Source organism: Pseudomonas sp. RIT-562 (genome assembly GCF_026241895.1).
Lineage (GTDB): Bacteria > Pseudomonadota > Gammaproteobacteria > Pseudomonadales > Pseudomonadaceae > Aquipseudomonas > Aquipseudomonas mandelii_F.
Genome location: NZ_JAPJIV010000024.1, coordinates 1 through 57,671, shown reverse-complemented (window position 1 = coordinate 57,671; position 57,671 = coordinate 1). Strand labels below are relative to the sequence as shown.

Below are 57,671 nucleotides of genomic sequence, written 5' to 3'. Positions count from 1 at the left end.
CCGTGCGCGCAGAATTGCCGAGGCAGTATCGGACTTCAGCAAGCCACACATGCAGCTGGAACCGACCGGCCCAAGCCTGAGAACAGGACTTATATGTACGTATACGACGAGTACGATCAGCGGATCATCGAGGACCGCGTCAAGCAGTTCCGTGATCAGACCCGACGCTATCTGGCAGGCGAGCTGAGCGAAGAAGAATTCCGCCCCCTGCGCCTGCAAAATGGCCTTTATATCCAGCGTTTCGCGCCGATGTTGCGAGTCGCCGTGCCTTACGGCCAGCTGACTTCGCGCCAGACGCGAATGATGGCCAAGATAGCCCGCGACTATGACAAGGGCTATGCCCACATCAGCACCCGGCAGAACGTGCAGTTCAACTGGCCGGCGCTGGAAGACATCCCGGATATCCTGGCGGAACTGGCCACCGTGCAGATGCACGCGATCCAGACCAGCGGCAACTGCCTGCGCAACGTCACCACCGACCAGTTTGCCGGTGTCGCGTTCGACGAGCTGATCGATCCGCGCCCATGGTGCGAGATTGTCCGCCAGTGGACCACTTTCCACCCTGAATTCGCCTACCTGCCGCGCAAATTCAAGATCGCGATCAACGGGTCGACCTCCGACCGTGCCGCCATTGAAGTGCATGACATTGGCCTGGAGCCGGTGCACAACGCTGCGGGCGAGCTCGGTTTCCGCGTGCTGGTCGGCGGCGGCTTGGGCCGTACCCCGGTGGTCGGCGCGTTCATCAACGAATTCCTGCCATGGCAGGACCTGTTGAGCTACCTCGATGCCATTCTGCGTGTCTACAACCGCTACGGTCGTCGTGACAACAAGTACAAGGCGCGGATCAAAATCCTCGTCAAGGCGCTGACCCCTGAAGTTTTCGCGCAGAAAGTCGACGCGGAAATGGAGCACCTGCGCGGTGGCCAGACCACCTTGACCGAAGCGGAAGTGCATCGGGTGGCCAAGCACTTCGTCGACCCTGAGTACCAGGCGCTGGACGACCAGAGCGCGGCGTTGGCCGAGCTCGACCAGCAGCACCCAGGCTTCGCCCGCTGGCGTACGCGCAACACCCTGACGCACAAGAAGCCAGGTTATGTCGCTGTCACCTTGTCGCTCAAACCTACCGGCGTGGCCCCGGGTGACATCACTGACAAACAGTTGGATGCCGTAGCGGATCTGGCCGACCGTTATTCGTTCGGTCAACTGCGCACATCCCATGAACAGAACATCATCCTGGCCGACGTCGAGCAGAGCCGCTTGTTCGAAATGTGGGGGCAACTGCGCGAGCAAGGGTTCGCCACGCCGAACATCGGTCTGTTGACCGATATCATCTGCTGCCCTGGCGGTGACTTCTGCTCTCTGGCTAACGCCAAGTCGATCCCAATCGCCGAATCGATCCAGCGTCGCTTCGACAACCTGGACTACCTGTTCGACATCGGCGAGCTGGACCTGAACATCTCGGGTTGCATGAACGCCTGCGGTCACCACCACGTCGGCCACATCGGCATTCTCGGGGTGGACAAGAAAGGCGAAGAGTTCTACCAGGTCTCCCTGGGAGGCAGCGCCAGCCGCGATGCGAGCCTGGGCAAGATCCTTGGCCCATCCTTCGCCCAGGAAGCCATGCCTGACGTGATCGAAAAGCTGATCAACGTGTACGTCGAGCAACGTACCGAAGACGAGCGCTTCATCGACACCTACCAGCGTATTGGCATCGACCTCTTCAAGGAGCGCGTCTATGCAGCGAATCATTAAGAACAACGCCGTCGTCGACGAAACCTGGCATTTGCTGTCCAAGGATTTCAATATCGACGAGATCAGCAACTGCGACGACCTGATTGTCCCGTTGCAACTGTGGCGCGAACACAGCCGCATGCTCAAGGCACGCGATGGCGGCCTGGGTGTGTGGCTGGATGCCGATGAAGAAGCCGAGGAAATCGGTGAAGACGTGGAAGGCTTCCAGGTTATTGCCTTGAACTTCCCCGCCTTCACCGATGGCCGCAACTACTCCAACGCCCGCCTGCTGCGTGACCGTTACGGTTTTAAAGGCGAACTGCGGGCGATTGGCGACGTGCTGCGCGACCAGTTGTTCTACCTGCACCGCTGCGGTTTTGATGCGTTTGCAATTCGTGCCGACAAAGACCCGTACGAAGCCCTGGAAGGACTCAAGGACTTCTCCGTGACTTACCAGGCCGCCACCGACGAACCGCTACCGCTGTTTCGTCGCCGGTAAATGATAGAAAGCCTTGAACCCGGGCCCGGGTTCAAGGCGTGCTGCACCCAGTCGCTCCTACAGCAGATCGTCTATCGCAATGGGTCTGCCCATCTGCACCCAGTCCCTGTACAACCTGACCCTGTCCTCCAGACGCATGAAGCTCACGAATGGATTTTCAGCGTCAAGCGCTGATATCGCTATATCCCGGCTGACCAGCCCCCATAATTCGTTCGAAGCATCAGCCTGATCAAGCAAGTTCCATATCCGCGCCTGAAGCGCCGGGTAGCTCACCTGAAAGTCGGCAGTACGCCCCAACGCCTCGAACGTTCGTAAAAAGCGAGTAGCGCCGGGCTTCGCTTGCAAGCGTTGCCGCAGCAGTCGCTTAAGCTCCAGCTGCGCTTCGGGAAGCCGCTGCAGCCAAATGCCGGGTTGCCCCCCATCCGCGATTGGCGCGCTCAACCAGAGGTTGATGCCGGTTTGCTCGCGATGAGCGACGATACGCTGCAGAGTGGACTCATCCGTCAGCGCATTACCCCACAACTGCACACGATCCCTGGCTACTGCCTGAGCAAACACTTCCTCAGGGATGCGGGTGAGTCGGTTATTGCTCAGGTCCAGGAGCTGCAACTGCGGCTGGTCCGATAGACCCAACGGGCAGCGGGTAATACCGGTGTGGCTCAGGTTCAGCTGGCGTAACTCGGTCAGCCCCATGATCACCGGAGGTCTACCCAAAGGGTTATTGCTCAAATCCAGTACTTGCAGGTGAGCCAGGTCAGCCAGCTGGCCTGCCGCTTGTTCGGTCAATACCAACTCGGTCGACTTGAGGCTCAGTGAGGTGAGGTTGAGCATGCTGGGAATAGACCGTGGCAAGACGCCCTCCCACACGCCCCGAACGTATATCATCTGCAGGCCGGCACCTTCCATGTTCAAGGTTCGCAGATTGGGAAAACACTCCAGGAAACCGTCCAGCCCTTCAGGAAGGGTCAGCCGGAATTTCTGCATCGACAGCTCGATGACGTCGGTAAACTTCGCGCTCAGCCTCGGCAGGCTATGAAACTCCTCGAAGTCCAGTTCCAGTTTGTAACCGAGGAACTGCTCTCCATCATATAAGCGGCTCTCTGCATGCCCGCGCTTTTGCCACAGGCTCATCAGCTCGGTGGCCAGTTCGATCCGCGCCTCGCGCTCATAATGTGCGGCCGTTTCGACCCGCTCGATGTTCTCCTCCTCGATTTGCGCCGCGTCCATCCCTTGTGCCGCCTCATCGCCTGCGCCCAGAAGCTCAACCTCCAGATCGCCAACGTCATGCCGGACCTGGTTGATCCAGGCGGTCAAGTCGACATTGACTTGTGCGAGCTTTATTTGCAGCTGCCTCAGTGCTTCCAGAGGTCCGGTGCCCAGGCGTTGCACAAACTCACTGGCCTGCGCGGCGGTGAAATCCGGGTAAATCGACTTGAGCTGAAGCAACCCGATATCGTGCGATTGAGAGATCGCCTCGCCCTGAGCGGTCATCGGATAACCACCGCCTTGCAGTCCTTGCGCGTCAAAGGTCAAGCCGGAGTCGATACGGTCAAGTCCGGTCTTGAGCTCGGAACGCGTAAGCAGACGCTCGCTGATTTTATGCTGCAGATCCCGCACCGGCTCAACAGTCTCCAACTCCAGCGCCGAGCGCTGCGCTTCTGGCAGGACGTCGAAAACGGCCTGATAGATATCGTTGGTATCTTGCTGAGGAAGTCCCTGGGCATCGTACCTTTGGTAGCGCTTGCCTATTTTTACCAGAGACCTGCGAACAGGAGCATTAATCGGACCGACATGGTCCAGGAGTCTGCCACCCGCGCTCCCCTCAATCACTTCGAGACGAAACGCCTTGGACCAACCAGGCAGCGCTTTGAGTGAGTGCAGGACCAGTGAGTCGGTTTCCGGGTTGTCGATTGACTTGAGGAAAAGCCCTTCATAGGCGCGATTGAGCCGTACGTGCTGTTGATACTCGGTCGCCTTGCCATCCAACTGACTGAGCATACGCCTGGCCTCATCCACTGCCGGTGGCGCTTGAATATCCACACCTGACCGGTCGAGAATTTGTTCAATGGCATTTTTCGGCAAGCCTGGGTACTGACGCTGAAACAACCGGACCCATGCATGCTCACTTTCCTGGAGAGCGTCGTAGCGCGCCTGGAAAAGCTGCGCCCGGGTAGTGGCGGGATTCGCCTGCGGGATGAAGTCCTGAAGATCCTGATCAATCCGGAAGCGGCTGATCGTATCGGCCAACAGCGGTGTCGGTGGGCGTCCGGCCCGCATCAGGCGCAGCATGTCGTCGTCGACCGTACTGACTCTGCCAATCTGCTCCAGCACTTCATCGCTGAATGACGCAACTTCGGCGCCGATTCCACGGATCAAATCTACGCGGGTCCGGGTTGCTGGCAGTGGCTCTATCGTTGGTCTATCGACGACGGGTAAATCGTCCTTGAGCAACGGCTCCGCGGCCACCTCGGCATCGGCAACACCTTCGCTTTCAATTGCGGCGCCAGCTCCCAACACCATCGGCAGCGCATTGAGCAAACCGAATACCGTACGAGTGACGCCTGCTGACATATCTTCGGGATTCTTGCCGTTTACAGCCTGGTCCAGGCCATATCCGGCATCGATGATGCCCGCCAACGCCAGCAAACCTTCACCACCGGGCACGAACAAGGCCAACGGCCCGAACTTGTTCACCCATTGCACGATGGGTTCGACCACTGCGCTCAGGTTATCCCGGTTGACCTGGGCATCATCGCGAATGGTCTCGATACTCGCTATTGCCGCCAGTTTCATACTCACGACCAGTTGCGCGAAAGGATCGGTGCCTCTGGGTGCAACCTCGAAATGCAGGTAGTCGGCAGGATCCCAATAACCATCATCGTTGAAAAAACCATGGCCCTTTTGCAAACGGTGTTGGTTGGGGTAAATCGCCATTCCATCCAATGCCGTCAGCACACCCGCATGGAATGTGCCGTCCTGTTGATCGCCCTCGGCAAAATGTGCGGCCAACGCGCGTTTTGTCTGCGCATTTCTGCCCTGCTGCACAACCCAGCCATGAAACGCGTTGGCGTCGACGAAATCGTGTAAAGGCGAAGAGTTGCCAGGGATGTACAACAGGATCCGCGACCCGCAGCGGCAGGTCCAGATATCAGTGGCGGTGTAGCGATAGATAATCAGCCGGCCGATTTCGACTATTTGGGGCACTCGTGTCGGCGCCTGCAGTTGCTCGATCTTCAGGTGTTCCCACTGCTGATCAGGCGCCAACCCGGCCATTTGCATCGCCAGCTCAAGACCTTTGCGAGTGAGGGTGTTTTCCCTGCTTTGCAAATAAGCCGTCATCACCAGCGCCGCTTTGACCGATGTACGCAGCGCATACGGCGCCGGTGCAACGATCACCTCGTCCGCTGGCCAGCTTCGCTCAACGTAGTCACGGTATTGGTCTTTGAGCTCGAGTTCCCATACCCACTGTTTGAAGTCGGCAGGCCTCAGGGCGATTTGCGTGAGTGGGCCATAGGCCTGCGGATCAGTTCGACGATAGATGCCTTCATAGGTGTCGTGGTTGCCACTGCCTACATAGGCAAACTCATCGACCTTATCGACTATCCGCACCTCTGGCCCGATGTCCGGGGGCGTGTATAAACCGAAACCGGTTTCCCCGAAGCGTCCGTCACCGACAGTCTGATAATTGGCCAACAACATTTGCGTCAGGCTTTGGCTGCTCGCTACCCGCCCCTGTTGGATACCGTTCTGCACAGGGTGGCCGTGATAGTTGTAGTCAAGGGTCACCAACCGTGCTGTCTGGGGGTCGACATCCTTTCCCCATCTCGCTTGTATCAGGCGGCCACCGAAATCCCCAGGCGATTGCGGCAGTGCGGTAGCAACGGCTGCCTGCAGTTCCTCACGCAACGGTAAGGCGGGCAGCGCATATTTGTCTGTAACGTGGTTTTCGTGCGATTCGGTCATTGTGCAATTCCTTTGCAGCTGATTCGGGAGCGTCCAGCCTAAACTGATCGCTTCCTTGGCAGCGCCGGAAAAGTCTCGAACAGACCGAGAAAAGCCAACAGGACAAGTCGGAAACCGCGCCCGAAAAAAAACCCCGAACCAAGCATTTACGCTTGAGTTCAGGGTTTGATGACTGGCAAAACATCAGCTTGCCAGGGGAGTTACCAGAAGCGCTGCTGAGTCAAACGACTCCACCATCCCAGCAATACGCGATCGATCGTGCCGCTCGCTGCCATGCCGATACGCTCCTGCAGGCTTTTACGTTCGGCGTAGTGCAAGTGGTAAAGCTCTGATTTTTTCGCCCGTTCGGAGAGGTATTCATCGCTGGTCTTGAGCTCGTCCACCAGTTGTTTGTCGAGTGCCGCAATACCGAGCCAGATTTCACCGGTGGCCACTTCGTCGATAGCCAGTTGCGGGCGATAACGCGAAACGAAGTTCTTGAACAGCTGATGGGTGATGTCCAGGTCCTCCTGGAATTTTTCCCGACCTTTTTCAGTATTTTCGCCAAACACCGTCAGGGTGCGTTTGTACTCGCCGGCGGTCAGCACCTCGAAATCGATATCGTGTTTCTTCAAAAGGCGATTGACGTTAGGCAACTGCGCCACCACGCCGATGGAGCCGAGGATGGCGAATGGCGCGCTGATGATCTTCTCGCCAATGCACGCCATCATGTAGCCGCCGCTTGCCGCAACCTTGTCGATGCACACGGTCAAGGGCACGCCCGCATCACGGATGCGCGCCAGTTGCGAAGACGCCAGGCCATAGCTGTGCACCATGCCGCCGCCGCTTTCCAGGCGCAGGACCACCTCATCCTTGGGCGTGGCCAGGGTCAGCAGGGCAGTGATCTCGTGACGCAGGCTTTCAGTGGCAGAAGCCTTGATGTCGCCATCGAAATCCAGCACGAACACCCGCGGCTTGGCCTCGGACTTCTTCTTTTGTTTCTTCTCGGTCTTGGCCTGAGACTTGCGCAGCGCCTTGAGCTGGTCCTTGTCGAGCAAGGTGTGTTCCAGGCGTTCGCGCAGCCCCTTGTAGAAATCATTAAGCTTGCTGACCTGCAATTGGCCGGCGGATTTGCGTCGACCCTTGCTGCGCAATGCCGCAAAACTGGCCAGGACCACCAGAATGGCGACCACCAGTGTCACGGTCTTGGCCAGAAAACTGGCGTACTCGGCAAAAAACTCCACAGCAACTCCTTTATTACTAAGCGCGGCATGCAACGCGCGCGGGGTGTTAACCAGCATACCCATGCGCCGGCTTGTCGGCCAGCCACGAAACCTGCAGTTACAGGCCTGGAACGAGCATTTCAAACAAGCGTATGTTTTTTCATTGACAGCACACCGTCATCCCCCATAACCTCGCCAGACCTTCAACGTACCGGGATGAAGCGGACGTGGGCAGCATCTATCTGATTCGACATGGCCAAGCCTCCTTTGGTGCAGACGATTATGACGTCCTGTCGCCGACCGGCGTGCGCCAGGCGCAAATCCTCGGCCAGCACCTGGCCGAACTGGGTATCAGCTTCGATCGCTGCCTGGCAGGTGACCTGCGCCGCCAGCAGGATACTGCCACTGGCGCCCTGCAACAGTTTGCGGCGGTTGGGCTACCTGTACCGATCCTGGAAACCGATCCGGCATTCAACGAGTTCGACGCCGATGCGGTGATTCGAGCATTACTGCCCGAGATGCTGCCGCAAGAGCCTGAAGCTCTGCACATCCTGCGCAACGCCGCGCAGAACCGCAGTGAATTCCAGCGCATTTTTGCGTTGATCATCGAGCGCTGGCTCGCGGGCACGTACGACACACCGGGCCTGGAAAGCTGGCTGGGGTTTGTCGAGCGGGTGCGGGCCGGGCTGCACCGGATCCTCGAGAGCGCCGACAACACCCAGAAAATCGCTGTGTTTACCTCCGGCGGGACCATCACTGCCCTGCTCCACCTGATCACCCAAATGCCTGCCCGGCAGGCCTTTGAACTGAACTGGCAAATCGTCAACACCTCGCTCAACCACTTGAAGTTCCGTGGACGCGAAGTGGCCCTGGCTTCCTTCAACAGCCATGCGCACCTGCAACTGTTGAAGGCCCCGGAACTCATCACCTTTCGCTGAGTCCGGATTATTGTGACCCTGGCTGTAATCACCCAGCTGTATTTCCCAAAAAAAGGATCGAACCATGACCTCCGTAGCTGATGCCGTACAAGCAATGAAAGCCAAGTTCAACCCAGCCGCTGCTGCCGGTCTGGACCTGGTCTTCGGTTTCCGCATCGACGACACCAAGAACTTTTCGCTGATCGTCAAGGACAGCACTTGCGAGCTGCAGGAAGGTGAAAACCCGGACGCCCAGGTGACCCTGGTGATGGACGGCGAAACCCTGGAAGGCATCGTCAGCGGCGAGACCGATGGCATGCAGGCGTTCATGGGCGGCAAATTGCGCGCTGAAGGCGACATGATGCTGGCGATGAAATTGTCCGAGCTGTTCCCGGCCTAAGCGATCCGGTCCCGACATTCGGGATGCGCCTGGCTGCAAACGAATCCCGCCCTTCGAGGCGGGATTTGTCGTTTATCGGGCCGGTGAAAAGGCCGGACGCGGATTTGCCGTCTATATTCCATCTGGCCGCATGCGTCAGACATCGGCTATTGGCCCCACGCTTGCTGGGAGAAATCTAGCGGAGAGCAACGCCATGAGTCCACCTGACGACCACGACGGATTTAACCGCCGTCGTGTACTGCAAGGCCTTTCGGCAGGCGCCGTCGGCGCCTGGATCAGCCCGCTGTTTGCAGGGAGTAAGACCATGCCCGATGCCCCCGCCGACCTCATTTTATACAACGGCCGCTTGCACACAGTCGATCGCAAGAAACCCCAGGCCAGTGCCGTGGCGATCAAGGACGGGCGTTTCGTGGTGGTTGGCAGCGATGCCCAGGCCATGGCTTTACAAGGTCCCGGAACGCAAATCGTCGACCTGCACGGGCGCACGGTGATCCCCGGTCTCAATGACTCGCACCTGCACCTGATTCGCGGCGGTTTGAACTACAACCTTGAACTGCGCTGGGAAGGCGTGCCGTCTCTGGCCGATGCCTTGCGTCTGCTCAAGGACCAGGCAGACCGCACGCCGACGCCACAATGGGTGCGCGTGGTCGGAGGCTGGAACGAGTTCCAGTTCGCCGAGAAACGCCTGCCCACTATTGAAGAATTGAACAAAGCCGCACCGGACACGCCGGTATTTGTCCTGCACCTCTATGACCGCGCCCTGCTCAACCGCGCGGCGTTGAAAGTCGTCGGCTACACCCGGGACACGCCCAACCCGCCAGGTGGCGAGATCCAGCGCGACGCCAATGGCGAGCCAACCGGCATGCTGATCGCTCGTCCCAACGCGATGATTCTTTATTCGACGTTGGCCAAGGGACCGAAGCTGCCACTGGAGTACCAGGTCAATTCCACCCGCCAGTTCATGCGCGAACTCAATCGCCTGGGTGTCACCAGCGCTATCGATGCCGGTGGCGGGTACCAGAATTACCCTGACGATTACCAGGTCATCCAGCAACTGGCCAGGGACAAACAACTTACGGTACGCATTGCCTACAACCTGTTCACCCAGAAGCCGAAGGAGGAGCTCAGCGATTTCAAGAACTGGACCAGCAGCTCCCGTTATGGCCAGGGCGATGACTTTCTACGGCACAACGGCGCCGGCGAAATGCTGGTGTTTTCCGCAGCGGATTTCGAGGACTTTCTCGAACCGCGCCCGGACCTGCCGCAAACCATGGAGCAGGAACTGGAACCGGTAGTGCGGCATCTGGTGGAACAGCGCTGGCCGTTCCGTCTGCATGCCACCTACAACGAATCCATCGGCCGCATGCTCGATGTATTCGAGAAGGTCAATCGCGATATCCCGTTCGCTGGGCTGCCGTGGTTTTTCGATCACGCTGAAACCATTACCCCGCAGAATATCGAGCGGGTGAAGGCGCTCGGCGGCGGCATTGCGATCCAGGATCGCATGGCGTTTCAGGGTGAGTATTTTGTCGACCGCTATGGTGCCAAGGCAGCTGAACACACCCCGCCCATCGCGCGAATGCTTGCCGAGGGCCTACCCGTCGGCGCCGGGACTGACGCCACCCGAGTGTCGAGCTATAACCCCTGGACGTCGCTTTACTGGCTGGTCAGTGGTCGCACCGTCGGTGGTCTGGAGCTGTATCCCCAAGGGCTGAGCCGCGATACCGCGCTGGAATTGTTCACCCACGGCAGCGCCTGGTTTTCTTCGGAACAGGGCAAAAAAGGCCAGATCAAGGTCGGGCAACTGGCTGACCTGATCGCGCTGTCCGCCGACTATTTTCACATCGAAGATGAAGCGGTGAAGTGGATCGAGTCGGTGTTGACGATTGTCGACGGTAAAATCGTCTACGGTACCGCCGAGTTCGCCAAGCTCGGTCCACCGCCAGTGCCGGTGGTGCCTGAATGGTCGCCGGTAGTCACAGTGCCCGGCCACTGGAAACCCTTGGCACCGCTTACCGCCCAGGTTCATCAATGCGTCGGCGCTTGTGCGGTGCACGCGCACAGCCACGAGCGAGCGCGATTGTCCTCGGCGCCGGTCAGTGATTTTCAGGGATTCTGGGGGGCGTTCGGGTGTTCGTGTTTTGCGTTCTGAGCGGCGCCCCTGACCCCGTGTAGGAGCCTGGCTTGCCAGCGATGGCGCCCGCAAGATCGCCGTCGCCACAGCCCGGCACTGCTCCTACAATGCCTGCACCTTCCGCACCGGTTGCCCCATGGACATCGACCTCGCTCGTACCTTCCTCGAAATCGTTCGTCACGGCAGCCTCGCCGCTGCCGCCGAGAAACTCCACGTCACCCAGACAGCCATCACCGCCCGGGTGCAGAAACTCGAGAGCCAGCTCGGTAGTACGCTGTTTGTGCGCAATCGCGCCGGCGCCCGCCTGACGCCCAACGGCGAGGCCTTTGTGGTGTATGCCAACCAGTTGGTGCAGACCTGGGAAGCGGCGCGCCGGGACTTGCCGTTGCCCGAGGGTTATCACAATGTGCTGCACATTGGCGGTGAGGTCAGCCTGTGCAACCCGCTGATGCTCGGCTGGGCCGGCGAACTGCGGGGGAAAATTCCCAGCCATGCGCTGCGTATGGAAGTCCGGGATGGCGAACACCTGCTGCGCCAACTCGAACTCGGGCTGCTGGACGCTGCGCTGGTGTTCCAGCCCGAGTACTGGCCGCGTTTGCAAGTCGAGCAGGTCCTGGAAGAAAAACTCATCCTGGTGCGGCTGGTGGCCAAACCCGACCCCTACGTCTACATCGACTGGGGTCCGGACTTTCGTCGCCAGCATGACGCGGCACTGCCGGAAAACGCCAAGGCCGCGATGAGCTTCAACCTCGGCCCACTCGGCCTGCAGTACATATTGGAAAACGGTGGCAGCGGTTATTTCCGCACTCGGGTAGTCCAGAGCTACCTTGAAAGTGGGGTCATGGAGAAAGTGCCGAAGGCGCCGGAATTCAATTACCCCACCTACCTGGTCTACTCCCGCGACCGCGATTCGGCAACGCTGCAACAGGCGTTCGACCTGCTGCGCGAAGTCATCAGGCGCGAGGGCGACTGGTCCCAACGCTGGGACCCGCTGACTTGAGAACAGGATGCACCGGAGCATGGCGTTTGTGCCATCGAGATCAGCCCGGCCAAAATCCTGGAATCGGCTAATCTGCTGGGGTTGACCATCATCCCGGGTGAATGCATTGAGGCAGACCACCGATACATTCCGCAGCCGCTACCGCGCCGCCGTGCACCCACGCTACAACCCATGGCTGCACGCAGCTTTTGTGCTGGGGTTCGGGCTGCTGGCCATAGGCGGGTTCTGGAGCACCGTGAGCCAGGTCCGGCCGCTGGAATGGCTGGCTGTGCCACTGACTCTGTTGCTGTTCAATGCTGGGGTCTACCTAGTGCATCGCCATCTCGGGCACCACAAAAAAAACTTCGCGCGCATGTTTTATGCCCGTCACGCCGGCGACCACCACAGCTTCTTCACCCCTGGGCACATGGCCTACGACAGCGCCCGGGACTGGCGAGTAATCCTGTTTCCGGCGTGGCTGATCGTTTTGCACACGACGGTCATCACCGTGCCTCTGTGGTGGCTGCTGGCGCAGATCAATACCAACGTGGCCGGCCTGTTCGGCGGCTGCCTGGTGCTCGGCTATCTCGCCTATGAAGTGTTCCACGCCTGTGAACATCTGCCGCCGAGCAACCGCCTGACCCGGCTGCCGTGGATTCGCCAGATGCGCCGCCTGCACGAACTGCATCACCGCCGGGAGTTGATGCAGGAACGCAATTTCAACATCGTTTTGCCCCTGATGGATTACCTGTTCGGCACCCTGTACTGGGAACCTGAACACCTCACCCCGCCCCTGACGAGTAGGCCCATGACCCGCATGCAGCATCAAGTCGCTATCGCCGGTAATCCGATTGAAGTTCTGGCTTACGCCAGCACGGTGACTCGCTGGCCGGAGTGGCATCCCTCGTCCCTCAAGGTCGCAGGCCAGGCCGGCCCCTTGCATGCGGGCTCACGCTTTGAGGAAGACATCCGCGCGGGTGGGCGTGATGGCCACCTGAGCTGGCTGGTCGAGGAATATCTGCCGGGACGTCGCTGGAGTGCCCGGGCGCAGGATGGCAAAGGCCTGTTGCTGGTGGTCACCTACGAATGCGCGGCCGAAGGCGATGGCACGCGGTTTATCCGCACCCTGGAGTATCAGTTCGAGGGCCTGGCGATGCGCCTGGCCAATCAGTTATTGCTCAAGCGCCGCATCGAGCGCGAGTCTGCGCACTCGCTGCAAGCCCTGCGAGACAGAGCGCAACAATACTTGACCCCGGTGGGAGCCACCGCGTGAGTCGATCCTTGAGGTTTCGTCATGTTGTGGTGTTGGTGCTGGTGGCCATTGCCGCGTTCCTGTTGCTGATGCCGACCAAGGTGCAGCCGGTGGCCTGGAACCCGCCTGCGGCACCTTCGCTAACCAGTGGTGTGTATGCCGACAACCAGCGACTCAAAGCGGTGGAGCCCGTCGGTGCCGTGAACATCGAAGGGCCGGAGGCCTTGCTGCTGGAAGACAGCGCCCTGATCACCGGGCTGCATGACGGTCGGTTGATCCGCACCAGCCTCGACGGCAAGACCACCAAGGTCTTGGCCGACACCGGTGGCCGGCCTTTGGGCCTGGCGCGGCATCCCAATGGTTTGCTGGTGATAGCCGACGGGGTCAAGGGGCTGCTGTCCCTGGACGCCCAAGGACGCCTGATCCCGTTGGCCACTGAGGCCAACGGCGTGCCCTTTGGTTTTACCGACGATGTGGCCATCGACAAATCCGGGCATTACGCCTATTTCAGTGATGCTTCCAGCCGGTTCGGCTATGGCAGCGATGGCGATGCGATCATTGAGCACGGGGGTGACGGCCGCTTGCTGCGTTATGACTTCCAGACCGGCAAGACGACCGTGCTGCTGGACCAGCTGCAGTTCGCCAACGGCGTAACCCTGGGCCCGGACGACAGCTTCGTACTGGTCAACGAGACAGGCGCTTATCGCATCAGCCGTTACTGGCTGAGCGGGCCGAAAGCCGGCACTCATGATGTGTTCATCGACAACCTGCCGGGGTTGCCGGACAACCTGTCGTTCAATGGCGAGAACCGCTTTTGGGTGGCGCTTTACTCCCCGCGCAACGCCCTGCTGGATGCCACGGCACCGCATCCGTTCGTGCGCAAGGTGATTGCCCGGGCCCTGAGCGTACTGCCCAAGCCGGTGGAAAAGCGTGGGTTCGTCCTTGGGCTGGATTTGGAGGGTAAGGTGATTACCAATTTGCAGGATGGCAGCCGCGACAATTATTCGCCGATCACGACCGTGCGCGAGTACGGTGAATGGTTGTACTTCGGGTCGTTGAAGGCCGATCACATGGTGCGCTTGCCGCTGGCCAAGGCACTTCAGTAGCTGCAGGAGCCAACTTGCTGCGGGCTCCTGCAGGTTAGGGTTCTTAAGGTGCCTGAAGTTGCTTGACGATCTTGTCCTTGACCTGCAAACGCTTCTCCTTGAGCTTCTTCAGCGCATCATCGCTGGGCGCGTCCGACTGGGCGGTCTCGGCCTTCACCACGTCGGCATCGGCTTGTGAATACTTGTTGATCAGTGAATCCAGTAATGGATCCTTGGTGCGTTTTTGCTGGATCTCTTCCTTGGTCAGTTTCAGGTCCTGATACAGATCGTGGGTCACCGGCATGGAACACCTCCGTTTCGTTGATCGGCAGTAAACGCGATCAATTGCGTTCACCAACTACCAGAATGGCCTCGGTTGACCGGTTCTGTCGATACCGGGCATGTCCGTTCGTCGTCCTGGCTCAAACGCGATAAAACCTTTAGCCATTCGTCGACCTCCATTCATTAACGATCAACGGATCGCTCATAAAAACCTGTGTGGAGAATGATCAATGGACGGATTCACCCTGCGTAACCTGGCACTGGCCGTAGCGTTGAGCGCTGGCATGGGCTCGGCGTTTGCCGCGACCGACAATGACTTCGTCGACAATGCCGCTGCAGGCGGGATTGCCGAAATCGAAACCAGCCGCCTGGCCCTGGAGAAAAGCTCGTCGGCTGACATCAAGGCTTTTGCCAATATGATGATCACCGACCATTCCAAAGCCAACGATGAATTGGCGGCGCTGGCACAGAAAAACGATATCGAAGTACCGGACACTACGACGCTGGTGAAGCAAGCCAAGGAAAAGATTCTTGAAGTGCGCGATGAATCCTTCGATGCCGCCTACGCCAACAATCAGGTGAAGGCTCACGAAGAAACGATCGAGCTGTTCAAGAAGCAAGCCAACACCGTGACTGACGACAAAGTCAAAGGCGCCACCGAGCTGAAGGCCTTCGCGCAAAAAATGCTGCCCGCGCTGGAAAAACATCTGGCTGAAGCCAAGAAGCTGCAAGCCGCTCACCCGAGCAAATAAGCTGTTGGACAAAAAAAGGCCGCATCCCAGGATGCGGCCTCTTTGTGTGCGGTCAGCGCCTAGCCGCCATCGGTGTCGATATCACCATCGGTGTCATCGCCTGGCTGGGCTCGGTCAGGCTGCGGTTTGAAGCCCGGGCTGAATTCGTTGTCGTTATCGTCGTGCTGGTTTTTTTGATCCACCGCCGAGTCGGCGCTGTCCGGTGCGCTGGTCGGTGCGCTGGTCGGCTGTTGCGAAGCAGCGCCGTCGCCGGGAGTCTGTGGGTCTATCGCCGGATCATTGCGGTCCACCGCTTGATCCTGCTGCTGCGTCATCGAGTCGTCTTTCATAGGTACCTCGTTAATCAGTACACGGCAGGCTGAAACAGTCGCCTTGTAGATTCGAATCCGCGCCTGCCACAACGTTCAATCGATGATCACCTACGCTGTGTGAGATGATAAATAACTGCGCAGCAGGACAACTATTTCGAACGGCAAATGTCACTGCTTTGCGCCGATCCAAAATTTTCGTAATCGGCCAACAATTTCAAGGAGTTCAGGCACATGGCGGCACTGCAGACCAGCACACTCGAAGCAATGAAGACCAACCACAATCAACTGTTGGCTGACTGGACCCAACGCCTGGAAACCAACGGCGCCTCACGCAACGTGAAGGAACAGGACCTCAAGCAACAGACTGCGGAATTGCTGCAGTTGATCGTCGCCGGCCTGGAAAAAGGCAATGGCCAGAACGTCGCGGCACCCGGTTGGGACGAAATCCGCCTGTTCCTCGAGAAGCTGTCTCACAGCCGTGCCCTGCTCGGCCAGGACTCCCATCAGACGGCCAGCTTCATCTTCTCGCTCAAGGGCCCGCTGTTTGCGATGCTGCAAAATCATTACCAGGACAACCCGGCGCTGCTGGCCGAACAGCTGTGGGAAGTCTCCGAGCTGCTCGACTCCCTGGGCATGCATACCATCCGCACTTTTCAGAAGTCCCGCGAAGCGGTGATCAAGCGTCAGCAGGAAGAATTGCTGGAACTGTCGACGCCGGTGGTCAAGCTCTGGGATGGCGTACTGGCCCTGCCAATGATTGGCACCCTGGATTCGCAACGCACCCAGGTGGTGATGGAATCTTTGCTGCAGCGCATCGTCGACACCGGCTCGGAAATCGCCATCATCGACATCACCGGCGTGCCAACGGTCGATACCCTGGTGGCCCAACATCTGCTCAAGACCGTCACGGCGATTCGCCTGATGGGCGCCGATTGCATCATCAGTGGCGTGCGTCCGCAGATCGCCCAGACCATCGTGCACCTGGGGCTGGACCTGCAAGGCGTCGTCACCAAGGCCAACCTGGCCGACGCGCTGAAACTGGCCCTGACCCGCCTGGGGTTGTCTGTCAACAAGGCGGGTTAAGCCGATGGAACGCATTCCAATTCTGCAGATGGGCGACTTCCTTCTGGTGACCATCCAGGTCGACATGCATGACCAGTTGGCCCTGACGCTCCAGGACGATCTGTCCGAGCGCATCAACCGGACTTCCGCTCGCGGGGTGCTGATCGACATTTCGGCGCTGGACATGGTCGACTCGTTTATCGGCCGCATGATTGGCACCATCTCCGGCCTGTCGCGGATCATGGATGCGCAGACCGTGCTGGTGGGCATGCAGCCGGCGGTGGCGATCACCCTGGTCGAGCTCGGCATGACCCTGCCGGGTGTGAGCACGGCCCTGAACGTCGAGCGCGGGATGAAATTGCTGCAGGATCGAGTACGTGAGCAATGAACGTGCGCAGCAGTGGCAGCCAGCCCATTCAGATTGAGCAGGACGTGGTCCTGGCGCGCCAGACTGCGCGCAAGCTGGCCACTGAATGCGGCATGCGCCTGATCGACCTGACCAAGATGGTGACAGCGGTCAGTGAGCTGGCGCGCAACACCATGGTGTATGGCGGTGGTGGCGACATGGATTGGCAAATACTCGACGACAACGCCCGCACCGGCTTGCGCCTGGTGTTCCGCGATGAAGGCCCGGGCATCCCCGACATCAAGCTGGCGATGACCGATGGCTGGACCTCCGGCGGCGGTCTCGGCCTGGGCCTGACCGGTGCCAAACGCCTGGTGGAAGAGTTCGAACTCGATACGGCGCCCGGCAAGGGCACTCGCATAACGATCACGCGATGGGTATGAATATCAGCGGTTCGATGACGCAGGTTTTAGCCATCGAAGACAACAGCCAGATCGGGCACGCCCGGCGTACCGCGCAGAAACTTGCCGAGCACAACGGCTTCGACGCCGTTGATGCCGGGCGCGTCGCGCTGGTCGCCACCGAGCTTGCCAGTAATATCCTCAAGCATGCCGCCAGCGGCGAGCTGCACCTGCGGGTACTGCCACGCGCGGCAGGTGCCGGGATCGAAATGCTCGCCATCGATCGGGCCAAGGGCTTTGACCTCGAAGCCTGCATGGCCGATGGATTTTCTACGGGCGGCACCCAGGGCATCGGCCTGGGTGCGGTGTCACGCCAGACCGAAGTGTTCGACGTGCATGCCGACTCACGGGGCGCCGTGCTGCTCGCCCGCCTCTATCCCAGGGGCGACAAGGCTGCGGACCAGCGCTTCGGTGTCAGCCAGCACTCCCTGCGCAACGATCCGGCCTGTGGCGATGTCTGGCACCTGGCCTTTGACGGCCCGCGCATCAGCGCCCTGGTCATCGATGGCCTGGGCCATGGCGAGGACGCCGAACGGGCCGCACGTGCGGGTGAGAAGACCTTCGCCCTGGCGCCATTCACCACCCCGGTCATGCTTCTGGAAGACATTCATCGCGACATGATCGGCACCCGCGGCGGAGCCCTGGCCATCGCGCATTACGATGGCGACGCCGACGCGTTGAAATTCGTCGGCATCGGCAACATCGGCGCCTGCCTGATCGCCCCCGGAAAATCACGCGGCCTGGCGTCACACCCCGGCATCGTCGGGGGGCAATATCGAAAGGCGCAACCCTTTGACTATGCTCAAGTGAACGGACAACTATTGATCATGTACAGCGACGGCCTGCAGTCCCGTTGGAACCTGCAAGATTACCCCGGCCTGGTGCACCGCCATCCCGCCGTGATTGCCGCCATCTTGCACCGCGATTTTTGCCGCGGACGCGACGACGTCACGGTAGTGGTCATTGCGCTGGAGACCCATCATGGCTGATGCACCCACCCATCACGACGAGCAGGCGGCCCTGGTCGCACAGCTGCAGGCCGAGGCCAACGCCCTGCGCGAGGAGCTCGACGAAACCAACCAGGGCGTCCTGGCGCTGTACGCCGAACTCGATACCCAGGCTGATCAGTTGCGCCAGGCGTCGGACCTCAAGAGTCGCTTCCTGTCGTACATGAGCCACGAGTTTCGCACGCCCCTGGGCTCGATCCTGAGCATCACCGGGCTGTTGACCGATGAGCTCGACGGCCCCCTGAGTGTCGAACAGCACAAACAAGTGGCGTTCGTCAGCAACGCTGCACGCGAGCTCAGCGACATGGTCGACGACCTGCTCGACCTGGCAAAGATCGAAGCCGGGCGCATCAATATTTCCCCTGCCTGGTTCGACATGTTCGACCTGTTCGCTGCCTTGCGCGGGATGTTCCGGCCGATTGTCGATGCCAGTGCCGTGGACCTGATCTTCGAAGAACCGGTGGGCCTGCCCAAGCTGTTCACCGATGACAAGAAGCTCGCGCAGATCCTGCGCAACTTCATTTCCAACTCGCTGAAGTTCACTACCCGCGGCGAAGTGCGGGTTTCGGCAAGGCTGCACAACGAGACTCACGTACGTTTTGCCGTCAGCGACACAGGAATAGGTATCGCCCCGGAGCTACATGGCGCATTGTTCGAGGACTTTTCCCAAGTCGACTCGCCGCTGCAGAAGCGTTTGCGTGGCACCGGGCTCGGATTGTCCCTGTGCAAACGTTTTGCCGAGCTGCTGGGTGGCGAAGTCGGCCTGGAGAGCAAGCCGGGCCTGGGCTCGACTTTTTTCGTGATCATCCCGCTGGCCATTGCCATGGAGCCCGCCGATGAAACGTGACATCCGCCTGCTGATCGTTGATGACAACGTCGCCACGCGTTATGCCTTGCGCCGGCGCCTGGAGCGCCACGGCTATGAGGTGCTGGAGGCTGGCACCGGTGGCGAGGGGCTCGAGCTGATCGACAGTGTTGCGCTCGACGCGTTGATTCTCGACGTCAACCTGCCGGACATGAGCGGTTTTGACATCGTGCGCAAGCTGCGCTGCGAACCGGCTACCGCCCTGCTCCCGGTGATTCATGTGTCGGCGGCGTCGATCCAGACCGGCGATATCATCACCGGCCTGAACGCAGGCGCGGATGCCTACCTGATTCACCCGGTCGACCCGGATGTGCTGCTGGCGACTCTGCGCACCCTGCTGCGGGTGCGTGAAACAGAAAACGCCCTGCGGGAAAGCGAGGCGCGTTTTCGCGAAATTTTCGTCAACGTCTCCGCGCCTATCGCAGTGCTGGACGCGCAGCTCAAGGTGCATGAATGCAACCACGCGTTTGCCCAACTGGTGCAGGACAACCTCGATCCGGAATCCCTGCGCGAGTGTTTTGCCCCGGACCAGGGCGCCGTCATCGATGAACTGCGCCTGCGCCTGGCGTATGGCGAGCGCTGGAAAGGCACGCTGAACATGCGCGTGCACGGCGAAATCCGCGAGACCGAATGGCAGCTGTCACCCTATCGCACCCCTGAACTCAGCCTGGTGTTCGTCGAGGACGTCACCGAGCATCGTCATCGCGAGCGCTCGCACCTGGCACGCCTGGATGACGCCACGACCCAGCTGGCCAACGAAGTCGCTCAACGCGCGCGCACCGAGGCGCAGTTGCTGCAAGTGCAGAAGATGGATGCGCTGGGCAAGCTCACCGGCGGTATCGCCCATGACTTCAACAACCTGCTGACCGGCATCATCACCAGCCTGGAACTGATCCAGAAACGCATCGCGGCGTCACGCACCGACAAGGTCCAGTTCTACACCGAAGCGGCGTTGAGCTCTGCCATGAGTGCCGCTTCGCTGACTCATCGCCTGCTGGCGTTTGCCCGCCAGCAGCCGCTCGACACCCGGCCCGTCGATATCAATGCCCAGGTGCGCTCACTGGAAGAGTTACTGGTGCGCACCATCGGCGAGCGTATTGCCCTGAAGCTTGAACTGACTTCCAAGGCAGCGATCGCCCTGGTCGACCCGGTCCAGCTGGAAAGTGCCGTGCTCAACTTGGTGATCAATGCACGGGATGCGCTGCCCCAGGGCGGCAATATCTGGGTCAGCACCTATGCCGCCTTTTCCCATGGCGATCCCAACCTGGCGGACGGTGCATATGTCGCCCTCGCCGTGCGCGACGATGGGACGGGTATCGACCATAGCGTCATCGACAAGGTCTTCGACCCGTTTTTCACCACCAAACCCTTGGGTCAGGGCACCGGGCTAGGCCTGTCGACCATTTACGGCTTCGCCCGCCAGTCCGGCGGCGACGCGCACATCCGCAGCGTGGCGCGCCGCGGCACCGAAGTCACCATCATGCTGCCCGCCACTTCCGATCCGACGACCACTGAGAAGATTCAACCCACGGCTGAGGCCCAGGGGGATGGCGAGCATGTGCTGATCGTCGAGGACATGCCTTCGGTGCGCATGTTCGTCGCCGAGGTGCTGATGGACGCCGGATACCGCTGTACCCAGGTCGGCGACATTGAAAGTGCCCTTGAGCAACTGCAGGGCGACTCGTCGATCCAGCTGCTGCTGACCGACGTCGGCCTGCCGCGCATGACCGGCCGCGAGCTGGCGGACGTCGCACGTGGCTGGCGCCCACAGTTGCCCATCCTGTTCATGACCGGCTACACGGAAAATGCGATCAACCGCCAGGTGTTTCTTGGCGATCGTATGGAAATGCTGGTCAAGCCGTTCCAGATCAATGAGCTGCTGGACAAGGTTCGGCGAACGCTTGATGGGGTTTGAGAGCAAGGATCTGTAGGAGCCTGGCTTGCCAGCGATGGCGCACCTGAGACCGCCATCGCCGGCAAGCCGGGCTCCTACAGATCAACGTCGAACACCAATCCCGCGCACACCCCAATCCCCGTAGGAGCCTGGCTTGCCAGCGATGGCGCACCTGAGACCGCCATCGCCGGCAAGCCGAGCTCCTACAGGTTGAGCGTTCTGGCCAGGAAAGGGGCTGTCTTGCTCTTCCTGCTTTTCGCCACCTTCAGCGGCGTCCCCGCCACCACAATCTGCCCGCCCTGATCACCTGCCCCAGGCCCTATGTCGATCACCCAGTCACTCTGCGCCACCACGCGCATCTCGTGCTCGACCACAATCACCGTATGCCCCGCCGCCACCAGGGTATTGAGCTGCTCCATCAGCCGATCGACATCCCGCGGGTGCAACCCGGTAGTCGGTTCATCGAGTACATACAGGGTGGCGCCGCGCTGGTTGCGTTGCAGTTCGGTGGCCAGTTTGATGCGCTGGGCTTCGCCGCCCGACAACTCGGTGGCTGGCTGACCGAGGCGCAGATACCCCAGGCCGATGTCCCGCAACACTTCCAGGGAACGGCGGATCCCCGCCTGTTCGGCAAACACCGTCACGGCTTCATCCACCGTCAGCTGCAACACCTGGGCGATGTTCAGGCCTTGCCAGGTGATCGCCAGCGTCTGGGGGTTGTAGCGCGCACCGTGGCAGGTCGGACATGGCGCATACACGCTGGGCATGAACAGCAACTCGACGCTGACAAATCCTTCACCTTCGCAGGTCGGGCAGCGGCCCTTGGCGACGTTGAAGGAAAACTGCCCGGCATCATAGCCTTGCGCCCGCGCCTCGGCGGTGGCCGCATACAACTTGCGCACGCTGTCGAACAGCCCAGTGTAGGTCGCCAGGTTCGAACGGGGGGTACGGCCGATGGGTTTTTGGTCGACCTGCACCAGGCGCTTGATCGATTCCAACCCTGCGCTCACCTGGCCACCACTGACCTGTGGCGCATCGTCCTCCAGGCTCGGTTCCTCGGCTTCGACATCTGCGGCCGGACGCCCCAGGTGCGCTCCCACCAGTTCCAGCAATGCTTGGCTGACCAGGCTCGATTTACCCGAGCCTGAAACGCCGGTGACCGAAGTGAAACACCCCAGCGGAAACTCCACACTGAGGTTATCCAGGTTATTGCGGGTGATGCCTTCCAGGCGCAGCCAGTCGGTTGGCTTGCGGCTGGTTCGCGCCTGACTCGCCTGCTCGGCGAACAAATACTCGCGGGTTTGCGATTCCTTGACCTCAGCCAATCCAGCCGGTGGCCCGCTGTACAGGATGCGCCCGCCATGTTCGCCGGCCGCCGGGCCGACGTCGATCAGCCAGTCGGCACGGCGCATGGTCTCCAGGTCGTGCTCGACCACAAACAAGGTATTGCCCGCAGCCTTCAGCCGTTGCAGGGCTTCAAACAGCGCTTCGCCGTCCGCCGGGTGCAACCCCGCCGAGGGTTCGTCGAGTACGTAAATCACGCCGAACAGCTGCGAGCCCAACTGGGTCGCCAGGCGCAGGCGTTGCAGTTCGCCGGACGACAGGGTCGGTGTGCTGCGCTCAAGTGCCAGGTAGCCCAGGCCCAGGTCTGTGAGGGTGCTGACCCGCTCCAGCAGATCCTGGGCAATGCGCTGCGCCGCCAGGCGTTTTTCCACCGACAGGTTAGGCGTGTGCCGCACATCCGGGGCGTTGGCATGCGCGCTGGCGCCATGAGCCACTCGCTCGGCGCGGGCTTGCAGGGTCTGCTGCGGGGTGAAGACTTCTCCCGCCTCCCCGGCCTCTTCCAGGTAACTTTGCGCCGCCACCGGCTTCAGCACCTCGGCAAACTGCAGCAAGGGCATCCGCGACAATTCGCCGATGTCATAACCGGCAAATTTCACCGACAACGCTTCGCGCTTGAGCCGCTTGCCGTCGCAGACCGGGCATGGACTGCCGAGCATGAACTGCGAAACGCGCTTCTTCATCAGCGCGCTCTGGGAGTGGCTGAAGGTGTGCAGGATGTAGCGCCTGGCGCCGGTGAACGTGCCCTGGTAACTCGGTTCCATCTTGCGCTTGAGCGCGACTTTGGTTTCTTGCGGAGTGAGCCCGGCATACACCGGTACGGTCGGCGTTTCCTCGGTGAAGAGGATCCACTCGCGCTGTTTTTTCGGCAGCTCGCGCCAGGGCTTGTCGACGTCGTAGCCGAGGGTGACCAGGATGTCGCGCAGGTTCTGCCCCTGCCAGGCCAGGGGCCAGGAAGCGATCGCACGTTGGCGGATGGTCAGGCTCGGGTCCGGAACCATCAGCGCTTCGCTCACTTCATAGACCCGACCCAGGCCATGACATTCCGGGCAGGCGCCCTGGGGCGTGTTCGGCGAGAAATCCTCGGCGTACAGCATCGGTTGCCCCGGCGGATAGCTGCCGGCCCGGGAGTAAAGCATGCGGATCAGGCTCGACAAGGTGGTCACACTGCCCACCGACGAGCGCGTACTCGGTGTGCCGCGCTGTTGCTGCAAGGCCACGGCGGGCGGCAAGCCATCGATGGAGTCGACGTCGGGCACCCCGACCTGATCGATCAGGCGCCGCGCATAGGGCGCCACGGACTCGAAATAGCGCCGTTGTGCTTCGGCGTACAGCGTGGAAAACGCCAGCGACGACTTGCCCGAACCGGACACTCCGGTGAACACCACCAGGGCATCCCGGGGAATATCGACATCGACGTTCTTGAGATTGTGTTCCCGGGCACCGCGCACCCTGACCATGCCGGAGGTTGGATTAGAAGTCATAGGCTGCCTTGATTGAAATGAGGTCACTTGATCTCAGGGTCACCAAGATCACCTGTACGAGCTGCCGAAGGCTGCGATCTTTTGATCTTCCCCAATCGCAGCCTTCGGCAGCTCCTACATTGGTACCGTGCGACACCCAATAATTCACTTCAACCGCTGAGCACATCGCGGACCATGCGCGTCAGCGCCTCTGGCCCATAAGGTTTGCTCAGCAAATACGTATCGGGACTGAGCTGGTGATTGCGCGAAATGATGTCGCGGGTATGGCCCGAGGTGAACAGCACCGCCACCGGTGGTTTCTGCACCTTGGCCCAGGCGGCCAGGTCCGAGCTCTTGATCAGCCCGGGCATGACCACGTCAGTGAAAATCAGATCCACCGCCACGCCCTCCAGCAGCATCTGCATGGCAATGTCACCGTTGGCAGCAGTTAGCACCTGGTAGCCTTCCTCGTGCAGCAGCTCAACGGCAGCGGCGCGCACCGCGTCGTTATCCTCGACCACCAGCACAGTTTCATGCCCGCCGGGGTGCTGTGCGTCCGGCACGGCGGTCTCGACAGGCAACGCACGCAGGCAGCGCGGAAAATACAGCTGGACCCGGGTGCCCTGGCCTTCGACGCTGGACATCTCGATATGCCCGCCGCTCTGTTTGACAAAGCCGAACACCATGCTCAGGCCCAACCCGGTGCCCTGGCCATCGGCCTTGGTGGTGAAAAACGGTTCAAACGCCTGCGCGAGAACCTGCGGCGACATGCCAACCCCGCTGTCGACCACCGCCACCCGCACATAATCGCCGGCAACAATGCCCTTGCCGGCACAGAACTGGCGGTCCAGGGCAACGTTGTCGGCGCTCAGCACCACAGTGCCCTCGCCCTTCATGGCGTCCCGGGCATTGATCGCCAGATTGAGGATGGCGTTTTCCAATTGGTTGCGGTCGACGTTGATATGCCAGGACTCTTGCGGAACCCGCACATCGATCTGCAGGGTTTCGCCCAGAGCTCGCTGCAGCAACTCGCCCAGGCCTTCGAAGATTTGCCGAGGGTTATAGACCGCCGGTGACAAAGGCTGGCGTCGGGCGAACGCGAGCAATTGCGAGGACAGCTTGGCGCCGCGCTCGACCGCCGCAATCGAGGCCTTGACCCGCCGCTGCACGTTGGCATTGTCCGGTTCGTGCCGCGCCAGCAAGTGCAGGTTGCCGGCGATCACCTGCAGCAAGTTATTGAAGTCGTGGGCGACACCGCCAGTGAGGCCGCCGATGGCTTCCAGCTTCTGCGACTGGCGCAGTTGCTCCTCGGCCTGCAGTCGTGCGCCAACTTCCTCGGCAACCCGTTGCTCCAGGTTGCGGGTGAACTTCAGCAGCGATTCTTCAGCGGTCTTGCGCACATGGATGTCGATCAACACGCCAGGGAAACGCAACGGCTCACCCAACTCATCAAATTCGCAGCAACCGCTCGCCAGCACCCACAGATAATTGCCGTCGGGGCGTAGTACCCGGTACTCGGCATTGAACGGTTCACCGGTTTTCTGCGCCTGCTCCACCAGCTCACGGACCCAATTCACATCGTCGGGGTGAATCCGCGATTCGGCGACAGCACTGGGCAAGTTGGCCAGGTCGGAACCTGGCGGAAAAGAGAAGGTGCGGGCGAATCGCTCATCGCCGGAAAGGATGTCGGCTTTCAAGTCCCAGACAAATGAGCCCAGCAACGCCCCGGCATTCAGTGCCAGGCGTACCCGTTCGTTATCGGCACGATAGGCATCCTCGGCCGCCCGGCGTCGGCGCTCGGAAATGACATGGTCGGTGGTGTCGACCACCATCGCCATAACGCCTGCCGGTCGCCCCTCGTCATCGGCGACCGGGCTGTAATAGAGGTCGAGCCAGACGTCTTCGGGAACACCATTGCGCAACAGCACCAGCTCTTTGTTGTGATAGGACAATGTACCGCCGCCCAGGCAGGTATCCACCACATGCCGGTTGAATTCGGCAACCTCCGGCCAGCCCAGCTCCACCGGCGAGCCCAGCAGGTAGGGATGGCGTCCGCCGGCGAATTCCGAGTAGGCGTCGTTGTAGACCATGAACCCGGCGCCCCCCCAGAGCATGACCATTGGCAAGGGCGACGCCAGCATCAATTGCACGGTGCTGCACAGGCTTTTCGGCCAGTCCTGGATCGGCCCAAGCTCGGTCAGGCTCCAGTCGAACGCACGAATGCGCCCGGCCATCTCACCGTCCCAGCCGGCACACCCGTGGCTTGCGTCTAGAAACTGCATCGACTGACTCTTTAGTCCCTGAAATGACACCTGTTTGCTTCGAGCATGCGCGGCGCCAATGGTTTCATTGTGCACAAGATCGAAGGATCGCAGCGGGCGGCAGGTCCTACCTGCACCCTCACACTTCAATCAGATGCTTAAGCGGATGGTAGCCAGTTTTCAGCGTGGCGGCGACGTCGAGGATGGCCTTTTCGATGCCATTGAGGTGCATGCAGGTCAATTCGATCGCCGCGCTCTGGTTGCCCGCCTCGATGTACTCGATCAGCCGCAGGTGTTCGTCATCACGGCAGGCCTCGTGGCTGTCGTCATCCAGCGCCGCCGCGTACAGCGAGGCCCGGGATATCAGTTTCTGGAACCAGTCGAGCAACACCGGGTTATTCAGGCTGCGCGCCAGCTTGATGTGGAACTCGCCGAGCAGATGAATCAGGCGCTCATGGTCGCCGTTGCGGTGCGCTTCATCCTCCAGTAGCAAGTGCTCGCGAAGGTCCTGGGCCACAGCCGAATCACGCCGGCGGCACAGTTCGCTGACGATGCCGATCTCCATCAAGCGTCGGGTTTCGAACAGCGAACGAATCTCTTCATCGCTGGGCAGTGACACCGATGCCCCCTTATTGGGCTCGGTTGTCACAAGGCCGTCCGCTTCCAGTTGCTTGAGCGCGGCCCGCACCGACGTGCGGCTGACATTAAAAAGCTCGGCCAGAGAGGCCTCGCCAAGCTTCATCCCCGGACGCAGCGAACGCTTGCTGATCGCCTCGTAAACCCCTTGGTAGACGCGATCCACGGTTGTCTCGAGTTTCTTTTCGCTCATCTGAATACTCCTCAGTGCCGGACAACTTTCCCCTGGCAATGACTGGCCAACGAAAAAAGGGGGTTGCACGGGCAGATTAATCCGGTTATTTGTAGATTGCATCCAGATATTGCATACAATAATTAGAGGATTGCACCATTATGGGTCAACCAATAGCTATCGAAGTGCGTAACGTTTCCAAGCGGTACTCTGACGATCCGGGGTTGGCTCCGGCGCTGGAAAATGTCTCGGTCGACATCGCCGACAACGAATTCTTCACCCTGCTCGGTCCCTCCGGCTGCGGCAAAACCACCCTGCTGCGCACCATTGCCGGGTTCGAGCACGTCAGCGCCGGCGAGATCCGCCTGGCGGGTGAACCGGTCAATGACCTGCCGCCCTTCAAGCGCCGAGTCAACACGGTGTTTCAGAGCTACGCGCTGTTTCCCCACATGACTGTCGCGCAGAATATCGCCTTCGGCCTCGAGATGCAGGGTCTTGATCGTAAGCAGACTGCCAGGCGGGTCGAAGAAATGCTCGCGCTGGTGCAAATGCAGCACCTGGCCCAACGCAAACCCGCCGAATTATCCGGCGGACAACAGCAGCGCGTGGCACTGGCCCGGGCTCTGGCGCCCAAACCCAAGGTGCTGTTGCTGGATGAACCGCTGTCGGCCCTCGACCTCAAGTTGCGCAAGGAAATGCAGGTCGAACTCAAGCGAGTGCAGAAAGAAGCCGGCATTACCTTTATTTTCGTGACCCACGATCAGGAAGAAGCCCTGACCCTGTCCGATCGTATTGCCGTGATGTCTGCGGGCAAGATCCTGCAGATCGGCTCCCCCAATGACATCTACGAGCGTCCCCAACACCAGTTCGTCGCCCAGTTCATCGGTGACATCAACTTCCTTCCCGGCCACCTCAAGCGTGGCCAGCACAACGAAAATCTCTTCGTGCCCAACGGCATGCCGGTAGAAATCCCCTGCCAAGCCCAGGGCCTGGACAGCGCAAAAGTGCAGCTGGCATTTCGTCCGGAACGCTCGCAACTGGTCGACCCGGCTCAACCGCACCACCTTCGTGGAGTCATCGAAGCGGTGCTGTACGTGGGCACTGCGACGCTTTATCAGTGCCGCCTGAACAATGAAATCCAGGTCATGCTGCGTGAGAACAACGAAGGCCTGAACCGCGCACGGGCCGTAGGTGATCGGGTCGCCGTCAATCTGCCGCCCCACGCCTGCCTGTTGATGGAGGCCTGAGATGAGCGTCAGCAGTTCTTCCCCCGCCCTGAGCCGCGCGCTGTTACTCAGCCCGGTGGTTCTCACCCTGCTGGCCCTGATCGCCATTCCGCTGGGCATCATGGGCTACATCAGCCTCCTGCCGCGCAATGTCTACGGTGGAGTCGACTGGCAGGCCGACTGGCAATTGCACAGTTACGTGCAGCTGTTTTTCCAGGAAGGATTCGACGGTGAACTGGAGCTCAACTGGGTCTACGCCCAGGCTCTGCTGCGCTCGGTATTCCAGGCTGGCGGCACCACGGTGCTGTGTTTCCTGTTCGGCTTTCCGGTGGCGCTGTGGATGTCCAGCCTGACTCCAGGGCGGCGCAACCTCATGGTGCTGCTGATCACCATTCCCTTCTGGACCAACCTGCTGATTCGCAACTACGCCTGGCTGATCATCCTGCGCGAGCACGGCTGGGTTGCGCAAAGTCTCAACGCGCTGTTTCCCCAGGCCGGTGGCATCACCCTGCTGTACAACGACTTTGCCGTCAGCGTCGGGCTGGTCTACAGCTTCCTGCCGTTCATGATCCTGCCGATCTACTCGACCCTGGAAAAACTCGACTGGCGCCTGGTGGAAGCCGCGTACGACCTTGGCGCCAACCGCTGGCATGCACTCAAGCGGATCATCCTGCCGCTGTCGATGCCAGGGGTGATCGCCGGCGCGCTGCTGGTGTTCGTACCGAGCCTGGGCGCTTTCATCACCCCGGCGATTCTCGGTGGCGGCAAGACGCTGATGATCGGCAACCTGATCCAGCAACAGTTCGGCACTGCGCGCAACTGGCCGCTGGGCAGCTCGTTGTCGTTCCTGCTGCTGGGGATTCTGCTGCTGTCCCTGGTGCTGTATGCCCTCTATAGCCGCAATGCGGCCAGGACCCTGCGTCGAGGAGCTGCTCAATGATCGCCCTGCACCTGAAGAAACTGCCGCTGACTCGCGAGGTCAGCCTGCTGATCCTGGCTTATCTGTACCTGCCAATCCTGGTGTTGATTGCCTACAGCTTCAACGCCAACCGTTCGGCGACGGTATGGACCGAGTTTTCCTTCGCCTGGTATGGGCGGATCCTGGCGAACCCGTCGATCCAGACCGCTGCCTTGAACTCGATCATCGTCGCCAGTATCGCCACGGTCTGCGCCACGGCGATCGCCCTGCTCGCGGCCCTGGCAACCTACCGGCCGTTCTATGGACAGAAGATGGTCGAAGGCGGGATCAACCTGCCGCTGATCCTGCCGGAGATCGTCACTGCCGTCGCCACGCTCCTGCTGTTCATGGCACTGGGCATCAAGCTGGGGTTGCTGACCGTGATCGTCGCGCACATCGGCTTCTGCATTCCCTTCGCTTACCTGCCGATTCGCGCTCGTCTCAATGACCTGGATAAAAGCCTGCTGGAGGCGGCCAACGACCTGTACGCCAACCCGTGGCAGGTGTTTCGCCGGGTCACCCTGCCCCTACTGTGGCCGGCGGTACTGTCCGGTTCAGTGCTGGCCTTCGTCGTCAGCCTTGACGATTTCATCATGACCTTCTTCGTTGCCGGCCCCGGTTCCACGACCCTGCCGGTGTACATCTTTTCGGCAATCAAGGCTGGCGTGACGCCCGAAATCAATGCGATTTCGACCCTGATGCTGGTGATTTCCATCGTGCTGGTGGTGCTGGCCTTCTGGCTGGGACAGCGCGGCAAAAACCAATGAGCCTGGAGCGTTCTGTGATGAAAATGAAAACCCTGCGTTACGGCGTCGCCGGTCTGGCCCTCAGTTGCTTCACTGTTTTTACCGCGCAAGCCGCCGAGCCCAAGGAGCTGTTTTTCTACAACTGGACTGATTACTACCCGGTCGACCTGCTGGCCAAGTTCGAGAAAGAAACCGGCATCAAGGTCACCATGGACGGCTACGACAGCAACGAGACCCTGCTCGCCAAACTGCAGGCCGGTGGTGCGGCGTACGATGTGATCGTGCCTTCGCAGTCGATCATGCAAACCCTGATCAAGCAGGACTTGCTGCTGCAGATCGACGCTGCCGCCCTGCCCAACTTCCAATACGTGAAACCGGCATTTCGCGACCCGTCGTTCGACCCAGGCCGCAAGTTCTCGGCGCCTTATTTGTGGGGGACCACTGGATTCTCCTATGACAGCGCCCGAGTGCCCGGCGGCAAGCTGGACGATTCGTGGAAAGAGTTTTTCGAGCCGCGCAAGGAGCTGCAAGGCCAGCTGGCAGCCCTCGACACCTCCAGCAGCGTGATCAACGCCGCCAGCCATTATCTGAACGTCGACGAATGCAGCGAAAACCCCCAGGACGCCAAGCGCATCCTGGAACTGCTGCAGAAACAGAAGCCGTTCCTGAAGATGTACAGCTCGGACAACACCGTGGACCGCATGGCCTCCGGTGAAGTGATCATGATGCAGAACTGGAACGGCTCCACCGCCCGCGCCACCCTGCAGAAAAACACCATCAAATACGTCTACCCGCGCGAAGGCCTGGCGATGTTCCAGGACAACTTCGCCGTGCCCAAGAGCGCACCGCACCCGGGTAACGCCAAGCTGTTCATCGACTGGATGATGAAGCCGGAAAACGCCGCGGCCGTATCGAATGCCATTGCCTATGCCAATGGAATCCAGAGCGACAAGCTGTTGGACGCCAAGTGGAAGGTCATGGACGCCATCAACATGCCGGACGAATTCGCCGCGCGCCTGCGCCCGGAGAAAGAGTGCAGCAACAAGGCGCGGGAGCTGCAGGACCGGATTTGGGCGAAGCTCAAGGGTTGATGGCCTGGCTCTAAACCGAGTCGCGGCCATCGCGAGCAGGCTCACTCCTACAGGGATCGGAGTTGGCTCACTTCCTCTGTTCCCACATTGAACCTGTAGGAGTGAGCCTGCTCGCGATGAGGCCCTCCCATACAACACAGATTTGAGGTACGTAATGACCCACCCACGCTGGCTACGCAACGTACGCCCCTATGGCGCCACTGCCGAAGACCTGCTGATCGAAGACGGCCTGTTCAAGCAACGCCGCCCGGCAACCGACGCAGCGCTCGGCCCCACCGACATCGACGGTCAGCACCAGTTGCTCACCCCCGCGCTGGTGGAAAGCCATGTGCATCTGGACAAAACCCTCTGGGGCCAACCATGGCGCCCGAACAGCGCCGGGCCGACTCTCAAGGACTACATCGCCAACGAGCGACGCGTGCTGCGGGAAGTCGACGCACCCATTGCCCAACGGGCCGGCGCGCTGCTGGAAAACTGCATCGCCCGTGGCTCGCTGACCCTGCGCTGTCACGTCGACATCGACCCGGAGTTCGGCCTGCGCCATGTCGAGGCCATGCAGCAGTTGCGCGAGCGCTACCGCGACCTGATCGACCTGCAACTGGTGGTGTTTCCGCAAACCGGCCTGATCAGTCGCCCCGGTACCGCCGAACTGATGCGTGAAGCCATGGCCCTGGGCGTGGAAAACGTCGGCGGACTTGACCCGTGCGGCATCGATAAGGATCCCGTCGCCCAGCTCGATTTCGTGTTCAAGCTGGCTTGCGAATTTGACCGTGGAATCGACATCCACCTGCACGACAAAGGCGAACTGGGGCTGTGGCAGATCGCCCTGATTGCCGACTACACCGAGCGCTTCGCCCGTCAGGGCCAGGTGATGATCAGTCATGCCTACTGCCTTGGCATGTTGCCGTGGAGCCAGGTCAAACCCGTGGCCGAGCGTCTGGCCGTCCTGGGCATTTCGCTGATGAGTTCAGCTCCTGCCGACTGCGCTGTGCCGCCGTTCCTCGCATTGCGCGAGGTCGGGGTCAACCTGTGCATTGGTTCGGACGGTATCCGCGATGCCTGGTCGCCCATGGGCAACGGCGACATGCTTGAGCGCGCCATGCTCCTGGCCTTTCGATTTGACTTGAACAAGGACGACGAGCTGGCCGCCGCATTCGAGGCCGCGACCGTCAACGGCGCCAGGGCCTTGGGCGTTGCAGGGTATGGCCTGCAAATCGGCCATCCGGCGGACTTCCTGCTGATGCCAGTGCAGACCCTCGGCGAAGCGGTGGTGGCGCGGCCGCTGCGCCAGGTTTATCGCCGCGGACAGTTAATAGCCCGCGATGGGCGTTTGCTGGACAGTCGTTTGTGACTCGCCCGGCAACCATCATCGGCCTCAAAGCCGCTTGCGTGGTCGGCTTCGACGGCAGGCAGCACGTGCTATGGCGCGACGGCGAGGTGGTGTTCGAAGGCTCGCGCATCCTGTTTGTCGGGCGTGGTTATGCCGGCCCGGTGCAGCAGTGGATCGACTACGGCACTGCGTTGATCAGCCCAGGGCTCATCGACCTGGATGCCCTCGGCGATCTCGACTCCACGGTGTTGACCCTGGACAACGGTGACGAGCGCGACATGGGGCGCATGTGGTCCGAGGAGTACCTGGCGCGGGGGCCACGGGAGAGTTTCAGTCCCGAGGAAGAGCTATTCAAATACCGCTACGCCTTCACCCAACTGATTCGCAACGGCATCACCACGGCCATGCCGATCACCTCGATGTACTACCGCGAGTGGGCCGAGACCTACGACGAGTTTGCCGCCGTCACCCAGGTGGCCGCCGAGCTGGGCCTGCGCACCTACCTGGGGCCTTGCTACATGAGCGGGATGAGTTACTGGCGCGCCGACGGAACCCTGGGGCATCACTTCGATGAGGCCCGAGGGCTGGCCGGGCTGGCGGCGGCTGAACGGTTTTTCGAGGATTTCGACGGCGCCCATGGCGGGCTGATTCGCGGCGCCTTGCTGCCGGACCGGATTCAAACCTGTACGCCAGCGTTGCTGCAGCGTACCGCCGCGCTGAGTCGCGAACTCGCCGCGCCAGTGCGCCTGCATTGCTGCCAGGGGCTTGGCGAGGTGGCGATGGTCGAGCAACTGCGCGGCTGCTCACCCCTGGCCTGGCTGGAACGTCTGCACCTGCTCACCCCGCGCAGCCTGCTGCCGCACGGCATCTACACCGCAGGCGACGACGACCTGCAGCGCGTGGTCAACGGCGGTGCCAGCCTGGTGCATTGCCCGGTGGTGTTTGCCCGTGACGGCGAGGCGCTGAACTCGTTCGGGCGCTACCAGGCCCTGGGCATCAACTTCGCCCTGGGCACCGATACCTGGCCGCCGGACTTGCTGGAGAACATGCGCCACGGCTTGAACATCGCTCGCTTGCTCGAAGGCGGCAACTCGCTGACCAGCACCCTGGACTTGTACAACGCCGCCACCTTAGGGGGCGCCAAAGCCTTGGGTCGCGACGACCTGGGACGCCTGGCTCCAGGGGCCAAGGCCGACATCAGCGTGTTCAACCTGCGCGGCCTGCACCTCGGGCCGCTATTCGACCCGCTGAAAAACCTGGTGCTTGCCGGACGCGGGGACGATTGCATAGCCACTTACATCGATGGCCGCTGCGTGATGCAGGACGGTCAGGTCCAGGGCGTCGACTACCCCGCCCTGCAACGCCAGGCCCAACGACAATTCGAAAAACTGATGCGCAGCCATGCCGACCGGGCCACCGGCCAGCCGGACTGGAAAACCCTGTTCAAACCGGCCATTGCGTTTGCCGACGATTACAGCGCAAGCGCGCCGCTGTGCTCGATTGACCCATTACCTTAGAGAATCTGCCCATGCACAGCTTTGACTTCAGCACCATGAGTCCTCGGGACAAATATAAGATACTGATCGGCAGCGTGGTACCGCGGCCGATTGCCCTGGTCACCACAATCGATGGCGAGGGTCGGATCAACGCCGCGCCCTTCAGCTTCTTCAACGCATTGTCTGCCGACCCGCCGATTCTGGCCCTGGGTGTGGAAAATTACGGCGATCAAAGTCCCAAGGACACCACTCGCAATATCCAGCTCAATCAGGAATTCACCGTCAATATCGTCAGCGACGCCCTGGTCGAAGCCATGAACGTCTGTGCCGTGCCCTTCGCCCCCGGCTTCGACGAACTGACCGCAGCCGGCCTTACGGCAATCCCCGGCACCCTGGTCAAATGCCCAAGAATCGGCGAAGCCCCGGTGGCACTGGAGTGCCGGCGGATGATGGCGCTGTCGATCGGGCAGTCGCGGGAAATCATCTTTGGCGAAGTCTTGATGGCCCATGTGCGCGATGAGTTGATCGACCCGAAAACCTTGTACATCGATCAACTGGGCCTGGATGCCATTGGCCGGATGGGCGGCCACGGCTATGCGCGCACCCGGGACTATTTCGACTTGCCAACGCGCTCGCTACAGGCCTGGACGGAAGCGCCGGGGGGCGGCGAGCGGGTTTGGCCAGAGGCGTAGGACGGGTTCGTCAATGGAAATCCCGACTGCGAATGCTGATCCCGTCCAGCAACTCACTCAGGTCACTCATGCGTCCGGCAATCAGGTGCCGGACCTCGCCCTGGCTTTCCCAACGCCCATCGACCTTGAGTAACTGCGAGCCCACCAGCACTTTTCGCTGACGCTCAGCCAGGTCGCGCCAGACGATCACGTTGACGTTTCCGAACTCATCTTCCAGGGTGACGAAGGTCACGCCACTGGCGGTGCCCGGGCGCTGGCGACCGGTGACCAGGCCCGCGACACTGACCGGCCGTCCGTGCTCGACCTCCAGCAATTCCCTGGAGCTGCGACAGCGCCGCGCTTTCAGCTCGGCGCGCAACAAGGCCAGCGGATGCGGGCCGAGGGTGGTGCCGACGCTGGTGTAGTCAGCCAGCAGGTCCTCGCCCACCGTGGGCTTGGGCAAGGCCACCGGTTCCTCTTCCTGCCTGGGCAGCCCGGCAAACAAACCCAGCTGCCTCTGCACCCCCGCCACTTCCCAACGTGCGCGATGGCGATTACCCGCCAGGGCGCGCAGGGCTCCGGCATCGGCCAGCAGCTCCTGGGCGCGGGCATCGAGTTGCGCCCGTTCGCCGAGGTCGGCGATGTCGACGAATAACCCGCGAGCCCGCGCCGCCTCGATGCGCAGGGCATCGTCCTGGCGAAACCCCTTGATCATGCGCAACCCCATGCGAATCGCCGGCTGCGCCCCGGCAATGGGTTCGAGGCTGCAATCCCAGTCACTGGCGCGAACATCCACCGGGCGAATCTGCAAATGGTGGCGCCGCGCATCCTGCAGGATCTGGTCGGGACTGTAGAACCCCATGGGCCAGCTGTTGATCAGTGCGCAGGCGAATGCCGCAGGTTCGTGACACTTCAACCAGCAACTGGCATAGGTCAGCAAGGCAAAACTGGCCGCGTGGGATTCGGGGAAGCCGTAGCTGCCAAAGCCCTTGATCTGCTCGAAGATTAGCGCGGCGAACTCCGCCGTATAGCCGTTCTTCTTCATCCCGGCAGCCAGGCGCAATTTGTGCGGTTCAAGGCCGCCATGGCGTTTCCAGGCCGCCATGGAGCGGCGCAACTGGTCCGCTTCGCCCGGGCTGTAGTCGGCGGCCACAATGGCGATCTGCATTACCTGCTCCTGGAACAACGGCACCCCAAGCGTTCGCTTCAACACCTCGCGCAATTGTTCCGACGGATAGGTTTCCGCTTCTTCCTTGTTCCGACGCCGCAGGTACGGATGCACCATGCCACCCTGGATAGGCCCTGGCCGCACGATCGCCACTTCAATGACCAGGTCATAAAATACCTTGGGCTTGAGCCTTGGCAGCATCGACATCTGCGCCCGGGACTCGATCTGGAAAACCCCGACCGTATCTGCACGGCTGATCATTTCGTAGGTCTGCGGGTCTTCGGCCGGAACGGTGGCCAGGCTCAGGTCGAGGTTGCGGTGGCGCCGCAACAGGTCAAAACAACGGCGAATGGCACTGAGCATGCCCAGCGCCAGGATATCGACTTTGAGCAACCCGACGGCATCCAGGTCGTCCTTGTCCCACTGAATGATGGTGCGCTCGGCCATCGCCGCGTTTTCCACCGGCACCAGGGTGTCCAGGGGCTGCTCGGAAATGACAAAACCCCCAGGGTGTTGGGACAGGTGCCGGGGAAAACCGATCAATTGCCCGGTGAGGCTGAGCACACGACGCAACACCGGGCTCTCGGGGTCGAAGCCGCTTTCGCGCAGACGTTCCAATGGCGGCGTCTGATCACTCCAGTGGCCGCAACAATCGGCCAGGGCGTTGATCTGGTCCGGCGGCAGCCCCAGCGCCTTGGCCACGTCACGCACCGCCCCGGCAGCGTGATAGGTGCTGACCACGGCGGTCAGGGCTGCCCGAGTGCGACCGTAGCGCTGAAACACATATTGCAGCACCTCTTCGCGCCGCTCGTGTTCGAAATCGACGTCGATGTCTGGCGGCTCGTTTCGCTCCTTCGAGAGGAAACGCTCGAACAGCATATTCATGCGTGCCGGATCGATCTCGGTAATGCCCAGGGCAAAGCACACCGCCGAGTTGGCCGCTGAGCCTCGGCCCTGGCAGAGGATTTGCTCGCGTCGGGCGAATGCAACAATGTCCTGCACGGTCAGGAAGTAGCTTTCATAACCCAGCTCGGCGATCAGGCCCAGCTCCTTGTCGATCATTTGCCGAACCTTGTCACTCGCCCCTTGGGGCCAACGTTGGCGAATCCCGCGTTCGGTCAGTTCGCGCAGCCACGAGACGCCACTGTGTCCTTCAGGTACCAACTCCCGGGGATACTGGTAGCGCAACTGGCTCAGTTCGAAGGTACAACGCCGGGCGATCTTGAGGGTTTCATCGAGCAAGGCCTGGGGGTAGAGCCCGGCCAATGCATCGAGGCTGCGCAAGTGTCGCTCGCCATTGGGGTGCAGGCGCAAGCCGGCGGCGGCCACCGGGACGTGATGGCGGATGGCGGTCATGGTGTCCTGCAGCGCGCGCCGTCCGCGTACGTGCATGTGCACGTCGCCGCTGGCCACCAGCGGTATCTGCAACTCGCCCGCCAGGCGCGTCAGGTCGGCCAGTCGGCGCCGGTCATTCTGGCCGCAGTGCAACTGCACCGCCAGCCACAGACGGTCAGCAAACACTTGGCGCAGCCAGTGACCGCTGGCCGCATCATCGACAGCGTCAGGCACCCACAGCGCCAGCAAGCCTGGCAACGGCTCGCTGAAATCTTCGCGCAGCACCTGGTACTGACCTTTCTGCGTCCTGCGCCGGGCCCGGGTGATGAGCCGGCACAGGTGCTGGTAACCCTGGAGATTTTCCACCAGCAGCACCAGTTTCGGGCCGTTCTCGATGCGAATTTCACTGCCGATGATCAGCGCCATGTCCACCGATTTAGCCGCCTGCCAGGCCCGCACGATGCCTGCCAGCGTGCATTCATCGGTGATGGCCAACGCCTGGTAACCCTGCTTTTTTGCCCGCTCAAACAACTCAAGCGCACTGGACGCGCCACGCTGGAAGCTGAAGTTCGACAGGCAATGCAGTTCGGCGTAGGCGCTGGTCATGCAAACCAGCCTTGCAGCCACAATGGACCGCTATCACCCACTGCCCGATAGGCCCAGGCCTGCTGCCCTGAGCGGGTTTCAATCAGGTAGTAGTCGCGGCGCACATCAGCGCCATCCCACCAGCCGGACTCGATTCGCTCCGGCCCCATGACGATGCGTGCAGAGCTTTCATGCACAGCCAGCGGCTCAGTCAACAACCATCCCGGACGTTGCACACCGCTCAGTCCGGTACCGGGCTGATTATCGGACCCGGCCTGCCATGCACATTCCGGTCGATGGTCTGCCTGATACCGCAAGCCGTGCACGGCATCATCCCCAAGCCGCGCCCGCAAGCGCTCGCGCAGTTGCTCCCAAGGCAAGGATTGTTGCGGTCGGTCGTCGAACAGCTCCTGGTGCTGGGGAACAAAGGCGGGCAAATCTTCGGCTCGCAAGCGAAAACCCCGTACCGGGGCCTGCACCTGCACTTGCTCCAGGCGCCCACGGGCCAGTTCGAACAGCATGGCCGGATCGCGCTCGGCGCTGAGCAGGCCGACCTTGATCACGCTGTCCGGCAGGCCCGCGTGTTCCAGGTGCAGGTCGAAACGTTGCACGCCACTGTCGCGCCCGCACAGGAAGGCCGCGAGATCGCCAGTCAGGCGGCGTAATGGAAACAGCAATGCCTGGTGGGACTGCACATCAAAATTAAGCTCGATGCGCACATCAAAACGATCCGGCGGCAGATAGAAAGCCAGCGCCAACGGCCGGGTTCCGCACAATGTGTCCAGATGCAGCAGCACCCGAGCCTCGAAGCGCCGGGCCAGACTGTTACGTGGCAGCGCCTGCACCTGGTTCAGCGTGCGCAGGCCCATGCGTGACAAGGCTGTGACCACCGCAGGTTCCAGGGCGATGCGGTCGATGGGCAGTTGTGCCAAATGGCGCTGCAAAGCGGCATCATCGGCTACCACCAGACCGTCATGCAGGTTGGCCAATACTCGTGCGGCCACCGGGTTGGGAGCTGCGACTATGCGATGGCGAAAACCCAGTTCCCCCAGTTCGCTGCGCAAGCGCGCCTCGAACTGCGGCCAGGGTCCGAACAGTCCCAGGCTGGATTCGATTTCGAACACCAGCGCACGGGGGTAATGCACGCTGACCTGGGAGCTGAAACGATAGGCCCAGGCGGCCAGGAATTGCTGCCAGTGTTCGATTTCGGCAGCGTCGTACTCCGCAGTGACAAAGCCCTTGCTCAAGGCCTGCGCGGCAGTCATTGACTGACCGGGACGCAAGCCCAGTGCCCGGGCGGAAGCGTTGACTGCCTGCAACACGCGGCGTTGGGCCGGGCCGGTCAGCAGCGCCAGCGGTTGATCGGGGTCGCTGCGCTGACGCAACACTGCGTCCAGCGCCAATTGCGGAAAGAGAATGCATACCCAACGCATGGCAACCTCAATGCCCCACGGCAAAGGCGATTGGCGCCGAACGGGCCAGCCCGCCCCGGCACTTGAGCACGCGCAGTTGCGCGGGTCGCGCGTCGATGGCAATGCGCAAAGCCGCAGGCGAAGGGTTGACGGCCTCCTGGATCGAGCGATAGGCAAACGCCAGGGTCGAGCCGGTTTCGGCTGCCACCTGCAAACGGCGCAATGCGCGGTCATCGGCTTTATGCGGCCAGCACAGCACTGCGCCGCAACTACCTGAACGCAGGCACTGCTCCGCTGCCCACAAAGCATCGCGTTCGCTGGCCTGGATGATCGACAGTTGACGCAGATCGATCCCGGCATTTTCCCAGGCCTGCGGGTACGGCACGAAGGGCGGCGCCACCAACACAATGCGCTCACCCGCAGCGGCCAGGCGTGCCAATGCCGGCCACACCAGTTGCAACTCACCGACGCCCTGCCCGGCCAGGAGGATTTCGGTCAGTGCCGCTTCCGGCCATCCCCCCGTAGGCAGCGCTGCATCCAGCACCGCGTGCCCAGTGGGTTGCGGGCTGGCAGCCGGGGGCGCAGGCCGGCCCTTCCAGACCTGGCCGCCATTGAACAGCGTATCCAGCGCGACGACGGCACCCATCAGCCTTGCCTCACCAGACCGCAGAACACGCCTTCGATGGCCAGGTCCTGATCGGCTTCGACGATGATCGGCTTATAGGCGGGGTTGCGCGGTAACAGCCGGACGGTCTCGCCCACTCGCTCGAAACGCTTGATGGTCACTTCACCATCGAGCCGCGCCACGACGATCTGGCCATTCAGCGCTTCGGCACTGCGATGCACCCCCACCAGGTCGCCATCGAGAATGCCGTCCTCGATCATCGAGTCGCCCTGGACCCGCAGCATGTAATCCGGCACCCGGGAAAAGATCGCCGGGTCGAGCATAAGGCGGCGGTCAACTTCGGCATCGGCGCCAATGGGTGCCCCTGCGGCTACCCGGCCAAGCACCGGGATGTCCAGCAGCTCCGGGCGCGCTGCCTGTCCGAGCAAACGAATGCCCCGGGCCTGATGAGGATTGACCTCGATGAAACCGGCCTCGGTAAGCGCCAGCACGTGCTTGCGCGCCACACTTCGAGAGGCGAAACCAAACGCCTCGCTGATCTCGGCGAGGCTTGGAGGCTGACCACGCTCGGCGATTCGCTCGCGGATGAAGGTCAGGATGGCGGTACGGCGGGGAGTTAAAGTGGTCATGGAGTACATTTGTACTCTTTTGCAGATTGGGTGACAAGCACCATCCGTCCCATATGAACTGCCCTAGGAGCTGCCGAGTGAAACGAGGCTGCGATCTTTTGATCTCGTTTTACAGGCTCAGGATCAAAAGATCGCAGCCTTCGGCAGCTCCTACAAAAGCGTGTTCAATTCGAGTTATCAGCCACCCCAAAAAGCGTATTCAATTTAAGTTAGTAGCCAGTGCGCAAAGATAGGCCCACGGAAAAATCCCCCGCTCATGCCCATCACTGAACACCAGCTGCACCCCATACCCCTGATCATTGACCTCGACCACCCGCACCCGCGAGTCCACCAGCGGCACCTGCCCTCGCAGGCGAAAGGCCCGGCATTGCGAACATGGGCACTGGCGGCGCAGTTCAGCATGGTCCAGCAACTGCTCACGACCGTCCGGCCAGCTCAGGCGCAATTGCTGGCGCGCCTGGGAATTGCCAACCGCCGAGGGGTTCATTGCAATTGACTCAACGCAATGCGCACCGCTTTGCGCACTTCCGGGTCGCCATCGTCCTGCGCTGCCTGCAAGGGTGCAATGGCGCCGGGGTCGTTCAGTTCGCCCAAAGCCAATGCGGCCTCTTTGCGCAGGTTACTGATGCGATGGCCGAGGGTGTCGATCAGTGCCTCAAGCGCCGGCCCATAACGCAGGCGCCCAAGGCTGCGGGTAGCCCGCAGGCGCACTTGCCAGTAGTCATCGCCCAGGGCCTCGACCAGCGCCGGGCCCGCGTCCACATGCCCGACCTTGCCCAGGGTAGTCGCCGCTTCCTCGCGAACCTGCCAGGCATTGTCGCGCAGGGCCTGGCGCAGTGCGGGCAGAACCTGGGCATCCGAGGCCAGGCCAAGGGCGCCGGTGGCCGCCCGCCGAACCTCGGTGTCGGGGTCCTGGCTGGCCAACGTCGCCAGCGCCGGCAAAGCCTCAAGCTGCTTGAGCCAGCCGAGCACCCCGACTGCCTCGCGGCGCACTCCCGCGTCCACATCGGCCAACGCGGCAGCGGCTGCCGTGGCGGCATCCGGGAAGCGCAATTCGCGTAATGCGCGAAACGCGGCGATGCGCACATGCACCTCGGCATGCCCGGTCCACGGCAGAATCACCCGGCCTGCCGCCTCGCTCTTGAGCAGGCTGAGGCTTTGCGCGGCGGCGGCCTGGACGGTCGGCGAAGGGTCGGTCAGGGCCTGGCACAAACCCTCGACCACTGGATCGTCTTCCCAGGCTTCCAACAGTCGTGCGGCCTCGGCACGGACCTCTGCAGCCGGGTCCTCGGCCAGTCGATCGACCAGCCAGAGCAGGCCATCAGGCTCTTCGAGATCAGCCAGTTCAATCAGGGCAATCCTGCGCACTCCCGAGTCTGCATCGGTCAGGCGTGGTTGCAGGGCAAGAATGTCAGCGTTATCGGTTACATCAAATAGTCTGGTCATAGGGCAAATCGCGGCAGTTTGTTTTCTGGAGGAAGTCCGAGAGGGTTCAGGCGTGGTAACTGCCGACCGTCTTCGTGACGCAACAACTCGAGGCAGTGGCGCTTCAAGCGGGAAAATTCGTGACTGGTCACCAGCTCGCTGGCGCGGGGCCGCGGGAAGTCCAGGCGCAGGTCTTCGATGATCCGCCCGGGGCGCGAACTCATGACCAGCAAGCGGTCAGCCAGGAACAGCGCTTCATCGATGTCATGGGTGACGAACACCACGGTGGTGCGAATCCGGGTCCAGATGTCCAGCAGCAGTTCCTGCATGTTCAGCCGGGTCAGGGCATCGAGCGCGCCGAAGGGTTCGTCCATCAGCAACAAGCGTGGACGATTGATCAGCACCCGGGCGATTTCCACCCGCTGCTGCATGCCGCCGGACAGCTCGTCGGGCCAGCGCCCGGCGAACCCCTCAAGCCCGACCAGCGCGAGGATCTCGTCAGCGGCCTGGTGCCGCTCGGCTTTGCCGATGCCACGCATCTTCAGGCCAAAGGCGACGTTGTCACGCACCGTCCGCCAGGGGAACAGCGTGTGGTGCTGGAACACCATGCCGCGCTGGGGCGAAGGGCCCAGGACTGGCGCACCATCGACGGTGAGGCTGCCGGTAGAGGTCTGCAGGTGCCCGGCCAGCGCCCCGAGCAATGTGGATTTGCCACAGCCGGAGGGGCCGAGAATGCACACGAACTGCCCCGCATCGATCTGGCAGTCGAGGCCCTGCACGGCTTCGAAAGCCGTGCTGCCCTGACCCAGGCTGATCGACAATTGACGAATGTCGATACGCCCTTCCATGGCTTGATAACTACTCATCAGGCTTTTCCTCGTGGTCGGTGCCACGGCGTGAACAAACCGCCGAGACGTTTGATCAGCAGGCTGCTGCCCATGCCGAGTACACCGATCAGCAGCATGCCGACCACGATATCGGCGTAGTTCTGGATGGTGTAGGACTCCCAGGTGTAGTAGCCGATGCCGTACTGGCCGGAGATCATTTCGGCGGTCACCAGGCAGAACCACGAAGTGCCCATGCCGATGGCAAGGCCCGTGATGATGCTCGGTGCAGCACCGGGCAATATGACCTCGCGCAGGATCGCGCCGCGCCCTGCCCCAAGGCTTTTCGCCGAAGCGATCAACCTGGGATCGACGCCTTCGACGCCGTGTATGGTATTGAGCAGGATCGGAAACAGCGCGCCGGTGAAGGTGATGAAGACCATCGACAGCTCCGACGAGGGAAACATCAGGATCGCCAGGGGAATCCATGCCACTGCGGGAATCGGGCGCAGCACTTCAAGCGGTGGCAGCAGCAAATCTTCAGCCCACTTCGAGCGGCCGATGGCCAGGCCCAACGCGATGCCGATGACCAGCGCCGCCAGGTATCCGGCAAATACCCGGCTCAGGCTGCTGCCCAGGTGACGGCCGAGCTTGCCCGAATCCCCAAGCCCCAGCGCCGCTTCGATGACCGCGAGCGGCGTAGGCACATTGGCAAAGGTCACCAGCCCGAGGTTCCAGTGGTGGCTGGCAGCGAGTTGCCAGAACAGCAGGCAGAGCAGCAGCGACGCGGCCCTGGGGATCCAGCGGATAAATGATCGGTACATACATGGATTCCAAAGGCGTCTGTGTTTAACGGATGGCAACCGCCTGGGTGGTGGCATCGGTGAAGTCGAGGACTTTGCCGCCCTGGGCCGTGGCGAATTGCTCGGCCTGGCCCTTGAGCAGGAAGGCGCTGAGCTCGCCCTTGGCGTTGCTGGCAAACCACGCCTGGTCCGCGAGCAATTTGATCCCGCTGTCGCTTGCCTGGGCATACACCGCGCGGATGTTTTTGCCTTCGGCTTTCAGGCCCGCCAAGGCACTGAACGCCGCCTGTGCCGAGGCGTATTGGCGAACCTTGGGTTCACCGCGCACCCAGATTTCGGCGACGTGAGTGAAATCGGTAATAGCCTGGCCGCTCGACGCATCCACGGCTTTCAAAGGGCTCTGGGCGAAATTGCCAAGCTGCGCCGAGTAATCCAGGTTCGACGCCTTGAACGCGGCGCGGATGTACTGGTCGTCGATGAACGTGTTGAGGTCGAGGCCGCGATCGGCTTTTTTCAGCAGCTTGAGGGTATCGATGGCAGTGCCGACCGCCTGGCGATATTCCGGCTTCCAGCTGAGGTCGCGGGTCTGCACACCGAGTGGGCCATGGAACAGGTAATTGACCTCGGCGTCGACGCCGGTGACCTTGGCAATCAGCTCGCTGTATTTCTCCGGCTCTGCGGCCAGCAACTGGTTGGCCTCGATGCTGGCACGCAAGTAAGCCACGACGACTTCGGGGTACTTTTTCGCGTAGGCCTGATCGACCAGGGCGCCATGGAAGGTCGGCGCATTGGCTTGCGCTCCGTCGTAAATCTTGCGGGCAAAAACACGGCTCGGGAACAGTTCGGCGAACGGCACGAAGTCGGCATGGGCATCGATTTTCCCGGCCTGCAATGCAGAACCTGCCACCTCCGGCGGCTGGGCGATGATGTTCACGTCCTTGAGCGGATCCCAACCCTGGGCAGCCACCGCGCGCAGCAGCATGCCGTGGGCCGTTGAGGCAAACGGCACGGAGATGGTCTTGCCCTTGAGCTCCGCCAGGGACTGCACACTCGACGCGCTTGGCACCACGATGCCGTTGCCGCTGCCTTTGATGCTGCCCGACAGCACGCTGATGAACAGGCTGTGCTTGCCTGCCGTAGCAAATGCGACGCCGTTGAAGGCACCCGGGAAATCAGCCATCGCGCCGAAGTCGAGTTTGCCGGCGACCATCTCATTGGTCAGGGGCGCACCGCTGGTGAAGTTCTTCCACTGCACCTCGTACTTGGCGTCCTTGTACTGGCCGTCGTGGGGCAGGTATTTGTCCAGCAGGCCAAGCTCACGAATCAACAGGCCGCCAGCGGCGCAATTGATCGTGGTGTCCTGGGTGCCGATGGCAATGCGGATGGTTTCGGCCGAGGCCGACAGGGTCAATGAAGCCAGTACCAGACCGGCAAACGCTGCACGCAACAACATGGGTGTGTCCCCTCGAATCATTGATTGGATGTTCGTCTCCGCCACGATCAGGGCGTGGTGGGAAACGAGGGGTGGTTTAATTCAGCGTCCGGGGGTGACCGGATGGCTTTAGGGCAGGCAGTACTGGCCTCATCGCGAGCAGGCTCACTCCTACAGGTTGGGTGGTGTACTCCGGATTGCGGCTCACCAGGATCCTCTGTAGGAGTGAGCCTGCTCGCGAGTGCGCCTCGGGTTTCAACGCAACAAGTAGGGAATGTCGACCTTCACCGCCCCCGTCGGGCAGTCCTTCTCACAGGGCATGCAGTACCAGCATTCATCAAACGCCATATAGGCTTTCTGCGTGGCCGGATTGATCGCCAGCAGGTCCATCGGGCAAACGTCTACGCACACAGTGCAGCCTTTGTGGGCGATGCACAGGTCCTCATCGACGGTGACCGGCGCGTTGGAGCGGAAGAAAATTTCCTGGGGTTGATAAGCCATGGTTCGGACTCTCCTGGTGGCAATCGTCAGGCGGCGTAAGCGCCGACCCGCAGCTTGTCGTAGGCCTGCATTTCCTCGGCATCGAGGGGGATGATGTAGGGCTCCACGGCTTTCTTGAAACTGGTCATCGAACCGTCTTCAGCCTTCTTCAGGTGGCAATGGCAGAACCAGTCGCTGTCATTGCGTTGCGGATGATCGACCCGGTAGTGGTACAGCCCCCAACGACTTTCAGCGCGGAACAACGAAGCCCGGGCAGCCATTTCGGCGCAGTCGCGGATCATGCTGACTTCCATCGCGCGCATCAGCTCGTGGGCGTTGTGGGCCTTGATCTGATCCAGGTCGCGCTGGATATCGCTGAAGCGCTGCAAGCCGATCTGCATTTTTTTGGTCACTTTTGGCGGTTGCAGGTAGTCATTCACGAAACGCCGCAGCTTGTATTCGACCTGGGCCGGTGGCAGGCCGTGTGCACGATCCAGAGGCGCATAGACGCGTTGTTGTTCCGCTTCGATCTGCCCGGCATCGAGCGCTGAAAACTCGCGCCCGGCGACAAAATCTGCGGCGTTGTTGCCGGCAAACCAGCCGTAGGTAAAGGCTCCCAGCATGTAGTTGTGCGGCACGGCGGCCATGTCACCCGCCGAGTACAAGCCCTTGACCGAAGTCTCGGCTTTCTCGTTGACCCAAACCCCGGACGCCGAGTGACCGCTGCAGAAGCCGATTTCCGAGATGTGCATCTCCACCATCTGCGTGCGGTAATCGGTGCCACGATTGGCGTGGAACTGGCCTCGGCTGGGCCGTTCGTTGCTGTGCAGGATCTCTTCGATGTTCTGGATGGTTTCCTCGGCCAGGTGGTCGAGCTTGAGGAACACCGGGCCATTGCCGCTTTCGAGTTCCTGGTGGAACTCCCACATCATCTGGCCGCTCCAGTAGTCGCACTCGATGAAGCGCTCGCCTTTGTTGTTGGCGGTGTAGCCACCCAGCGGACCGGTGACGTAGGCGCAGGCCGGGCCGTTGTAGTCCTTGATCAGCGGGTTGATCTGGAAGCACTCCAGGTTCGCCAGTTCGGCGCCCGCGTGGTACGCCATGGCGTAGCCGTCGCCGGCATTGGTCGGATTTTCGTAAGTGCCCATCAGGTAGCCGGAGGATGGCAACCCCAGGCGCCCGGCCGCACCGCAGCAGAGGATCACGGCCTTGGCCTTGATCACATGAAAATCGGCCGTGCGGCAATCGAACCCCATTACCCCATTCACCGCGCCTTCTTCGTCAGTCAGCAGGCGCGTGCACACCAGGCGGTTGGTGATGCTCACCCGCGCCCGTTTCAGCTGGCGGTACAAGACCTTCTTGATGTCGTGGCCTTCCGGCATCGGCAGTACGTAGGCACCCATGTGGTGGACCTTCTTCACCGCGTAGTCGCCGGTTTCATCCTTCTCGAATTTCACTCCCCACCGATCCAGCTGTTCGATGGTCTCGAAGCTATGGGTGGCATAGGCGTAGACCGCCGCCTGATTGACGATGCCGTCGTTGGCGATGGTGATTTCCTTGGTGTACTGCTCCGGCGTCGAATGCCCGGGAATGATCGCGTTGTTGAGTCCGTCCATGCCCATGCTGATGGCGCCGCTGCGCTTGACGTTGGCCTTGTCGATCAGCAGTACGCGCAAATCGCGGTTGCGCTCCTTGGCCTTGATCGCCGCCATGGGGCCGGCAGTGCCGCCGCCGATCACGACGATGTCGTATTCCTGCTCAAGGATGCTTCTGTTCTCGGAACTGCGGGTCATGCCTGATCCCCTTTTTGCCGGTCGATTCGCAAGCGGTACTGGAAGGCATCGCCGCGGTAGTAAAGGTGTTCGAAATCCACAGGCCGGCCAGCGGCATCGTGGGTCAGACGCTCGATGCGCATGATCGGCGAACCGGTTTCCACGCCCAACGCCTGGGTCAGGTCGCTGTCAGCCAGCACCGCGTCGATGGCCAGGTCAGCGTGCCCGAGTGACAGCCCGCAGTCGTTTTCCAGGATCAGGAAAATGTCGCGGGTCACCAGGTCGGCCTTCTCCAGACGCTCGCCGATGGCCTGGGGCAGATAGGTGATCTCCAGGGATATCGGCTCGCGGTTGATCAGCCGTACCCGCTTGATCTGCGCCACGATGTCGCCTTCGGCCACCTGCAGGCGTTCGGCAACCAGCTTGTCGGCGCCGATGAATTTGAAACTGCGCAGGCGGTTGATCACCTCATAACCGCGCCCGGTCATGGATTCGGCGAGGCCCTGCAAGGTGCTGACGTTCTGAAAGGTCTTGGGCTTGGCGACGAAGGTGCCTTTGCCATGGATCTTGAAGATCAGCCCTTCCTTCTGCAGATCGCCCAAGGCTTGGCGCACAGTGATGCGGCTGACCTTGAACAGACTGCCCAACTCGCTTTCGGAAGGCATCTGGCTGTCCTGCGGATACTCACCGTCGAGGATTCGCGCACGCAACACATCGCGCAGTTGGGTGTGCAGCGGAACACTGCCAAGGGAGAGAACGTTATCGGTCATGGAGATTCACTTGTTATAACGAGTTATGACAAGATCATATCCAGCAGTCGGCAGCCTGGGAAATAACGTTTGGGTATAAGGTTAGCTGCTGAATTTCGCCTGGCCAGCGCAGATTTTTGTAGCAGCTGGCGCAGCCTGCGTTGGGTCGCGCAGCGGCCCCCGGGTTTCCAAGGCAAATATTTAATCGCCTGGAATAGCGCCTGCTCCGCAGCCGAACGCAGCCTTCGGCAGCTGCTACAAATTCCCCATACGCCACAATCCCGTGTAGCAGCTGGCGAAGCCTGCGTTGGGTCGCGCAGCGGCCCCCGGGTTTTCAAGGCAGATATTTGATCGTTCGGAATAGCGCCTGCTCCGCAGGCGAACGCAGCCTTCGGCAGCTGCTACAAGGTCCCCATACGCCACAACCCTCGTAGCAGCTGGCGAAGCCTGCGTTGGGTCGCGAAGCGGCCCCCGGGTTTTCAAGGCAGATATTTGATCGTTCGGAATAGCGCCTGCTCCGCAGGCGAACGCAGCCTTCGGCAGCTGCTACAGGTTCCCCATACACCACAACCCCGTGTAGCAGCTGGCGAAGCCTGCGTTGGGTCGCGAAGCGGCCCCCTGCGTTTCAAGGCCAAAACCCAATCGCCTGGAATAGCGCCTGCTGCGCAGGCGAACGCAGCCTTCGGCAGCTGCTACAAATCCCCCATACGCCACAACGCTCGTAGCAGCTGGAGCAGCCTGCGTTGGGTCGCGCAGCGGCCCCCTGCGTTTCAAGGCCAAAACCCAATCGCCTGGAATAGCGCCTGCTGCGCAGGCGAACGCAGCCTTCGGCAGCTGCTACAAGGTCCCCATACGCCACAACCCTCGTAGCAGCTGGCGCAGCCTGCGTTGGGTCGCGCAGCGGCCCCCGGGTTTTCAAGGCAGATATTTAATCGCCTGGAATAGCGCCTGCTGCGCAGGCGAACGCAGCCTTCGGCAGCTGCTACAAATTCCCCATACGCCACAATCCCGTGTAGCAGCTGGCGAAGCCTGCGTTGGGTCGCGCAGCGGCCCCCGGGTTTTCAAGGCAGATATTTAATCGCCTGGAATAGCGCCTGCTCCGCAGCCGAACGCAGCCTTCGGCAGCTGCTACAAATTCCCCATACGCCACAATCCCGTGTAGCAGCTGGCGAAGCCTGCGTTGGGTCGCGCAGCGGCCCCTGCGTTCCAAGGCCAAAACCCAAACGCCTGGAATAGCGCCTGCTGAGCAGCCGAACGCAGCCTTCGGCCGCTGCTGGGTCTGGGTTCAGCCAATGCGCAGCGCGCGCAGGTCCAGGTGGCCGTCTTTGAGCGGCGGGCACCAGTAGTAGCCGCCGGTGATCGGCCGGCTGATGCGGTACAGGCCATCGGTGATGCCATCTTCCAGGCCGCTCATGCGGCGCAGCTGGGCTTCAAACGCATCCAGGGAAAAGCCGAATGCGAGGAACATCAGCCCCGCACGGTCACCCTCGATCCAGGGCATTGAACGACGAACCACAAATGCCTCAGGGGCAAAGCTTTCCTGGGCGGTGCGTTTGACGTGAGCGGAGATCGGCGCATCGTCCAGTTCTTCGTTGTCACTCAGGCGCCGGCCCATGATGTTGTCCGTCTCATGGGACGGCAATGCGCGAAAACCTTTCAAGTCGTGCTGCCACTGCTGGATCGCGGCAAAACTGCCACCCACCAGGCCATCGGCGCCCTCACCCAGCAAAGCTGCCGCCACTGCCGCTTCGTCATGAGGGTTTTCCGTGCCGTCCTCGTAACCGGTCAGGTCGTGGCCGGTGCGGTGGCGGAAGGTTTCATTCATCTGTACCAGACGCAGCGCCGGAGCCAGTGCCGCTTCGATAGCCTGGCTGCGATTGAGCAATTCGCCGCGGTCGATACCATGCAACCAGCACCACAGGGCATGCTGGGTCGAGGGATTATCAACGCCAACACCCGTCATCGCCGGGAATGCCCGCAGGCCATCGATCCGGGCATGGAGCGCCTTGACCAGGGATTCACCAAAGCCCACTACAGCGGATTTACCGTCCACCAGTTGCATCAGCTTATCCAGCGCGGCCGGCAATGCTTCGACGCACTCCAGCGCGAAGAACAGGTGACGAGCTTGCAACGGAACGGGGGTGGCGAGAATGCCCGGCTGGTAGTGACTCATATCGACTCCTTGAAAAAGCTGCGCAGTTTACCGGGGTCTTTGATCCTATACACATGGGTTTTTTATCCGCCGCAGTGGATGCGCATGACCGTTTGGTCGGACCAGCGCTGCAAAAATGCCATGCTTACTGCAATATCGCAGCATTCTGTGGGAGCAAGGCTTGCTCGCGACGACATCCTCAAGGCCGCCATCGCGGGCAAGCCTTGCTCCCACAAGTAGCTATAGCTACTCCTGCTGCTACGCCAGAACGCGTTTGGCATGCGATGTGCCCTGCTTTTGAGATCCTCAGCCAACCCGAGCCGATTCACCATGGATATTCTGCATTTGCTGGCCCACAAAGCGCCCCCCTGCGTCAGCACCATCAGTGCCGACGGGCTGCTCGTGAGCCTGTCTGCCAGCTTGAGCGATCAACTGGGTTACGCGCCTGAAGACTCGATGAACCAGCCGATCGAACACCTCTACAGCATCGAATCGGTTCGTACCTTGCGGGCACTGTTCGCCAACCCGCCGGCAGACGAGCAGGTGCACAGCATTGAGCTGACGTTGATCCGGCACAACGGCAGCCTGCTGCACGTGATTGCCAGCGGTCTGCTGGAGTGGCGCGAGACCCAGCCCGCACGCCTGCACCTGTTGAACATAGCGCTGGGCACGCTGGGCCATCGCCTGCGCGAAATGCACAACGCCAATGAAGTGATGAGCCAGATGCTGCAAAGCGCCAAGGTGGCCTACTGGTGCATCGAGTTTGCCGAAGCGGTAGACATCAATAATTCACCGGATGAAATCGTCCGCCAGGTGTTCGAAAACGACTCGCACTGGCGCCTGTGCAACCGCGCCATGGCCGACGTCTACGAAATGCCCTCGGATGTCGATTTTAATCAGCAACCGGTGCGGCTTTACTGGCCACGCAGTCCGGCCAACGAGGAATTCGTGCGGCGCCTGATCGAAGCCGGATTCAGCGTCGACTGCGCCTTGTCCGTAGATCGCCGCCACGATGGATCACCCGCCTACGTCGAGAACGATGTGCGCGCCACCATCGTCAACGGGCACCTGTTGCGCATGTGGGGCAGCATTCGCGACGTCAGCCAGGAGCTGCGCATGCAGCACGATGCCGAACAACGCATCGACGCTCTGCGCCGGGTGTTCGACGCGGTGCCGGACGCCGTGCTGGTGATTGACGAGCACCTGCAGCCGCAATGGCGTAACGCGGTGTTCGAAGAGACTTTTGGCATCACCAACGGCGCCGGCATCGCCCGCCTGCTGCTGGACAACGCATTGCCCGAACGCACCTGGCACCGCCTGCCGCTACCTGATTTGAGCGGGCGCGCGCCGGACTTCGATGTGCACTGTTCGCGCATTCTGATTCGTGAAGGCGTGGCCTGGCGTGTCGCCGTGTTCCGTCAGCGCCAGGGCGTACGCACCCAAGAGTTGCACCCATGAAAGACTCGAATCTGCCACCCAGCCTGCAGATGGGAATGCGCTCTTCGGTCAACGTCAGCAGCGAAGTGCTCGGCGCCTTACTGGAGACCCCGGCCCTGCATGCCCTGCTCGACAGTTTCGGCGAGGCGTTGATCATTACTGATGGCGAAGGCCGCGTGCGCTTTCTCAACCTGGCTGCCGAGCGAGTCAACCGACTGTCCAAACAGCAGGCCATCGGGTTGTCGGAGAGCGAATTGTTCCAGCGCTCGGCACTCAATTACGACGACCTGCAAGCGGCGTTGAATCGCGGCGGCAACAGTGCCTTGACCCGCTCCCGGGAAGGCCGGGTGCTGCTCAGCAGCACCCATGCGATTCCCACCGGGGCCTATGAAAAACCCTTTCGCATGCTCACCCAGAAAGACTTCGACGCCAGCCAGCCGCAACGTCGGGCCTCGCTGGGGGCACGGCCAGTGGAGCCTCAAGGTCTGCGCGATCCCCAGGACAACGCCCTGCACCTGTCCCCTCAGTTGTCAGGCATCGCCGACACCGGCGTGCGCGCCTTTCGCCGCCGCGCGCGACTGTTGCTGCTCGGAGAGCCGGGGGTCGGCAAGACGGCCATCGCCCGGCATATACACCGCGCCGCAGGCTGGGGCGACCGGCCGTTCATCCATGTCAATTGCGGGAGTATTCCGGAGAGCCTGTTTGAGTCGGAGATGTTCGGCTATGAACGCGGCGCTTTTACCGGCGCGCTGGCAGGCGGCAAACAGGGCTATATCGAGGCGGCTGCCGGCGGCACGCTATTCCTCGACGAGATCGGCGAGATACCGCTACACGTCCAGGCCAAGCTGTTGAAGTTCCTCGAAGACAGCACCATTCAATCGGTCGGCTCGCCCCTGAGCAAAACTGTGCAGGTGCAGGTGATTGCCGCTACCAACAAGGACCTGCGGCACCTGGTGAGCATCGGCGAGTTTCGTGCCGACCTGTATTACCGCTTGGCCGTACTGCCCGTGGAAATCCCACCGTTGCGTCAGCATCGTGCGGACCTGCCATTCCTCATCGACATCCTGCTCAGCCGCATCAACGGTGACCGCGAACCGTCCCTCAGCCTGTCTGCGGGCTGTCGCAAGCGGCTGCTGAGCTACGACTACCCGGGCAACATCCGCGAGCTGGTGAATATTTTCGAGCGCCTGGCAGTACTCGCCGACGATGAAGCGCAGGAACATCACCTGCCAGCTGAGATGCTCGAACCGCTGCGCCCCCGGCAATCGGTAGATCCGCAAGTGGCCGACGAAGAGGATCCAGAGCAGAACCTCAAACTGCAGGTCCAGCATTTCGAACGCCAGGTGATCCTCAGGGCAGTGCACCTGTGCGGCAGCAAGCGCAAGGCAGCGGTGCACCTGGGTATCGACATCGGCACGCTGATTCGCAAGCTGCAGCGCGAGTGATCGAGCGGGAAACGCAAAAGCGCTGCAAAAACGCATACATATCCAGTTACTTTTGCCATTGCCACGGCCACCCCTATTTAATAAATCATTTTAAATCAAATAGATACATAACTGGCACGACCTGTGCTCCTGCTATCTGCAACCCACCATCGTTGGGCTTTGCACAAGGCCGGCTTTTATCCGCCGCGCCGGTAGCCAGGAGGAATAATAAAAATGTTGATCACCGGGATCAAAAGCCGACCGGTCTATGACCGGCTGGAACCGCTGCCAGGCGGTCTGCACCACATCATTGCCGGCCAGGGCAGTGGCGGGCGCGCCATGTTGCGCCTGCTGGGCGAAATGGTCGGATCGACCAGCCCCATCACCCTGCTGTACTCCCAGGAGTCCTTCTCCGGCCAGGATTTCCTCGGCGAGCTGCAGCAGTATCCGCAGCACCCTCTGCACGTGCACCCGTCCAACCAGGCACTGATCGAAGCCCTCCGGGCGCTGCTCGGCGAAGCGCGCATGGGCACCCGCCTGTACCTCGCCGGCTCGGAAAGCTTTCTGGGCAGCGCCATGCAAGTGGCCACCCATTTCGACCTGAACCGCGACGAAGTGCTGCGTGAGCACTCCGGCACCCTGGTGCGCAGGGTCTGGTGCGTGCATTGCGACACCTACACCGAGAACGTCACCCAACGCGTCTACGACTGCCCCGGTTGCGGCGTGACCTTGGTGGTGCGCGATCACTATTCCCGTCGTCTTGCAGCCTTCCAGGCAGTCAAGGCCGATGCCGAAGTACCGGGCGAATTGCCCGAAGCCGAGGAGCTCGACACATGAGCCAGAACAACGGCACGTTGAATCTGCGCGTGGCCCGCATTGAAGCGGTAACCCCGGAAATCAAGCGCTTTACCCTGGTGTCGCCGACCGGCGCGCACCTGCCGGCATTCTCAGGCGGCAGCCATGTGGTGGTGCTGATTGCCAATGCGCAAAACACCCTGCGCAACCCTTACTCCCTGCTCAGCTCGCCGTACGACACCAGCAGTTATCAGATTGCCGTACGCCGGGTGGACAGCGGTCGCGGCGGGTCAGTTTCATTGCACGACGACGTCCACGAAGGGGATGTGATCGAGGTGACCCCACCGGTCAATCTGTTCCCGCTGATCAAGCAGGCGCGCCTGCACATCTTCATTGCGGGCGGCGTCGGCATCACGCCGGTGATCTCGCAACTGGAGGAACTGCGCCTGAGCAAGGTGCCATTCGAACTGCATTACGCCGTACGCGGTGAAGCGCACGCGCAACTTGGCACCGAGTTGCAGACCACCTATGGCAATCAGGTGCACCTGTACCGCAAGGGTATCGATTCGCGCCTGGATATCAGCCGGGTCCTGGCCAACCGCCCGCTGGGCAGCCACGTTTACGTGTGCGGCCCCGACAGCATGATCGACGCCACTCTGACTTGCGCCAGGGAGTTGGGCTGGACCGACAGCCATGTGCACTTCGAGCGATTCCTCGAACAGAGCAGCGGCGGCGAAGCCTTCAGCTTCACGCTGGGGCGCAGCGGCGCAACCATCGAAGTTTCGCCGGACCAGACCATGCTCGAAGCCGTCGAAGCCGCCGGCTACAGCATGCCCTACCTGTGCCGCGGCGGCGCCTGTGGCCACTGCGAGACCGAAGTCCTGGAGCTCGATGGCGAGCTGCTGCACAGCGATGACTGGCTGTCGGACGAGGACAAGACCAGCCGCAAGAAAATCATGCCCTGCGTATCCCGCGCCAAATGCAATCGCCTGGTCATCGACCTCTGATCGACGGAGACAATAACAATGAATATCAAATTTAATCCCGACGAAACCTACCGCGACGACTACACCTTCGCCAACAGCCCGGAAACCATCGCCCGCGCGCCCTTCCCGTTCCCTGACGACGACTACATGTACTCGATGAATCTCGAGCCTCATGTGCCGGTAGGCGATGGAGCGTTTCGTGCCGCTTTCGACATCGACGAACACTACATCAGCGAGTGCAAGGACCGCGCGATCACCCTGGAAAAAGATCCGGGCATGCACTACGTCTCGGCCCCGCACATGATGGAGGCGCAGTGGGACTTGCTGGAGCTGATCATGGAGTCCTACGCCCGCGATTATCCGCAGTACTTCAGCCTGCAGCGCGAAGGCCGCCAGTGGCACTGGACCAACCGTTTGCTGGACATCGATGACCACTTCACCTTCGGCGATCCGGCCACCCTGCCCTACGAGCCGATGGAATACGTGACTCGCCAGGCCCAGGGCGACTGGGTGTTGCAGGAGGAACGCGACGGTACGCTGTATTGGGGAGCCGGCATTGCTACGCAGCGCGCCGATTACTCCCTGCGTTTCAACCTCGGCATGAGCTGGGAGGAGTTCCACGGCCCGGTGCCGCTGGTCAAGGAAATCGGCATGCTCGACCGCGCCTTGAAGTTCCTGCTGCGCTTGCGCACCGGGCACCCGGTGCGCCGCCTGAACTGGTCACTGACGGTCAACCCGCGCCTCGAAGTGTCCGCCGAGAGCCTGCCGGAATGGGCGCCGGACCGTACCATCGTGACCGCGCAAAACGCCGGCAAGCTGGTGTACCTGCGCATCGAGCTGCAGCCGCTGCACCGCCTGCCCCGCAGTAACGCGATCGTGTTCCCGATTCGCACGTACCTGCTCAGCCTCGAAGACATCGCCACCAACCCTGCATGGGCGCGACGCATGCACCGGGTGCTGCGTGACTTGAATCAGCAATTGGTCGATTACAAGGGTTTCAGCCGCTACCGCGATGCCGCGGTGGAGTGGCTGTCGCAGTACGACGATGGACGCGATAGCGATTCGAAAAAACACGCCTGAGGACACCACCTGTAGCAGCTGCCGAAGGCTGCGTTGGGTCGCGAAGCGGCCCCAGGTTTCCTAGGCAGAAACTCAATCGTCCGCAATAGCGCCTGCTCCGCAGGCGGACGCAGGCTTCGCCAGCTGCGACATGGAAACGTGCATTGACTGCGCAATACAACAACAAGCCCGAAATGGGCATCGGCGGGACAACCCGCTGGATCTAATCAACTGCCATTGATAATGAGGAAATAAAATGAGTGGCTCATCCAACACGCGTGCAAACAGCAGCGCCGACCAGGACGCGGAACAACTGCGCGCCCTCGGCTACAGCTCCGACTTCAATCGGAGCATGAGCCTGTGGGAGAACTTTTCCCTGGGCTTCACCTACCTGTCACCGGTGGTCGGCGTCTACACGCTGTTCGGCCTGTGCCTGGCCGCCGGCGGCCCGCCGATGTTCTGGTCGTACTTGCTGATCGGCGCCGGGCAATTACTGGTGTGCCTGATCTTCGGTGAAATCGTCTCGCAGTTCCCGATCTCCGGCGGGGTTTATCCATGGGCGCGCCGTCTGGTGGGCAAGCGCTGGGCGTGGATGGTTGGCTGGGTCTACGCCTGGGCATTGTGTGCAACCATCGCGGGCGTCGCCGTCGGTGCAGGGCCTTACCTGGCGATCATGCTGGGTTTCAATCCAGGCCCCGAGGCCAATATCTACATCGCCCTGACGATCATTGCACTATCGACTGCGCTGAACCTGGTCGGTACCAAATTGCTGGCGCGCGTGGCGATGTTCGGCTTCCTCTGTGAGCTGGTCGGCGCCATCCTGGTGGGCGGCTACCTGCTGATCTTCGAGCGTCATCAGCCGTTCAGCGTGCTGTTCGACACGTTCAACCTGGAAGTCAACGGCTCCTACCTGCCGGCATTTCTTGCGGCGTCGCTGGCGGGCCTGTTCCAGTACTACGGCTTCGAAGCGTGCGGCGATGTTGCCGAAGAAACCCCGAACCCGGGCAAGCGCATTCCCAAAGCCATGCGCATGACCATCTACATCGGCGGTGCCGCGGCGATGTTCGCCTGCCTGGCGCTGATTCTGTCGGTGCCGGACATGGCCAAGGTCCTTGCCGGTGAAGACACCGACCCGGTCGCGACCATTCTCGCCAATGCGTTCGGCCCGGTGGGTTCGCGCCTGGTGATGGCGGTGGTAATGGTGTCCTTCATCTCCTGCGTACTGAGTCTGCAAGCGGCGGCGAGCCGTCTGTTGTTTGCCTATGCCCGTGACGAGATGATCATCGGCAGCTCGCTGCTCAAGCGTCTGTCGGGTAACCACGTGCCGTCATTCGCCCTGCTGATCAGCGGCCTGGTGCCAGCTGCCATCGTTTGCCTTGGCATGTTCATGGCCGATGCGGTGGCGACCATCGTCGGCTTTGCGGCCATCGGTATTTATGTCGCGTTCCAGCTGATCGTCGTTGCAGCCTTGATCGCCCGTGCCAAGGGCTGGCGTCCAAACGGCCAGTTCACCCTGGGTGCCTGGGGCCTGTGGGTGAACCTGGCCGCGCTGATCTATGGCGTGTGCGCGATCATCAACATGGTCTGGCCACGCTCGCCGGATGCGCCGTGGTACATCAACTACTCGATGATCCTGACCACCCTGGTGGTGATGGGAGCCGGCCTGGTCTACATGCTGCTCGGCAAGCCGTACGACAAAGGCACTGCGCCTGCGGGTGATGCCTGGAAGTTTTCCCGGCCGGTGGCCAAGGCGGCTGATGTGTCCGGTGCGGCAGTCAACAGACCTTCGATTTAATACCCATTAGCCACTGTTGGAGCCCGATTTACTGTGGGAGCAAGGCTTGCCCGCGATGGCGATCATGAAGACGCCATCGCGGGCAAGCCTTGCTCCCACAAGGAATCGTGGCTCCCACATGGAATCGAGCTCGACAGCAAAACAACAGGTTCGAAGAGGACAAAACGATGCAAACCAAACTCCTGATCAACGGCCAGCTCATCACCGGCGAAGGCCCCGCCCAAGCCGTGTTCAACCCGGCCCTTGGCCGC

Annotated in this window: 49 protein-coding genes; 28 read left to right on the top strand and 21 right to left on the bottom strand. The window is 61.4% G+C overall.

Annotation, left to right across the window (positions count from 1 at the left end):
* Positions 1 to 93 precede the first annotated feature (93 nt).
* Complete coding sequence (locus ORL50_RS24005) at positions 94 to 1,752, top strand: nitrite/sulfite reductase (RefSeq protein ID WP_266018625.1); 1,659 nt, start codon at positions 94 to 96, stop codon at positions 1,750 to 1,752.
* On the top strand, positions 1,736 to 2,230 hold the full coding sequence (locus tag ORL50_RS24000) for a DUF934 domain-containing protein (RefSeq protein ID WP_266018624.1): 495 nt from the start codon (positions 1,736 to 1,738) through the stop codon (positions 2,228 to 2,230). The genes ORL50_RS24005 and ORL50_RS24000 overlap by 17 nt, the downstream gene beginning before the upstream one ends.
* A gap of 57 nt (positions 2,231 to 2,287) precedes the next feature.
* On the opposite strand, the gene ORL50_RS23995 is transcribed toward ORL50_RS24000, so the two are convergent.
* Both ORL50_RS23995 and sohB read right to left on the bottom strand, forming a co-directional pair.
* Positions 2,288 to 6,193, bottom strand: a complete 3,906-nt coding sequence (locus ORL50_RS23995; protein WP_266018623.1) for a dermonecrotic toxin domain-containing protein — start codon at positions 6,191 to 6,193, stop codon at positions 2,288 to 2,290.
* A gap of 200 nt (positions 6,194 to 6,393) precedes the next feature.
* Positions 6,394 to 7,416, bottom strand: a complete 1,023-nt coding sequence (gene sohB / locus ORL50_RS23990) for a protease SohB (protein ID WP_266018622.1) — start codon at positions 7,414 to 7,416, stop codon at positions 6,394 to 6,396.
* A gap of 206 nt (positions 7,417 to 7,622) precedes the next feature.
* On the opposite strand from sohB, the gene ORL50_RS23985 reads away from it, so the two are divergent.
* From ORL50_RS23985 to ORL50_RS23960, 6 genes are all read left to right on the top strand, one after another.
* Positions 7,623 to 8,333, top strand: a complete 711-nt coding sequence (locus ORL50_RS23985) for a histidine phosphatase family protein (RefSeq protein ID WP_266018620.1) — start codon at positions 7,623 to 7,625, stop codon at positions 8,331 to 8,333.
* Positions 8,334 to 8,397: 64 nt separating this feature from the next.
* Positions 8,398 to 8,712: an SCP2 sterol-binding domain-containing protein gene (locus ORL50_RS23980; protein ID WP_008154977.1), complete on the top strand. Its 315-nt coding sequence runs from the start codon at positions 8,398 to 8,400 to the stop codon at positions 8,710 to 8,712.
* 304 nt (positions 8,713 to 9,016) lie between these two features.
* On the top strand, positions 9,017 to 10,864 hold the full coding sequence (locus ORL50_RS23975; protein ID WP_266018680.1) for an amidohydrolase: 1,848 nt from the start codon (positions 9,017 to 9,019) through the stop codon (positions 10,862 to 10,864).
* Between the two features lie 118 nt (positions 10,865 to 10,982).
* Positions 10,983 to 11,846 carry a LysR family transcriptional regulator gene (locus tag ORL50_RS23970; RefSeq protein WP_266018615.1) on the top strand — a complete coding sequence of 288 codons (864 nt, stop codon included), beginning with the start codon at positions 10,983 to 10,985 and terminating at the stop codon, positions 11,844 to 11,846.
* Positions 11,847 to 11,952: 106 nt separating this feature from the next.
* Positions 11,953 to 13,098: a sterol desaturase/SRPBCC family protein gene (locus ORL50_RS23965; protein WP_266018614.1), complete on the top strand. Its 1,146-nt coding sequence runs from the start codon at positions 11,953 to 11,955 to the stop codon at positions 13,096 to 13,098.
* A complete protein-coding gene (locus ORL50_RS23960) occupies positions 13,095 to 14,183 on the top strand; it encodes an SMP-30/gluconolactonase/LRE family protein (RefSeq protein ID WP_266018612.1) in 1,089 nt (362 codons plus the stop codon). Before ORL50_RS23965 ends, ORL50_RS23960 begins: the two co-directional genes overlap by 4 nt.
* Before the next feature lie 43 nt (positions 14,184 to 14,226).
* On the opposite strand, the gene ORL50_RS23955 is transcribed toward ORL50_RS23960, so the two are convergent.
* A complete protein-coding gene (locus ORL50_RS23955; RefSeq protein WP_266018610.1) occupies positions 14,227 to 14,466 on the bottom strand; it encodes a DUF465 domain-containing protein in 240 nt (79 codons plus the stop codon).
* Between the two features lie 208 nt (positions 14,467 to 14,674).
* Here ORL50_RS23955 and ORL50_RS23950 point away from each other — a divergent pair, with 208 nt between their 5' ends.
* Positions 14,675 to 15,196, top strand: a complete 522-nt coding sequence (locus ORL50_RS23950) for a DUF4142 domain-containing protein (RefSeq protein WP_266018608.1) — start codon at positions 14,675 to 14,677, stop codon at positions 15,194 to 15,196.
* Between the two features lie 59 nt (positions 15,197 to 15,255).
* Here ORL50_RS23950 and ORL50_RS23945 read toward each other — a convergent pair whose 3' ends face one another.
* On the bottom strand, positions 15,256 to 15,525 hold the full coding sequence (locus ORL50_RS23945; protein ID WP_266018607.1) for a hypothetical protein: 270 nt from the start codon (positions 15,523 to 15,525) through the stop codon (positions 15,256 to 15,258).
* A 213-nt stretch (positions 15,526 to 15,738) separates the two neighbouring features.
* On the opposite strand from ORL50_RS23945, the gene ORL50_RS23940 reads away from it, so the two are divergent.
* The 6 genes from ORL50_RS23940 to ORL50_RS23915 are packed head-to-tail and all read left to right on the top strand — an operon-like array spanning position 15,739 to position 21,163.
* Positions 15,739 to 16,590 carry an STAS domain-containing protein gene (locus ORL50_RS23940; RefSeq protein ID WP_266018606.1) on the top strand — a complete coding sequence of 284 codons (852 nt, stop codon included), beginning with the start codon at positions 15,739 to 15,741 and terminating at the stop codon, positions 16,588 to 16,590.
* A 4-nt stretch (positions 16,591 to 16,594) separates the two neighbouring features.
* Positions 16,595 to 16,957 (top strand): STAS domain-containing protein, encoded by a 363-nt coding sequence (locus tag ORL50_RS23935; RefSeq protein ID WP_262166088.1) that lies wholly within the window; start codon positions 16,595 to 16,597, stop codon positions 16,955 to 16,957.
* Entirely contained in the window at positions 16,954 to 17,358 is a 405-nt protein-coding gene (locus ORL50_RS23930; protein ID WP_266018603.1) for an anti-sigma regulatory factor, read from the top strand. Before ORL50_RS23935 ends, ORL50_RS23930 begins: the two co-directional genes overlap by 4 nt.
* Positions 17,355 to 18,365, top strand: a complete 1,011-nt coding sequence (locus ORL50_RS23925) for an ATP-binding protein (protein ID WP_266018678.1) — start codon at positions 17,355 to 17,357, stop codon at positions 18,363 to 18,365. The genes ORL50_RS23930 and ORL50_RS23925 overlap by 4 nt, the downstream gene beginning before the upstream one ends.
* Positions 18,358 to 19,230 (top strand): sensor histidine kinase, encoded by an 873-nt coding sequence (locus ORL50_RS23920; RefSeq protein ID WP_266018601.1) that lies wholly within the window; start codon positions 18,358 to 18,360, stop codon positions 19,228 to 19,230. The genes ORL50_RS23925 and ORL50_RS23920 overlap by 8 nt, the downstream gene beginning before the upstream one ends.
* Positions 19,220 to 21,163: a response regulator gene (locus ORL50_RS23915; protein ID WP_266018599.1), complete on the top strand. Its 1,944-nt coding sequence runs from the start codon at positions 19,220 to 19,222 to the stop codon at positions 21,161 to 21,163. Before ORL50_RS23920 ends, ORL50_RS23915 begins: the two co-directional genes overlap by 11 nt.
* 182 nt (positions 21,164 to 21,345) lie before the next feature.
* Here ORL50_RS23915 and ORL50_RS23910 read toward each other — a convergent pair whose 3' ends face one another.
* From ORL50_RS23910 to ORL50_RS23900, 3 genes are all read right to left on the bottom strand, one after another.
* Positions 21,346 to 23,967 (bottom strand): excinuclease ABC subunit UvrA, encoded by a 2,622-nt coding sequence (locus ORL50_RS23910; RefSeq protein WP_266018597.1) that lies wholly within the window; start codon positions 23,965 to 23,967, stop codon positions 21,346 to 21,348.
* Positions 23,968 to 24,116: 149 nt separating this feature from the next.
* Complete coding sequence (locus ORL50_RS23905; protein WP_266018595.1) at positions 24,117 to 26,228, bottom strand: hybrid sensor histidine kinase/response regulator; 2,112 nt, start codon at positions 26,226 to 26,228, stop codon at positions 24,117 to 24,119.
* Between the two features lie 118 nt (positions 26,229 to 26,346).
* Complete coding sequence (locus ORL50_RS23900) at positions 26,347 to 27,036, bottom strand: GntR family transcriptional regulator (protein WP_266018593.1); 690 nt, start codon at positions 27,034 to 27,036, stop codon at positions 26,347 to 26,349.
* A gap of 140 nt (positions 27,037 to 27,176) precedes the next feature.
* Between ORL50_RS23900 and ORL50_RS23895 the strand changes: the two genes are divergently transcribed.
* From ORL50_RS23895 to ORL50_RS23865, 7 genes are all read left to right on the top strand, one after another.
* Positions 27,177 to 28,262, top strand: a complete 1,086-nt coding sequence (locus tag ORL50_RS23895) for an ABC transporter ATP-binding protein (protein WP_266018591.1) — start codon at positions 27,177 to 27,179, stop codon at positions 28,260 to 28,262.
* Position 28,263: 1 nt separating this feature from the next.
* Entirely contained in the window at positions 28,264 to 29,181 is a 918-nt protein-coding gene (locus tag ORL50_RS23890) for an ABC transporter permease (RefSeq protein WP_266018589.1), read from the top strand.
* Positions 29,178 to 29,966: an ABC transporter permease gene (locus tag ORL50_RS23885; RefSeq protein WP_201119683.1), complete on the top strand. Its 789-nt coding sequence runs from the start codon at positions 29,178 to 29,180 to the stop codon at positions 29,964 to 29,966. The genes ORL50_RS23890 and ORL50_RS23885 overlap by 4 nt, the downstream gene beginning before the upstream one ends.
* Positions 29,967 to 29,983: 17 nt before the next feature.
* Positions 29,984 to 31,036 carry an extracellular solute-binding protein gene (locus ORL50_RS23880; protein ID WP_266018586.1) on the top strand — a complete coding sequence of 351 codons (1,053 nt, stop codon included), beginning with the start codon at positions 29,984 to 29,986 and terminating at the stop codon, positions 31,034 to 31,036.
* 154 nt (positions 31,037 to 31,190) lie between these two features.
* Complete coding sequence (locus ORL50_RS23875; RefSeq protein ID WP_266018584.1) at positions 31,191 to 32,387, top strand: amidohydrolase family protein; 1,197 nt, start codon at positions 31,191 to 31,193, stop codon at positions 32,385 to 32,387.
* On the top strand, positions 32,384 to 33,883 hold the full coding sequence (locus ORL50_RS23870; RefSeq protein WP_266018582.1) for an amidohydrolase family protein: 1,500 nt from the start codon (positions 32,384 to 32,386) through the stop codon (positions 33,881 to 33,883). The genes ORL50_RS23875 and ORL50_RS23870 overlap by 4 nt, the downstream gene beginning before the upstream one ends.
* An 11-nt stretch (positions 33,884 to 33,894) precedes the next feature.
* The gene (locus tag ORL50_RS23865; protein ID WP_266018580.1) at positions 33,895 to 34,554 is read left to right on the top strand and encodes a flavin reductase family protein; all 660 of its coding nucleotides are present in this window, start codon (positions 33,895 to 33,897) and stop codon (positions 34,552 to 34,554) included.
* Positions 34,555 to 34,564: 10 nt separating this feature from the next.
* Here ORL50_RS23865 and ORL50_RS23860 read toward each other — a convergent pair whose 3' ends face one another.
* The 13 genes from ORL50_RS23860 to ORL50_RS23800 form a co-directional block, all read right to left on the bottom strand.
* Positions 34,565 to 37,642 carry an error-prone DNA polymerase gene (locus ORL50_RS23860; protein ID WP_266018578.1) on the bottom strand — a complete coding sequence of 1,026 codons (3,078 nt, stop codon included), beginning with the start codon at positions 37,640 to 37,642 and terminating at the stop codon, positions 34,565 to 34,567.
* Entirely contained in the window at positions 37,639 to 39,054 is a 1,416-nt protein-coding gene (locus ORL50_RS23855) for a Y-family DNA polymerase (protein WP_266018576.1), read from the bottom strand. Before ORL50_RS23855 ends, ORL50_RS23860 begins: the two co-directional genes overlap by 4 nt.
* A 7-nt stretch (positions 39,055 to 39,061) precedes the next feature.
* Entirely contained in the window at positions 39,062 to 39,679 is a 618-nt protein-coding gene (gene imuA, locus ORL50_RS23850; RefSeq protein WP_266018574.1) for a translesion DNA synthesis-associated protein ImuA, read from the bottom strand.
* On the bottom strand, positions 39,679 to 40,296 hold the full coding sequence (gene lexA, locus ORL50_RS23845; protein ID WP_266018572.1) for a transcriptional repressor LexA: 618 nt from the start codon (positions 40,294 to 40,296) through the stop codon (positions 39,679 to 39,681). Before lexA ends, imuA begins: the two co-directional genes overlap by 1 nt.
* A gap of 190 nt (positions 40,297 to 40,486) precedes the next feature.
* Positions 40,487 to 40,774, bottom strand: coding sequence for a DUF971 domain-containing protein (locus ORL50_RS23840; protein WP_266018571.1), 288 nt, complete (start codon positions 40,772 to 40,774; stop codon positions 40,487 to 40,489).
* The gene (locus tag ORL50_RS23835) at positions 40,771 to 41,733 is read right to left on the bottom strand and encodes a HEAT repeat domain-containing protein (protein WP_266018569.1); all 963 of its coding nucleotides are present in this window, start codon (positions 41,731 to 41,733) and stop codon (positions 40,771 to 40,773) included. The genes ORL50_RS23840 and ORL50_RS23835 overlap by 4 nt, the downstream gene beginning before the upstream one ends.
* On the bottom strand, positions 41,730 to 42,578 hold the full coding sequence (locus ORL50_RS23830) for an ABC transporter ATP-binding protein (RefSeq protein ID WP_266018567.1): 849 nt from the start codon (positions 42,576 to 42,578) through the stop codon (positions 41,730 to 41,732). Before ORL50_RS23830 ends, ORL50_RS23835 begins: the two co-directional genes overlap by 4 nt.
* Positions 42,578 to 43,360, bottom strand: a complete 783-nt coding sequence (locus tag ORL50_RS23825; RefSeq protein ID WP_266018566.1) for an ABC transporter permease — start codon at positions 43,358 to 43,360, stop codon at positions 42,578 to 42,580. The genes ORL50_RS23830 and ORL50_RS23825 overlap by 1 nt, the downstream gene beginning before the upstream one ends.
* Before the next feature lie 25 nt (positions 43,361 to 43,385).
* Entirely contained in the window at positions 43,386 to 44,792 is a 1,407-nt protein-coding gene (locus tag ORL50_RS23820; protein ID WP_266018565.1) for an ABC transporter substrate-binding protein, read from the bottom strand.
* Positions 44,793 to 45,026: 234 nt separating this feature from the next.
* A complete protein-coding gene (locus ORL50_RS23815; protein WP_008060065.1) occupies positions 45,027 to 45,272 on the bottom strand; it encodes a 4Fe-4S dicluster domain-containing protein in 246 nt (81 codons plus the stop codon).
* Between the two features lie 26 nt (positions 45,273 to 45,298).
* A complete protein-coding gene (locus ORL50_RS23810; RefSeq protein ID WP_266018559.1) occupies positions 45,299 to 47,044 on the bottom strand; it encodes a fumarate reductase/succinate dehydrogenase flavoprotein subunit in 1,746 nt (581 codons plus the stop codon).
* Entirely contained in the window at positions 47,041 to 47,793 is a 753-nt protein-coding gene (locus tag ORL50_RS23805; RefSeq protein WP_266018557.1) for a GntR family transcriptional regulator, read from the bottom strand. The genes ORL50_RS23810 and ORL50_RS23805 overlap by 4 nt, the downstream gene beginning before the upstream one ends.
* Before the next feature lie 1,264 nt (positions 47,794 to 49,057).
* Positions 49,058 to 49,945 carry a Dyp-type peroxidase gene (locus tag ORL50_RS23800; protein WP_266018555.1) on the bottom strand — a complete coding sequence of 296 codons (888 nt, stop codon included), beginning with the start codon at positions 49,943 to 49,945 and terminating at the stop codon, positions 49,058 to 49,060.
* Positions 49,946 to 50,254: 309 nt separating this feature from the next.
* On the opposite strand from ORL50_RS23800, the gene ORL50_RS23795 reads away from it, so the two are divergent.
* The 6 genes from ORL50_RS23795 (at position 50,255) to ORL50_RS23770 (ending at position 57,420) form a co-directional block, all read left to right on the top strand.
* Positions 50,255 to 51,382 (top strand): PAS domain-containing protein, encoded by a 1,128-nt coding sequence (locus tag ORL50_RS23795; protein ID WP_266018554.1) that lies wholly within the window; start codon positions 50,255 to 50,257, stop codon positions 51,380 to 51,382.
* On the top strand, positions 51,379 to 52,806 hold the full coding sequence (locus ORL50_RS23790) for a sigma-54 interaction domain-containing protein (RefSeq protein WP_266018552.1): 1,428 nt from the start codon (positions 51,379 to 51,381) through the stop codon (positions 52,804 to 52,806). Before ORL50_RS23795 ends, ORL50_RS23790 begins: the two co-directional genes overlap by 4 nt.
* A gap of 213 nt (positions 52,807 to 53,019) precedes the next feature.
* Complete coding sequence (locus tag ORL50_RS23785; RefSeq protein WP_266018550.1) at positions 53,020 to 53,622, top strand: dimethylamine monooxygenase subunit DmmA family protein; 603 nt, start codon at positions 53,020 to 53,022, stop codon at positions 53,620 to 53,622.
* Positions 53,619 to 54,587 (top strand): PDR/VanB family oxidoreductase, encoded by a 969-nt coding sequence (locus ORL50_RS23780; protein ID WP_266018548.1) that lies wholly within the window; start codon positions 53,619 to 53,621, stop codon positions 54,585 to 54,587. Before ORL50_RS23785 ends, ORL50_RS23780 begins: the two co-directional genes overlap by 4 nt.
* A gap of 18 nt (positions 54,588 to 54,605) precedes the next feature.
* Complete coding sequence (locus ORL50_RS23775) at positions 54,606 to 55,646, top strand: heme-dependent oxidative N-demethylase family protein (RefSeq protein WP_266018546.1); 1,041 nt, start codon at positions 54,606 to 54,608, stop codon at positions 55,644 to 55,646.
* 235 nt (positions 55,647 to 55,881) lie between these two features.
* The gene (locus tag ORL50_RS23770; RefSeq protein WP_266018545.1) at positions 55,882 to 57,420 is read left to right on the top strand and encodes an APC family permease; all 1,539 of its coding nucleotides are present in this window, start codon (positions 55,882 to 55,884) and stop codon (positions 57,418 to 57,420) included.
* Positions 57,421 to 57,482: 62 nt separating this feature from the next.
* On the opposite strand, the gene ORL50_RS23765 is transcribed toward ORL50_RS23770, so the two are convergent.
* A partial coding sequence (locus ORL50_RS23765; RefSeq protein WP_266018686.1) for a hypothetical protein occupies positions 57,483 to 57,671 on the bottom strand: 189 nt, incomplete at its 5' end.

What these genes read in the sequence shown, in the direction of transcription:
- ORL50_RS24005 (WP_266018625.1), top strand. Translation starts at nt 94, where the DNA reads ATGTACGTATACGACGAGTACGATCAGCGGATCATCGAGGACCGCGTC.
- ORL50_RS24000 (WP_266018624.1), top strand. Translation starts at nt 1,736, where the DNA reads ATGCAGCGAATCATTAAGAACAACGCCGTCGTCGACGAAACCTGGCAT.
- ORL50_RS23995 (WP_266018623.1), bottom strand. Translation starts at nt 6,193, where the DNA reads ATGACCGAATCGCACGAAAACCACGTTACAGACAAATATGCGCTGCCC.
- ORL50_RS23980 (WP_008154977.1), top strand. Translation starts at nt 8,398, where the DNA reads ATGACCTCCGTAGCTGATGCCGTACAAGCAATGAAAGCCAAGTTCAAC.
- ORL50_RS23975 (WP_266018680.1), top strand. Translation starts at nt 9,017, where the DNA reads ATGCCCGATGCCCCCGCCGACCTCATTTTATACAACGGCCGCTTGCAC.
- ORL50_RS23970 (WP_266018615.1), top strand. Translation starts at nt 10,983, where the DNA reads ATGGACATCGACCTCGCTCGTACCTTCCTCGAAATCGTTCGTCACGGC.
- ORL50_RS23955 (WP_266018610.1), bottom strand. Translation starts at nt 14,466, where the DNA reads ATGCCGGTGACCCACGATCTGTATCAGGACCTGAAACTGACCAAGGAA.
- ORL50_RS23950 (WP_266018608.1), top strand. Translation starts at nt 14,675, where the DNA reads ATGGACGGATTCACCCTGCGTAACCTGGCACTGGCCGTAGCGTTGAGC.
- ORL50_RS23945 (WP_266018607.1), bottom strand. Translation starts at nt 15,525, where the DNA reads ATGAAAGACGACTCGATGACGCAGCAGCAGGATCAAGCGGTGGACCGC.
- ORL50_RS23940 (WP_266018606.1), top strand. Translation starts at nt 15,739, where the DNA reads ATGGCGGCACTGCAGACCAGCACACTCGAAGCAATGAAGACCAACCAC.
- ORL50_RS23935 (WP_262166088.1), top strand. Translation starts at nt 16,595, where the DNA reads ATGGAACGCATTCCAATTCTGCAGATGGGCGACTTCCTTCTGGTGACC.
- ORL50_RS23930 (WP_266018603.1), top strand. Translation starts at nt 16,954, where the DNA reads ATGAACGTGCGCAGCAGTGGCAGCCAGCCCATTCAGATTGAGCAGGAC.
- ORL50_RS23925 (WP_266018678.1), top strand. Translation starts at nt 17,355, where the DNA reads ATGAATATCAGCGGTTCGATGACGCAGGTTTTAGCCATCGAAGACAAC.
- ORL50_RS23920 (WP_266018601.1), top strand. Translation starts at nt 18,358, where the DNA reads ATGGCTGATGCACCCACCCATCACGACGAGCAGGCGGCCCTGGTCGCA.
- ORL50_RS23915 (WP_266018599.1), top strand. Translation starts at nt 19,220, where the DNA reads ATGAAACGTGACATCCGCCTGCTGATCGTTGATGACAACGTCGCCACG.
- ORL50_RS23910 (WP_266018597.1), bottom strand. Translation starts at nt 23,967, where the DNA reads ATGACTTCTAATCCAACCTCCGGCATGGTCAGGGTGCGCGGTGCCCGG.
- ORL50_RS23905 (WP_266018595.1), bottom strand. Translation starts at nt 26,228, where the DNA reads ATGCAGTTTCTAGACGCAAGCCACGGGTGTGCCGGCTGGGACGGTGAG.
- ORL50_RS23900 (WP_266018593.1), bottom strand. Translation starts at nt 27,036, where the DNA reads ATGAGCGAAAAGAAACTCGAGACAACCGTGGATCGCGTCTACCAAGGG.
- ORL50_RS23895 (WP_266018591.1), top strand. Translation starts at nt 27,177, where the DNA reads ATGGGTCAACCAATAGCTATCGAAGTGCGTAACGTTTCCAAGCGGTAC.
- ORL50_RS23890 (WP_266018589.1), top strand. Translation starts at nt 28,264, where the DNA reads ATGAGCGTCAGCAGTTCTTCCCCCGCCCTGAGCCGCGCGCTGTTACTC.
- ORL50_RS23885 (WP_201119683.1), top strand. Translation starts at nt 29,178, where the DNA reads ATGATCGCCCTGCACCTGAAGAAACTGCCGCTGACTCGCGAGGTCAGC.
- ORL50_RS23880 (WP_266018586.1), top strand. Translation starts at nt 29,984, where the DNA reads ATGAAAATGAAAACCCTGCGTTACGGCGTCGCCGGTCTGGCCCTCAGT.
- ORL50_RS23875 (WP_266018584.1), top strand. Translation starts at nt 31,191, where the DNA reads ATGACCCACCCACGCTGGCTACGCAACGTACGCCCCTATGGCGCCACT.
- ORL50_RS23865 (WP_266018580.1), top strand. Translation starts at nt 33,895, where the DNA reads ATGCACAGCTTTGACTTCAGCACCATGAGTCCTCGGGACAAATATAAG.
- ORL50_RS23860 (WP_266018578.1), bottom strand. Translation starts at nt 37,642, where the DNA reads ATGACCAGCGCCTACGCCGAACTGCATTGCCTGTCGAACTTCAGCTTC.
- ORL50_RS23855 (WP_266018576.1), bottom strand. Translation starts at nt 39,054, where the DNA reads ATGCGTTGGGTATGCATTCTCTTTCCGCAATTGGCGCTGGACGCAGTG.
- imuA (WP_266018574.1), bottom strand. Translation starts at nt 39,679, where the DNA reads ATGGGTGCCGTCGTCGCGCTGGATACGCTGTTCAATGGCGGCCAGGTC.
- lexA (WP_266018572.1), bottom strand. Translation starts at nt 40,296, where the DNA reads ATGTACTCCATGACCACTTTAACTCCCCGCCGTACCGCCATCCTGACC.
- ORL50_RS23840 (WP_266018571.1), bottom strand. Translation starts at nt 40,774, where the DNA reads ATGAACCCCTCGGCGGTTGGCAATTCCCAGGCGCGCCAGCAATTGCGC.
- ORL50_RS23835 (WP_266018569.1), bottom strand. Translation starts at nt 41,733, where the DNA reads ATGACCAGACTATTTGATGTAACCGATAACGCTGACATTCTTGCCCTG.
- ORL50_RS23830 (WP_266018567.1), bottom strand. Translation starts at nt 42,578, where the DNA reads ATGAGTAGTTATCAAGCCATGGAAGGGCGTATCGACATTCGTCAATTG.
- ORL50_RS23825 (WP_266018566.1), bottom strand. Translation starts at nt 43,360, where the DNA reads ATGTACCGATCATTTATCCGCTGGATCCCCAGGGCCGCGTCGCTGCTG.
- ORL50_RS23820 (WP_266018565.1), bottom strand. Translation starts at nt 44,792, where the DNA reads ATGTTGTTGCGTGCAGCGTTTGCCGGTCTGGTACTGGCTTCATTGACC.
- ORL50_RS23815 (WP_008060065.1), bottom strand. Translation starts at nt 45,272, where the DNA reads ATGGCTTATCAACCCCAGGAAATTTTCTTCCGCTCCAACGCGCCGGTC.
- ORL50_RS23810 (WP_266018559.1), bottom strand. Translation starts at nt 47,044, where the DNA reads ATGACCCGCAGTTCCGAGAACAGAAGCATCCTTGAGCAGGAATACGAC.
- ORL50_RS23805 (WP_266018557.1), bottom strand. Translation starts at nt 47,793, where the DNA reads ATGACCGATAACGTTCTCTCCCTTGGCAGTGTTCCGCTGCACACCCAA.
- ORL50_RS23800 (WP_266018555.1), bottom strand. Translation starts at nt 49,945, where the DNA reads ATGAGTCACTACCAGCCGGGCATTCTCGCCACCCCCGTTCCGTTGCAA.
- ORL50_RS23795 (WP_266018554.1), top strand. Translation starts at nt 50,255, where the DNA reads ATGGATATTCTGCATTTGCTGGCCCACAAAGCGCCCCCCTGCGTCAGC.
- ORL50_RS23790 (WP_266018552.1), top strand. Translation starts at nt 51,379, where the DNA reads ATGAAAGACTCGAATCTGCCACCCAGCCTGCAGATGGGAATGCGCTCT.
- ORL50_RS23785 (WP_266018550.1), top strand. Translation starts at nt 53,020, where the DNA reads ATGTTGATCACCGGGATCAAAAGCCGACCGGTCTATGACCGGCTGGAA.
- ORL50_RS23780 (WP_266018548.1), top strand. Translation starts at nt 53,619, where the DNA reads ATGAGCCAGAACAACGGCACGTTGAATCTGCGCGTGGCCCGCATTGAA.
- ORL50_RS23775 (WP_266018546.1), top strand. Translation starts at nt 54,606, where the DNA reads ATGAATATCAAATTTAATCCCGACGAAACCTACCGCGACGACTACACC.
- ORL50_RS23770 (WP_266018545.1), top strand. Translation starts at nt 55,882, where the DNA reads ATGAGTGGCTCATCCAACACGCGTGCAAACAGCAGCGCCGACCAGGAC.